Genomic DNA, 57,671 nt, shown 5'->3' with positions numbered 1-57,671 from the left:
CCGGTATGCCGAATCACGTGGAGACAAACGGGCTGAGCGTCGCCGAAGACCTCTACGCCTTCGTCCGGGACGAAGCGCTGCCCGGGACGGGAATCGAGGAGCAGGCGTTCTGGGCCGGTGCCGCCGCACTGATCACGGAGTTCTCGCCGCGGGTGCGGGACGTGCTGGGCGTCCGTGACCGCCTGCAGCAGCAGATCGACGAGTACCACCGTTCGCGCGGTGCTGCTCCGCTGGAGCCGGAGGCATATGAGAGCTTCCTACGCTCGATCGGCTACCTGGTCGAGGAACCCGGGGACTTTGCCATCACCACCGACCGGGTTGACGCCGAGATCGCATCCATCTCAGGCCCCCAACTGGTGGTCCCGCTGCTGAATGCAAGGTTCGCGGCCAACGCGGCCAACGCCCGCTGGGGTTCGTTGTACGATGCGCTGTACGGCACCGATGTCATCGACGAGGCGGAGGGACGCGAACGCACGGGCGGTTACAACCCGGTCCGCGGCGCCGCCGTCGTCGCCCACGGGCGGAAGTTCCTGGATGAGCACACGCCCCTGGCGGCCGGATCCCACGCCGATGTCACCGCCTACAGGATCACAGACGGCGCCCTCGTCGCCGAGACGCCGGACGGTCCGAAGGGGCTGGCCGAGCCGGGACAGCTCGCGGGCTACCGGGGGGCCGCCGACGCACCCGAGTCCGTGCTGCTCGTGCACCACGGTCTGCACGTGGAGCTCCAGGTCGACCGCAGCCACCCTATCGGTTCGGGCGACCCGGCGGGCGTCAAGGACATCGTTCTCGAGTCCGCGACGACGACCATCATGGACCTTGAGGATTCCGTGGCCGCGGTCGACGCCGGGGACAAGGTCGCTGGCTACCGCAACTGGCTCCAGCTGATGCAGGGCACCCTGACCGCCGAGGTCGCCAAGGGCGGACGTACCGCCACCCGGCGGCTCAACCCCGACCGCGTCTACACCGCACCCGACGGCTCGGAACTGACCCTGCCCGGACGTTCGCTGCTGCTCATCCGGCAGGTAGGCCACCTGATGACCAGCGACGCCGTGCTCGATCCTGCCGGCGATCCCGTGCCCGAGGAGATCCTCGACGCCCTGTTCACGGGCCTCGGCTCCGTGCACGACCTGCGCGGGCCGCACGCCGGCCACAACTCGCGGGCTGGCTCGGTGTACATCGTCAAGCCAAAGATGCACGGACCGGATGAGGTGGCCGTGGCTTGCGCCCTGCTTGCCGGCACGGAGTCCGTGCTGGGCCTTGAACCGCTCACCCTGAAGATCGGGATCATGGACGAAGAGCGCCGCACGTCGGCCAACCTGAAAGCGTGCATCTGGGAGGCGCGGGAGCGCGTCGCGTTCATCAACACCGGATTCCTGGACCGCACCGGCGACGAGATCCACACCTCGATGCTCGCCGGCCCCATGGTCCGCAAGGCCGACATGCGGAACTCCAGCTGGATCAAGGCCTACGAGGACGCCAACGTCGACATCGGCCTGGAGTGCGGCTTCAGCGGCCGGGCCCAGATCGGAAAGGGAATGTGGGCGGCCCCGGACAACCTGGCGGACATGCTCGCCCAGAAGGGCGCCCACCCGCTCGCCGGCGCCGACTGCGCCTGGGTCCCCTCGCCGACCGCAGCAACGCTGCACGCCACCCACTACCACGAGGTGGACGTCGACGCCCGGCAGGCTGAACTCGCCGGGAATCGCCGCTCGACCCTGCGGCAACTGCTCACCATCCCCGTCGGCAACCCCGCCGACTGGACCGCAGACGACCGTCGCAATGAGCTGGACAACAACATCCAGAGCACCTTGGGATACGTCGTCCGCTGGGTGAACGACGGCGTCGGGTGTTCCAAGGTCCCCGACATCCACGGCACGGCCCTGATGGAAGACCGCGCCACGTGCCGGATCAGCTCGCAGCACGTCTCCAACTGGCTCCTGCACGGCATCATCACCACCGACGAGGTGGAAGCGTCCCTGCGGCGGATGGCCGCTGTTGTCGACGAGCAGAACGCCTCCGACCCCGACTACCAGCCCATGTCCCCGGCGTTCGACTCCGAGGCGTTCCTCGCGGCCCGCGAACTCGTCCTCGAAGGCGCCGCTCAACCGTCCGGCTACACCGAGCCGGTCCTGCACCGGCGCCGTGCGGCACACAAAAACACCGACGATCTGGCGAGGAACGCATCATGAACCTGACCTTGGCATCCGCCCAGTCCATCATCGCCGACGCCCTCGCGGCGGGGGCGCAGCACCGCTTCAAACCGCTGACCGTCGTCGTACTCGACGCCGGCGGCCACCTCCTCGCCGCCGCGCGCCAGGACGGCGCCTCGAACAACCGCTTTGAGATCGCACAGGGCAAGGCCTACGGGGCGCTGGCGCTCGGGATGGGCTCGCGTGCCATTATGGAGCGCGCTGAGCAGCAGGCGTACTTCATTGCGGCAGCGACCGCCGCCCTGGGCGGCCNNNNCATCCCGGTGCCCGGCGGCGTCCTGGTACGCGACCAGGACGGCACGGTCATCGGGGCCGTCGGCATCAGCGGGGACAGTTCCGACAATGACGAGACGGCGGCCTCGACGGCGATCGAGGCCGCCGGCCTGACCGCCCAGGTGTCCTGACGGCCCTGCACCAGTCAGCGGAACGTAGTCCCTGACCGGGAAGACAGCTGAGGCCCATGCCCTGACGGACATAGGCCTCAGCTGTTGCCGGCTCTGCGCCTCGCGCCGCTAGACCCGGTTCGGGTAACCGGGCTGGCGCTTGATTTCATCAAGTTCCATGCTGAGCTGTTCGACCTGCAGGCCGAATCTCGCAAACTCGGCCGAAACATAGGGAATCCTGGCCAGTCCGGCACCGGTACGGCCCAGTCCGGGACCCAAAGTGTGGACACTGTCCACACTCCACTTCTGCCCACCAAAGGCCTCCCCCCAACAGCTGCGCCCCGCGTTGACAGGTGCGGCGCTTCTTTGCCCAGAAAAGCTTGATCCTGCTGGAAGATATGAACCTCGACGGGCACCGGGTCCTGCCCGCGCTCATTGCAGGCTCCCGGGCACGACCGCACGGCGCACTGAGTCTCTGGGCTCCGGATAATGCTTCCACCCCCTTCAAATCATTCATGATTCGATCGGCGGACAGCTGCATGACCGGCGGCGCCCCTCAGACCCTGTCCGCGGATACAACGGACACACGAAAACAAGGGAGCCATTGCGGCGGCACCAGCCCCCGCCACAGCACGGCGCCAACGATCAGTGCCTCGCCTCGATGAAGTCGCTGGTTCTCCAAAACCCGACGGCATCTGCCTCTGCCGGCGGCGCTGTGACGGTGGGATCGGCGGGGACACCTTGCGGGCGCCCACAGTGAACCGTTTTCACATAGCGTGGGGCCAAGGCCCGCAGCCGGGCCCTGGGCTATGACTGTTTGACGGAGGATAAACGTGGAATACATCAAACTCGGCAACACCGGACTCGACATCTCGCCGCTGGCCCTGGGATGCATGACGTACGGGGACCCGGACCGTGGCCCGCATCCCTGGACGCTGCCGGAGGACCAAAGCCGGCCGCTGATCCGCCAGGCCGTGGAGGCGGGCATCAATTTCTTTGACACTGCCAACGTGTACTCCAACGGCTCGAGCGAGGAAATCCTGGGCCGGGCAATGGCCGATTTCACCCGCCGGGAGGAAACCGTCATCGCCACGAAAGTGCACGGAGTAATGCGGCCGGGCCCGAACGGGCGGGGCCTGTCACGCAAGGCTATCTTCGCGGAACTTGATGCCAGCCTGACCCGGCTGGCAACAGACTACGTGGATCTGTACCAGATCCACCGGTGGGACCCCACCACGCCGATCGAGGAGACCCTGGAAGCCCTTCACGACGTCGTCAAAGCCGGCAAGGTCCGCTACATCGGCGCATCCTCGATGGCCGCCTGGCAGTTCAGCAAAGCGCTACACCTCCAGCAATTAAACGGATGGACCCGTTTCGTCACCATGCAGGACCACTACAACTTGATCTACCGGGAGGAGGAACGCGAAATGTTCCCCCTCTGCGCCGACCAGAAGATCGGGGTACTGCCCTGGAGTCCCCTGGCTCGCGGGAAGCTCACACGGGACTGGGACGAAAAAACCAACCGCTCGGAGAAGGACGAGTTCGGCAAAACCCTCTACACCGCCGAGGAAAGCGACAGGGCGGTCGCCGAAGTCGTGCGCCTCATCGCCGAACGCCGCCGCGTGCCCCGCGCCCAGGTCGCCCTGGCCTGGATCCGCTCCAACAACGTGGTCGGTGCGCCGATTGTCGGCGCGAGCAAGCCGGCCCACCTCCAGGACGCCCTCGCCTCCCTGGAGCTGACGCTCACCCCCGAGGAAAAGGCTGAGCTGGAAAGTCCCTACGTCCCACACACGGTCGCCGGATACTGAGCACACCACCCCAGGCTCTGAGATGTAAATGAAATTGGAAGAACTTCCAAAAAAGGAATCGGCGGGATCTCGCGGAGGCACTTGTCTACGAACTGGGTCATTGCGGCCAGCCTGATTGGGAGGCTGTGGCACCGGTTCCCTAAGTTTTTGCAAATCGATCAGGCGCGGTTCTGACGCCGGAGACTCGCTGCCCATGGTGTGCAGATCTTGGTGATCCCTTCGGCGGCTAAGTCATTCAGCACGCAGCAACGCGCCGACGGGCTGGTACTTGCCGATTACAGCTACTGGTTCTTTATCTCCTCGACAAACTGCTGCGCGATCTGCGACATCCGATTAAGGCCCTCTTCCTCGCTTATCGCCCCCGTGTTGAATCCCATGTCGAGAGAAACCGTTCCGGCAAGGACCCGCAGCCCCATCCCAACACTGTTCTCGTTGAAGGATTCCTTGGTCACGTAGGCCTTCTCCCCGATGTCCGGACCAGCGAGAAGCTGGATGGTGAACCTCTGGGGCCCAGTAGCTGAGGAAAGTGTCTGATCGAACGTGGCGCAGCGAACCATTAGCTCCTGGCTGTAATCAAAGTCGGCCCTGGCGAGAGTCTCCCGGGGAGCGCTTCGCACATCAAAGAGGATCATGCCGACTCCGTGATCGCCAAGGTTGAAGATCTCGGCTAGCGCGAAACCCATGGAGGGCTCCAATTGCGCCTCGTGCTGCCACGATCTATGGAATACGTTGCATTCGCTTGGCTCGGTCGGACCCAACACAGGCGACGCAGAAGCAGACGCCGGTGGCGAGGGCATCAAGGCGTAGGACTTGCGCGCCTGAGCCGTGTCTTCAACTCTTCCGCCGTGTTGCTCCAGCACTCTCCTGCTGATTGTCATGAGTTCCTGGTCGGTAAAGGTTTTCGGCGGCGTAGCGGTGGTCTCCGCCGAGGGGATAATACTGCTGGGCGGTGCGGTGGTGGTGCTGGGCGACGGGGTATCTGCGGGCTTACCGGATCCGCATGCCGTCAGGATCAACAGCGCTGCGACCAACACCGCGGCCGCGCAAAACCGGCCCGGACAGGGGCGCCTCGCCCCGGACCTCCTGAATTTGCGATGCATCTGGATGCTCCTTCATTAAGCGCGTCCCAGAGCGCGAAGCACGGGCCGGGTCAGAAGTCGATCCCTTTGACGAGAGTGATGAGCTGGTCCTTGGTCTGCTCGGCTGTGGGACCGGTCGGGGAGATGAGGATCTGTGCGGTGAAGATGGCCATGTTTTGGCCCCGGACCACCATGAGGGACATGTACGTGAGCGGTACCTCGCTCGGGGGCCCGAGGGACTTCGCTCCGCCCGGGTCCGAGCGGACGATAAGGATCGCTCTGTCTCCGACGCCCTCGATATTTTGGCCACCCGGCATCGGCCGGGACAGCAAGGAAGCGCCGCCCTGATGGAATTCGATGGAGAACCTGAGCGAGTCCGGCCCGGGCGTGCCCAACGCGCCGAAGGTGTACCGGCAATTACCTTCGCCCGGGAGGACCTGCGCCTGGGTTGTCGCATCGAACGCCTGCTTGAGCGCATCGGCGCTAACCAGGGCGCACACGGGACTGTTTGTCGTGGTCTGCGGACCGACGGGCGGTACGGACGGAACGCTGAGCGTGCTCCCGTTGCCCCACCCTCCCTCGACGGCCGCTTCGGCGAGCGCGCGGGCCGTGGCGGTGCCGTCCGGGGGCGGGCGCGTACCCGTGGGTCCTGGGACGGTGGGTGGCGGAAGCAGGAAGCGGAAGTCGAGCGACTCGTTGCCCCGGACGGCTCCAGGAGAAGGGCCAGTGCCGCGGAAAGCGCGAGGCCTAACCGAGGAACACGGATCCAGTGAGCGCGCATTGCTCCCCCACTGTCTCCCAAAGCTGCCCCGGCCTACGTCAGGAAGGCGTATGCGCTCATGCTACGGATCCGTGGGAAGCGCCAGTAGGGGCGAAGTGCCCACCACCCACTGGGACGAACTCCCCCTCGTCAAAGCCGCCTAAACCAAACACACCCGCACGACCGCAACACGCAAGAACGCACCCCCATGACCAGCATCGAAGCCCCTACACGGCAACGAACTTCAGGCCCGTACCGACCCGGGAGGCAACCCCTCGCCGTCCGCCACGACGGGACAATCTGGCTTGTCGACCTCGACACTGACTCCCAGCGCTGGTTCGGGCGGGACGCCTGGTGGGGCACCCGGTGTACAGCGTCCGTCGGAAGCGGCGATCTTGGCGGAGTTCACGCTGTCGCCCCTGGAACTGGTCCGCCGCCGGCTCGCCTGGCTCAAGGAAGACCCCGAACCGGTCATGGGGCAGCTCGTCCGCGTCTTCATCGACGACGGACGTCACGGGACCGCGTCGAGGATCTTCTGCACTTCGTTTCCGCGTCCAACCATTGTGCGGCCTGCTGGGCGGAATGATGACCGGCGCCCGGTCATGAACGTGGCCGAGAGAATCGTGCGCTGTGGTCGTCAGAACGGTGCAGCTCAGCAGCCAACGGTTGGGATCGTCCCTGCAAAAGGCCTGGGTCCGGCCAGAACTCATACAGCCCGGCGAAGGCAAACATTCTCCTTTTCGGAGTAGAGGTAGTTCGGGATCTTCTTCCCGTCGTCGGTCTTCTGCCACCCGTAATATCCGTCCGCCGGAACAATAGCCCGGGTCCGAATTGGGGTTGACTGTGACGGGTTCTGATGCGGTGTCCGGCCCGTCGTTTTGCAGGCCGGATGGGCGTGTGGTGCCTGACGCGGGGATGGGGATTCGTCAGGCGGCAGGATTCTTTTGTCTGCTCGGCGCGCTTGATGTCAGGTTGTGGGGGCGGTCCAGCATAGCCGGGTGCCGTGGCCGGGGGTGCTGTCGATGTTGAAGTTTCCGCCAAGAGAGGCTGCGCGCTGTTCCATGTTGGCCAGGCCGCTGATTCGTGCGGGGTTTTGGAAGCCGCAGCCGTCGTCGGTGATGAGTAGCTCCACGTTGTCTTGGCTGGCTGTGAGGCTGATGCTGATATTTTTCGCTCCGGAGTGTCTGATGGCGTTGCTGAGTCCCTCGGAGAGGACGCGCAGCAGGTGTGATGTCAGCTCCTCTGAGACGGTATCGTCCAGAGGCCCGGTCAGCTGGACTGTTGGGGTGAAGCCGAGATCGCGTGCCCCGGCCTGGACGGCGCGCAGGGCCCGGTCGGTGAGCAGCCCCGCACCGGCTTGGCCGTCCTGGAGAGAGTAGATCGTGGCCCTGAGCTCACGGATCGTTGCATCGAGCTCGGAGGTGGCTGCGGCGATGCGTTCATGGGCGACGGCGTTCTCGGTGTAGCGGCGCAGGCTCTGGATGCTCAGCCCGGCGGCGAAGAGGCGCTGGATCACCAGATCGTGGAGGTCTTTGGCGATTCTGTCCCGGTCTGCGAAGAGCAGGTGTTCTTCCCGGAGCTGGTTGGCCCGGACCAGGTCAAGCGCCACGCCGATCCGGGATCCGAACAGGGCACTGGTTTCCAGATCAGACCGCGGGTAGCGGTCGGCGCCCGCCGGTCGGCCCAGAATGAGCAGGCCGTTATTGGTTCCGGTGTGGCCCAGTGCGGCAATAAGGACCGGGCCCAGCTTCCGGGCCGCCTCAGGCCCGAAGAGTTGTCCGGGGTCCGGGAAGGCCGCTGATTCCCCTGTCTCCAGTACGCCCGTGATAGCCCCGGAGGCCGGGATTTCGAATCCGGCTGGCAGCGATTGCTCCCCGAGGGACGCCCGGCACCGGAGGACGCCGTCCGGATCGGGAACCGCGATGACTGACAACGTGGAGCCCGAAACCGTCCCGGCACGTTCGGCAACCAGATCGAGGTACTCTGCCGCGTCAGGATGTGCCGCGGTGATCAGTTTGCCGCTGATTTCCATGCCGGCGTCCAGCCACACCTGGCGGCGGCGGCTTTCCTCGAACATTCCGGCGTTCTCGATAGCGATGCCGGCGGCCGCAGCCAAGGCCACGGCGAGTTCTTCGTCCTCCTCGGTGAAGTCTTCCCCGTCCTTCTTTTCGGTCAGGTACAGGTTCCCGAAGACCGTGTCACGGACCCGGATGGGGACGCCGAGAAATGTCTTCATGGGTGGGTGGTTGAGCGGGAATCCGACCGCGGCGGGGTGCCCGCCCAGATCGTGCAGCCGCAACGGTTGCGGATCTCGGATCAGGTGCCCGAGAACCCCCATTCCCGTGGGAGGCGCACCGATCATCCGGATGCCGTCCTCGTCGATGCCGACGGTGATGAATTGGCTCAGCGTCTGGTCCCCGCCGATGATGCCCAGCGCTCCGTACCGGGCACCGGTCAGTTCGCACGCCGACCGCACCAGCCGGCCCAGGACGGCCTCCAGGCTCAGATTCGCGGTCAGGGACACCACCGCAGTAAGCAGACCCCGTAACCGGTCCTGGGTATGGAGCAGCTCATCGGCCCGGCCCATGGATTCCCGCAGCAGATCCCCGACCCGGCGCTTCATCGGATCACGCCACTTCAACGGGCATCCCTTGGGTAGGGAGGGGGTCCGGGGACCCGGCAACCCGCCGGGGGTTTGATGCTCCGGACAGGCCGCCGATATGGTCCAGCTCAGTCGCGCATGTGTCTTTCACCGTCTCCAGGGCCAAGAGTGAGGAAGGGGCCGGCAGGTCCTGGCCGGGCCGGCTACGGGCCCCGCCACGTGGCAGGGGTTCGTTCACGGACCGGCCGTCCGGCCGGAGACGGGTGGCTTCGGAGTGAGGGCCGGTCCGGTCCGAGATGTGAGAGGTGGCAGCGTATTCCCGCGGAGCCTCAACACCTTCCAGCGCGGCGGCCGTATCCGGACAGGACGGTGAGAGGGCAAGTACTGCTCCGGTCCCGTCCAGGATCCGTATGAGGATTCTGCCACCCTCGACCCTGACGAGTTCAAGGGTGCCGGCCCCGGAAGGTGCCTGGGCCAAGGCGGCGCTTTGGCGGGCGGGTGCGCGCTGGGCGGCGGAACGAGGAGGGGAAGATTCAGGCATGGCAGCTCCACGAGAGAGTTCCATGGCCGCGTCTTGACCGTCTGCTGACTATACGCCCAGGGCCGTGGACTTCTGTTCAGGAACGGGACGCCAAGTAATGATCGGCAGAGGGTCTCATCCTGTGTTTTGGCCCAAGTGGTTTTCCCTGGGATCCGGTCTGTAGTCGACCAGCTCGAACCGGTCATCGCCACTGCCTACCGGTCATCGCCACTGCCTACCGGTCCGGGCGGCAGCCCTCGTTCGGCGATGCGGCCCCGTCTTTGCCCGCTCTAGAACCGCGCATCTCCGCAGGCTTCCCACATCCGCGCGCGATAGCGGAGCCGGCAGTCCTCGACCCGGGGCAGCCTCAGTCGCTCAGAACCTGTCAGCCGTCCGGGCGTGGGCAGAATCCCACACACCACGGTGCAGCTCGCGTACGGAGACCTGCTGATGGCCCAGGGCTGAAGCCGCCACGGCCGGTCGATGCAAGATCAGCGTCAGGCCGGACAACCGGATATGAAAACGGCACACACGGGACCCCGTGCGTCGTATCCTGAGGCCATGACAAGTCCTTCCGATGAATCCGCCGTCTCAGAACTTCAGGACCTCATCACGGAATCTGGCACGGTGAGCGAGTTCTTGAACGAACTGGCGCTCTTCGCGGCCCGGACCATCAGCCCGGCCATCGGCCATCCGGTCGAGTGCGCCGTGGCGTTGCGGCGGCGCCGGCGCACCATCACGATCGCCGGAAGCAGCGAGGAAGCACGCGCCCTGGACCAGATCGAGCAGGCCCTCGGGGCCGGCCCGTGCATGCTGGCACTGGAAACCAACACCACGGTCCTGCTCAACGACGTCAACGGCGACCCGCGCTGGCCCGATTTCCAACGCGAACTCACGGCCCGCGGCTACCACGCCGTCCTCGGAATCCCGCTCGAGCTCGGCAAAGATTCCTGGGCCGCGCTTGACCTGTTCGCTCCGGCCGCCGGTGCCTTCACCCCGGCGTCCATCGCCATCGCCGAAGACTTCGCCAGGATCGCCGGCGACGCGTTGCGCCTGGCTGTCCGGATAGGAACCGCGCAGCTTCTGGCCGAAGACCTCAAAGCCGCCATGATAAGCCGGTCAACGATTGACCTCGCCTGCGGGGCCATCATGGCCCAAAACCGCTGCAGCCAGGAAGCGGCCTTCGCCATCCTGACCCGGGCCTCAAACAGCCGGAACAAAAAACTGCATCTCGTCGCCGAAGAACTGCTACTCGGGCTCTCCGGCAACGTGCCGCCAGGCGCCCGGTTCGAAGCCTGAAAGACAACCCTGACTTCCCCGCTCTTCCAAACAACACGCACCGGGTGTCCCCACGAGTCACCCTGCGCGAGATTTGCCCTCGCCCCGGCCGGCTCTCCCAGGACCAGCGCCGCGGAGAAGTGTGCCATGTCCGGTCAGGGCGGCCGTCGCCGCCTCGGTGTTGACGCAGCGTTGCAGGGATCGCGCCGAGACGAAGCCCCGGGGATGGTCTGGTGTGTTCGCATGCCGTACCTCTTCACGCGAAGCAATCCGGGCCGCGGCCGGGAAACAGACGATGGTACCGGCTGTCTTCGCTGGCTCAGACCGGGCCTGTGTGAGCGTAGGCTCACGTGACAAAATGGGCGTGTTACACACCACGGCATCTGCGCGCGCTTGCACGAAGGATCGGAGGCCTCGAATTCCAGGGCCCTCGTGATCGCCGCCAGGGCAGGTTTGCCGTCAGCGGCCTGTTGCACATTCTGACCGGCACCGTCGCCATCCAGTTGGCCTTCGGCAATGCCGGGCAGGCGGACCAGGGCGGCGCCGTGGCCCAAATCGCCGGACAGCCCGAGGGACTGCTGCTGCCGTGGACCGGATTCGCCGCCTGCGTGGCTTTGGCGCTCTGGCAAACCGACAACGCCGTGTTCGGCTACGGTCAGCTGGGGGGCCAAAAAGAAGGTGGGGAATAGACTTTCCGCGGGCGGCAAGGCGGTGGTGTTCGCCGTCATGGCTCTGACGTTCGCTGCGTCCGCGAGTGAAAACAGCAAGAACAGCGGACAGTCCACCAGCGATTTCACTGTCTCCATCATGAAAGCACCCGGGGGTCCGTTGCTGCTGATCGCCATCGGGGCCGCGGTCGCCATCGTCGGCATTGTCTTCATGGTCCTCGGATTCAGGGCATCGTTCAAGAAGGATCTGCGGCTGCCGCCCTCGGGCGCCGGCCGGCCCGTTATTACGGGGCTGGGCGTGGTCGGCTACATAGCCGAGGGCATAGCCCTGTTTCTGGTGGGATTGCTGTTCATCATTGCCACCGTTTCCGCCCGCCCCCAGGAGTCCACTGGCCTGGACGGCGGGTTGAAGGCGCTGCGCGAGCAGCCCTACGGGGTATATATGCTGACCGCCGTCGGCGCCGGCCTGATCTGCTACGGCCTTTACCTGATGGTTAAGGCCAAATTCGCGCGGATGTAAACCGCCCCGGCGCGGCCGGCTCTTGCTTCATCGACGTGAGGGGGAACGGCCGGGCCGCCCGGGACGGCAACAATCACGAGACCGCCGACAGCCGACGGGACCGGGCGGCGGGAAGGTCAGCAGTCCTCACCGGAGACGATCTTCGCGGTGCAGACGTGAACCGTGCCGATCTTCCGGAACGCCGCTGTTCACGCCCCGGATTCAGATCAATGCGGCCGCCGGTGATTCCAGGACAAAGCGGCCCGCATCACTGATATGAGCCGGGGACCGGAAATCTGACAACCGCTCACCTTCGCACTGACATGGACGGCTCGACGCCGCACCGTCCCGCACTGGATTCGCCCGATGTACGGCCCCCGTCATGCGTTCAGCTGATGGGCCACCTGGATGAAGGGTGCTAGTCCGGACCGGCAGCCCGTCACGGTAGTCGTATGGGAATGAGCATCGTCGCCTGATTTCCGGTCCGAGGAGTGAATGAGTATCCGGAAGACCCCTGTAACCGCCGCACACATTCAACGCCAGCGGCAGGTCAGGGCGGACCAGCCGCATGCAACTCTTCGCAGACTTCTGCGGCCCGGGGGTATCCCTATGCTTTTGGTCAAGCTGTCTCAGGAGTTTTTTCCAGGTAGTAAGGTTCCGTTTTGAGCTTGGCGAAGAGGACGTCGCAGCGGCGGCGGGCAAGGCAGATGACGGCGGCGTTGTGATTCTTCCCTTCGGCGCGTTTCCGCTCGTAGTAGGTCTTGGACACGGGATCGTGGCAGGAGGCTATCCATGCGGATCGGAAGAGTGCATTCTTGAGTTCATTGTTGCCCGAGCGGGCAGGGAATTCTCCTCGGATGGAGGTGCCGGCAACGGCCTCGCGTACGTCGAACTGGGGGCCATAACCCTCGCCCGGGTCCACTTCAAATCCCTGGACGACTTGGCCCGGACCACCGGGGCCGACGCCGCAGAACTTCTCGACGCCGCGGAAGTCGAGGCTCTGGAGGGCTTCTTCTAGGTTCCGACAGGAATAATAGACGGTCCTTCGGCGGAGCTGACGCCGCACCCTGCTCCCAGTGTCAGGGAGCGTACTGAACCTTATGCGCGTTAGCGTAGTCGGCCAAAGCGTCCCGCACGAATGCACGACCGTTCTTGTCCAGGCCCCGGTAGTCGACGCAGGTGTGCCCCGGAGTTGGCGGGTCCTGCGCTTGCACTTGGGAATCGTCAACCGCGTGAACCTGTTCTTGGCGGACTTCCCCAACCAGAACACCCCATGTACCCGCGGACGCTCACGCACCCGGCATCCTGATCGGGGCCGCAGCCGCCCGGGCAGTGGACCGGGGCAGCGAACCATGGCAACGAAAGAGGACGACGGCGGGAGGNAGGTCCCGCCGTCGTCCTCTCCATCGCGTCGGTGCGTCAGACGAGGCTGTCTACCTTCTCGCGCTGGGCTGCCCGGATCGCATGGGCGGGCGCCGCCGTGTGCGTGGAGTGCGGGGCGTGGCCATGGTGCCCGAAGGGGTTGAACCGGCTCAGGGCGAGTTCGGCGAAGGCGTAGGCGCTCTCGGCGTGTTCGGAGCGGTCCACGCCGGCGATCTCGTCCTCGTGGCTGACCCGGAATCCGAGTGTCTTGTGGATGGCGAGGCCGATCACGGCCGTTCCGAGCCCGGACAGGACAACCGTGATGAGCACGGCGACAGTCTGCGCGACGAGCTGGTGGAGGCCGCCGCCGTAGAGGAGGCCCCCGCCTTCGCCTTTGACCGGAAGGGCGATGAAGCCCAGTGCCAGGGTGCCGAGGAGGCCACCGCCAAGGTGGACGCCGACGACGTCGAGCGAGTCGTCGAACCCGAACTTGTACTTCAAGTCCACGAACACGGCGCAGGCCGCGCCGGCGAGCAGGCCCAGGCCCAGTGCGGCGAGGGGGCTGATGTTGGCACACGAGGGCGTGATCGCGACCAGACCGGCGACGGCGCCGGACGCCGCGCCGAGGGAGGTCGGGTGGCCGTGCCGGATCTTCTCCGTCACGAGCCAGCTGATGACGGCTGCGGCCGGGGCGGCCAGGGTGTTGATCCAGATCAGGCCCGCCTGCTGGACGGTGGCGGCGGCGCCGGCGTTGAAGCCGAACCAGCCGAACCACAGGATGCCCGCGCCCAGCATGACGAACGGAATGTTGTGCGGGCGGTGGGCCGGGTCTTTGCCGAAGCCGTGCCGGTTTCCCAGGATCAGTACCAGAACGAGTGCCGCCGTGCCGGAGCTGATCTCAACGACGGTGCCGCCGGCGAAGTCGATGACCTGGCCGAAAACGGAACTGACCGCTCCGCCGGCGCTCATGAGGCCGCCACCCCAGACCATGAAGGCGAGGGGGCAGTACACGGCGGTGATCCAGATGGGGACGAAGATGGCCCAGGCGGTGAACTTGGTCCGGTCAGCGATGGCGCCGCTGATCAGGGCCACGGTGATGATGGCGAAGGTTGCGCTGTAGCCGGCCTTGATCAGGTCCGGCGAACCGACGATGTTGCTCAGCCCGAAGCTGGTGAACGGGTCGCCGACCACGCCGAGGATGCCAGTGCCGGTGGTCATGGAATAGCCCCACAGGACCCAGACGACGCCGACGATCCCGACAGAGACAAAGCTCATCATCATCATGTTGAGCGCAGCCTTGGCCCGGGTCATTCCGCCGTAGAAGAGGCCGAGCGCCGGGGTCATGAGCAGCACGAGTGCCGCCGAGACCATCATCCAGATGCTTCCCGCAGTGAGTTCCACCTGCGTGTCCCTTCCTGTCGTACCGCCATACCGGGACATGTCGCCGCCGGCCCCCCCGATCCGGATTCAATCTTCGCCGCGCCATGTTTCGGTTAAGGGGGAGAAAAGTTGCGGGCACGTTACAGGAATCGCCGCGGCGTGAAGATCACGTGACAGCCATGTTTCGGGAATGTTAACGGGGCCTCTCCGTCAACCCTTACGGGTGCACCCATGCGGGGCCGGATCCCCGGAATGGCGGGGGCCCGCGGGGGATCGGGAGAAATATGCGGTGAACCGCGGGATTCCGAGTTCTGGCTGTGGCAGATGCCGAGGGAGCGGCTGGGGAGCTCATTGTGTTGCAGCATCCTGATCTGATCCCACCCAGCGGAGATTGGTCAAGGAGCGGGGCGCAGCTCCTGAAGGCGTTGCGTAAGTGTGAGGGAGCAGAAACTTCCAGACAGTGTGCCACGACATAGAGACGCTCACCCCTCAGCGGAACTTGATGCTGCATGGCGAATAGTTGTTTCAGGATGCCGGAAGTGAGACGGCTGTGGTGATGAAGCGGACGCATAATAAATCCACTGGTGCCGGTTATACCGGCTCAATGGCCGTTACTCCCGCGCAGGTCATACACCTGGCCGAATGTTTTGAGGCAGTCTTTGACGGACTGGGCGGCTACATCGGCGATGCCATGAAGAAGCTTGACGAAGAAAGAGATGGGGCCTTAGCCTCGATCCACCGGTGGTGTTTGATGGGGCGGGGTCGTTCTGATCTGGGTCTGGGTTTGGTCGATGGGCATGACAGGGTTCCCGGCCTTGCTGCCGGTGGTGACCACGACCGGACTCCTCATCTGATACACCCTCGTATCCACGAACGATCGCCGCTATCGCACAGGCGATCGATAAAGAGCCGGTCTGGGTCGTCGCCGCGTTGGCCGCCCAGCAGTCGTTGACGCCGGGAAGTCCGAGATCGTCGGGACTCATTGAGGGCAACGTGGCCAGCTCCCCCGGCAAACAGCGAGAACAGCGACGCCCGATACCCGGAAGCCGGATGCGGCGATGACGGGAAAAGATGGCTGCGGCGGCGGGCTAACTGGCCGGAAGGCCATGGCGCAAAGCCACGAGTTCCTGCACATCGCCCTCGAGGACGGCCCCGCCTACCGACTGGTCAGGCTCAGCGAGCTCATGATCAGTTGCCATGTCATGCCGTTCCCTCCGCATTCCTGCGTGAACAGGTATCAGCGCGGAAATTCCGGACCGGTCGCAAACCCAGATCCATCCAAAGAGCAATCAGCAAGTCATGTTGTACGCGGGCCTGGCCACCATGAACTAGTGAACGCGAAAACCCAACGGAAGGACGAACGAGGATGAACGCCCAGAAGAGACCCCACGGGGCGGTACCCGGTCCCCCGTAGGCAGCCGCTGCCCTGGACAACCGAAGAGGCCGTTTCCGGGACCCCACACACCCGAAACATCAGATCAGAGGCAAGAGTGTGGACACCGTCCACACGAAGAAACACAAGAAAGGCCCCTGACCTGCGGAAACGCTGTGCCCGAGGTGGGACTCGAACCGGGTTCCAGCCCTTGAATTTCCGCCACTCCCCCGAAAACATCCGCAATCCGGGCCCGTCCGGCACCAGTACGACCCGATCTGAAGCCCAGGGTGTGCACATTGTGCACACCCTCTTCTGTGAACATTTTGATGCAACAACCAGCAAAACCATCAGTTCCCAAAACGACGGAAGATCCGTTATCGGCCTCTTAGTTCCCGAGCTGCAGTGGATTGCGATGAATCCGCCACCAGGGTGCGGGGGACCTTTTCCTCTGGGTAGCCACATGCCTTTCGACTTCACTGGAACTGTCAACTGTCCGGTTGATGAGTCTGCCCGATAGGAGAATGAACAATGGTGGACAACGTGATTCGGAGCGTAACGATCGATGCGCCGGCGGAGAAGGTGTTCTCCTTCCTGAACGATCCGACACATTGGATGCTCGCGTTCCCCGGTGACTCCGAGGTCACTGAAGTCAACCTCAAGCCTGACGGAGTCGGCACCTCCGCGCGGTGGTCCGCCAAGATGTTCGGCATCAACATGTCTGTGACACACGAGTATCTGGAAGTGATTCCCCAAAAGCGCATCGTGTCCAAGGCCTCGGTGGGTCCGGTGCTCACCTTCTCACTCGAGCCGGTGGCCGCGGGCACGGAACTTAGCGTTGAACAGAGCTTCGACATCCACCCGCCGTTCGTGCGGGTGCCGGTTCAGGCGATCTTTGCCAGGTGGTCCGAAGGCGACATCGACGCCTTGGTGGCCAACATTAAAAGCCTGGTGGAGAGCGGTGTGAAGGCAGTCACCGAGGCCGAGATGGCGAAGCTCCCCCATACGCTGACGTTGTCCGGCGAAATCAGCATCAACGCCCCGGTGCAGCGCGTGTTCGATCTGGTGAAGGATCCGACCGTGTGGCTGGGACCCGAGGTCCAGATCACCAATTACAAGCCCTCGCCCCAGGGCGTGGGGACAACGTTCGAGGCCGCGTGGAAGGTCCTTGGCCTCCCGATCAAGACGACGCACGAGTACACTGAGTTCGTTCCGGGCGAGCACTTCACGTCGAAGGCGGCGTTGGGTCCTGTCTTCAACGTGGCAATGGCGCCGAAAGACGGCGGGACCCTGCTCAGGATGCGGTCCGACGTCGTCCCGGCCAACTGGGCGGAGGCCGCGGTTGACTCCCTCGTCATCAAGATCTCAGAGCGCAGCCAGGCCGAACTCCTAGCCCACATCAAAGCCACTGCGGAAGCAGCCGGCGGGCAGTCCTAGCACCACTGCGGGGACAAACGCCGACTGCCGGCCGGTAACGCCTCCGGCGTCAGGAGAAGCATCAACGCCCGGCGACTGAGGTGTACTACTGATGTGAGACACAGTTTGAAAGGATTGTGCCCATGTCTTCCCGTCCCAGTTATTCCGATGAGTTCAAGGCCGATGCCGTGAATCTCGTCATTTCCTCTGGCCGTTCGCCCGCTTCGGTTGCCCCCGAGCTGGGGATCTCCGTGACCGCGCTGAAGCGGTGGGTGCAGCTGCATCGGGAGGGAGAGGCCGGGGCCGGCGGCAAGCCTGATGATCCGGTGGATCCCGCGAAATACAAGGCGTTGGAGGCGCGGCTGCGGGAGCTGGAAAGGGAGAATGAATTCCTGAAAAAAGTTTCGGCGTTCTTCGCCAAAGAACAACGGCAGAGGGCCTCTACCGGCTTGTTCAGGATAAGAACGCCGAATTTCCTGTCACCTGGATGTGCGCCCGGCTGGGCATTCCGCGGGCCTCGTATTACCGCTGGCTGGACCACGAAGAATCACCGACGGCTGCCCGCCACCGGGAGCTGACCGGACTGGTCAAGGCGATGTTCGATTCCTCGGACGGGATCTTCGGCCATCGGATGGTCCACACCAAACTCGCCGCTGCGGGTGTGGAGGTTTCCGTGGGGACGGTCGCTGCCATCATGGCGGAGAACGGCTGGGCGGCTAAGCGGATGCGCGCCTTCAAACGCACGACCATCCCCTCGGACCCGGACAAGGTTTTTGCCGATCTCATCGGCCGGGACTTCACCTCAGATACCCCCGGGACGAAGCTCATCGGGGATATTACCTACCGGCGCACCGGCGAGGGCTGGCTGTATCTGGCCACCGTCATCGACCTGTGCACCCGCATGATCGTTGGATGGGCGATGGCCGACCACATGCGCGCCTCCCTCGTCACGGGCGCGCTGGCGATGGCCCGGGACCGAGGACACCCGGCCCCGGACGCGGTATTCCATAGCGACCGCGGCACCCAATACACCTCCCGGGAAATGGGCGCCTGGTGCACCGGCAACGGAGTGCGCCAGTCCACGGGGCCACCGGGGTGTGCTGGGACAATGCCGTCGCCGATTCGGCGTTCTCATCCCTGAAGAACGAGTTCTACCACCACCACAACTTCGCCACACGGCAGGACGCCCGCCGAGCAACCATGCGCTACATCGAGGTGTTCTACAATCGCTGGCGGCCCCACACCAACAATGACGAGCTGCCGCCGGCAACAGCAATGGCCCACTTCAAGACCAACAACCAGCCGCTACCCGCGGCCGCCTAACCCAAAAAGAAACCAACCGGTTGTCTCACAGCCTCCAACAAAACTGGTCCGGATCCTCCCTAGCGACCGACAGCCGGTGGAGCCGGAGATGGCCTTTCGGATCCATGGACGGGGCGGGGCATCGAGGCTCGAATGGCGTACCCGACAAGCTTCAGATGATGTGCCGCCGGGCCCTCACCGCGCCGATCCCGCCACAGTTCATGGTCGATGACCTCCAGCATCTGCCGACGGGTGAAATTGTCGCGATCGCCGAGAATTTGGGCCATGTTGTGCAGGATTCTGCCCACGCCCTGAGGCGACAGGTTTTGAAGCCACTGCGCCTGCGCAGGGTCGGGGACTGTCGGCCCCGCCATCGCGCGCGGGTTCGGGGAGTCCGCGGAGTTGCGCGGTTCGGCAGCGGGGGCAGACGGGGCCGAAGCGCCGAATGAGGGATGCCGGCCGGACCGGTAAGCCGAGTCGATGATCGGTTCGAGTTCGTCGAAAACTGTTCGGTTGCCGGGCAGCACAACATGCGCCAAAAATTCAGATTCAAGGGTGGCCGTGCCTGCCGCCGCGGCGCCGAGCTTGGCATCTATTGACAGGGCCAGGGCGTGCCAAAACCTGCGGGTGGCGCGTTCGAGAATCTTTGCCTTCGCTTCGCGGAGCGGACCCTCCGCAGTGTCCCCCGGGATTGACGGGGTTCCACCCGGCTGCGGCAAGGAGACGACGAGGCGGAATTGTCTCCCATCGCCCCTGAACGCGATAGCGCTCCGGTCTCCACGTTGACTGAAAAGAACATCCGTCGCCCCATAACCCACGAGCGCGCGTTCGATATGTGCCCGGGACGCCCCGGTGCTAATGGAGCCGCCCCGGTCGTAAGAACTTGTCATCGTCCCACTATGCGCCTTTTGGCCACTCCTTCATATGCCGCACCGACGCTGCGCCTCCTCAATGCCCGACGGTCAGCCGCACCCGACAAGTACGGCTGACCGCCGGGCAACAAGCCTTTGCGCGCGGTTGACAGCACCAGATCGGGCCTCGCTGCGCTCGGGCGGTACAAGCTTTTTCTTTTCTTTTTTGCTGCTGTCCTTATGGATCGTACGTGCCCGCTCCACCGGCCCAACCGTCCTGCGGACGGCAGCGCACCGGATGCCTTGTGTCGGCGCTGCGGGTTCCAGGCACTGCATAACGATTCCACTTCCCTTCATCTCCTTCATGGTCCGATCGGCCAACAGCCGCGTGCCCCGGCTGTGTCCCTCAGAACCCGGAAGAGACCATCAAGACTTGGTGTCTCGCCAAAGTCTCGACCGTAGGAAGTAGCGGACCCAAAGTGGTAGACGCCCTATTGTGGTGAGCTTCAGTTCGCCAAACGGGACCTTCCCGGCACGAACACGTGGATCTGATTTCCGTCGTCCTTGACGAGCGCGTCCCGCTGCTGCCGTGACACGACGCAGACCTCCACGAAGTCTCCGGCCGATCCGGCGAAGTTCAGTGTCAGGAGGATGTATGCGCTCAGCAGATAGTCCGGCGGGAGTGTGAGCAGGGCTATCACCAGCACTATTCCCCAGATGACTGTTGGGGCCACGGCTACGATTACCGTGCTCCGGCGAGTGAGGTAGGCATGGTTTCCGGTGGTCAGGAAGGGGAACCGCACCGCGTATGAGGGCTTCACCTTGGTCAACAACTGTAGGGCGACCCCGTGCGTCGCTTCGTGGACCGCCATATATGCAAAGCAAGCGGCCAGCGTCACGGGGATGGTTACGGCGGGACCCCAGGATGTGGCCGGGAGCAGATCAAATAGCAGCACGGCTACTACGGCAAGGAGAACCACAAGTACGAAGATCCCCTGGACTGCGACGGCGAACTTTCTGTCCTTCTTGAGGTCGACTGTCATGTGCTTGCGGTAGGTGGACGGCAATTCGACGGTGTCCCGCAAACTGGACTGATGGCTCATATTTGTCTCCTTGGAAGTCCGTTCGATTTCAGGCTAATCGTCTGTGTGCGGCCGGTAGCAGGGAGCCCTCATTTCCCGAACGACGCCGGACGGGTGTGGTGGGGGTGCGCGGGGCCCGCTGCGGAGCCTCATGACATGCTATTGAGGGCGATGTGCACGACGGAGGGGACGAGCAAGTTGCGTGTTCGCTCAAATAGGATCCCCAACGCGAGTCCTATGAGCGATTGCTGGACGATGGTGACGGCGATGGCAGGTAAGAGCCCGGCATGACCGGTGTTGGCAAAGCCGGACCCGAGGTGCCATACGCCGAATACGAGCGCCTGAAGAACCAGCGCCCAACCCGGCCCGGCTAGCAGCCGCAGACGCGTTTGCAGAATCCCCCGGAACAGAAACTCCTCGAGGAAGCCATTCTGCATGACGTTGGATGCGAGGCTGCCCAAAAGCCTAACGATTGTCAGTTGCCCGCTGATCAGGGTGTACGTGAACCAGACGAGCGGCATCGCGCAGCAGATCAGCAGCGCCCGTCCCACCCGGTGGCCCTTCCCGAAGCCCAGGGTTGACAGCCGCGCGCCGGCCAGAAGTAGCACGACGAGGGGAATGAGCACGTAGGTGACCGGGTTGGCCACGAAGTTGCCAAGGCTCTCGCCGAACCACTGTTCGCCCAGGCGCTGGAGCCATTCGACCAGCGGGGTCCACAATGGGATGTTTGCGTTGCCGTCGATGACGTTGTGGAAGGCGAGGTTATTCCACCCGGTGAGGGCGATAAAGACCGCGACCAGCCCGAGATGCGCCCACACACGGCGGCGTGCGGGGCCGTCAACGACGATCACGGCCATTGCAGGCTCGGTGGCTCCGGTGACGAGCAGGCTGAGCAGGAGCAGGACCGAGCCGACTACGATGCCGGCCGCCGGGATGTCGTGCCCTCCCACGCCGAGCACAAGGACGGAGGCGAGCCACACCGCCGCGAAGAACCACGCACACCGCGAGGCAGCGGCCAGTTTCAGCGCATGGATAATGTTGCCGCGAAAAATTGTCGGCGACGCCGTGATAGTCATATCTGCCCTTGCTTCTCATCGATCGGCGCCGGTGGACGGTGCCACCGGAGTGACGCTGTGAGCAACCGAGGGCCGTTGACGGTGCTCATCCGAGGAACCGTCTGAGCTGTTCAGCCATTTCCCGGGAATGCGTCCAGTGCAAGTATTGACCGCCATCGAGCACCACGAGTTCCGAACGATCCAGGGATTCCAGCTGCTGCGCATGGGCGGGGCGCCACTCCGTGTTGGCGTCGATGAGCTGTTGCGAGAGGAACGCCAACACTGGAAGCCCGGTGGGGTACCCTAATCCGCCCACGGCGGCGAAGTTCTCTGCGGACCTGTTGTTCTCATCGATCACCGCCGGGTTCGCATAGTTCCGGATCGTCATCAACCGGATCTGCTCGATGTCCCGCTCGGAGTAGACCCCGACGGGGGCTGATGGTGTGGTGATTGCCGGGTCGAGTGCGGTCATCCACCGCACCCAGCCCGTTATCGAAAGGAACCGCTCCCACCCTCCCGTCCTTGGCGCTACGGCGAAGTCCTCAGGAACGGTCCCGTCAATGGTGACGAGGGCTGATACCTCCCCAGGGAAACGGTTCACGTAGTCGAGGCTGTAGATTGCCGCCAGGGAGTGGGCCATCAGGACGTAGGAATCTTTCACATTCAGCTTCGAGAGCGTGTCATGGAGCTCGGTAGAGATGTTCGCGACGGTTCGCTGGGTGACATCCAGGTCGCTGTAGCCATATCCGAACCGTTCGATCGCGACCACGGTGTAGGCGTCGTCGAGCTCGCCGATCAGGGGTGTGAAGTCCAATACCGGGGATGCGGTGCCGTAGCCGCCAAGCAGCACCACGGTCTTTTCGCCCTCCCCTGTCACGGATACGTTGATCTGGCCGCCATCGATGCTGACCCTCTCGCCATACGGGTGGACATTCGCCGTCTCGTACGCACCCAAGACCAGGTTGCTCACGCTCGAAACCCCCACCAGCACCACAGCAGCGAGCCCAACGACACCGAGGATCCGCAGCAGCTTCCTCATACGCCCTCCGCACGTGGTGCCAGCAGAGTCCGTCCGATGACAGCCGACGGCCAGCACCCGGCAGGGGCCGGAGTCGCCACGTCAGCGTCCCCCGGTTGACGCAGTGTTCTCCAAGGAATGGGCTGACGCGCGAAGCAGGAAGGCAAAGGCCACGAGAAGGGCACCTGTAATCCATCCGCCGACGGCGGACGGGACGGGCATCCCGTACAGGAAAAGAACGCCTATCACGACCATCGCCGCGGACAGGACAGCGAACAGGCGCATGCCGTAGAGAAAGACGAAAGGGAGGTAGTGCGCCCCGACAATGACCATGCTCGCCGGAAAGAACAGTTCACTGCGACCGCCGAGCATCGCCACAACCACCACAAAGCCGATCGGTACCGTGAACGCTATCTGCATCGACAAGCCCGCCATCGGGTGCCCCGCCGGCAACGACGAAGGACGTCCGGAAAGCCGAATGACGAGCGTCGTCAGCGGGAAGATCAGCACCCCACCGAAGAAAAGTACGCCGACAGCAACTGGAGGAGAGAACCATGTGGCCGCCGCGGCGGCCCCCAGCCACACGGCCCCGGACACCAACTGGCCGTAGAACCCTCCCGCATAAACTCGGCGCACATCGCGTTGAGCTTCGGCTATCGACACCTATTCGACCCTGCCGGTCTGGACGGATTCCACCGGAACCCTTTTGATGTTCGCGATGGACTCGAAATCCATCCTGAACCTGTCATCGGGCCCGTGCGCTTCGACCATGATTCATCCCCCAATGTTCGGCCGTGCGGCCGCTGGTCCTCACTCTAGACCACGAGAGTGTGGTGGTTCCCTGCCGTAGTGCTCGCAACCACAAGTACTTCTGTTAGGGCACGCGGCGACTCGCCCGGGCCGAGATATGCGCGGAGACCCAGTGGCATTCGGGTTCGGCCAGAGACCCACATCCCGGAGACAGCCGCGATTTCCCTGCGGGCTACTCAAACCCGGTTCAGCCAACGGCTCCATGTCGAACACCCGCGTACTGCCCGAAGTGAAGAGCCGATAAGTCGGAGCGGTAGCCGTATCGTCGCTAACTTGCCGGCACCGTCAGGTCCCAGGAAGCCAGATACGTCTCGCGACGCGAACTCCTGGCGCCCTCGGGAGGGCGGCCACCAGTCTGGCCATGTCACCAGGGCCTCCGGCACCAAGCTCAGCGCGCTGGCCCGGCACGCCGAGAAACGGCGCCTGGCCGATGCCCTGGACCTCTGTGATTCAGTCTCAGCGCTGGACCTCGTCATCTGTAAGCGCCTCCCGCCCCCTTTGCCAACAGTAAAGCCGATACCGAACGCATCTTCGAGGGAAGTCAGCGCGTGCTGCCCAAGCGAAGGGGCCTCCACTAACGCGAACGTGGATACTGGGCGACCGCCCGTAGCCGGTCGTTCGACGGCGCAAAGGCCACTCAAAATACCCGGATTACTATCGCCGAATTTCCGCAGCCACCAGGTTCCCTTCAGACCCGTCCGATAAAAATGCCCGGTGACGGGGTGGCTAAACGGTCCATTCAGAGCCATGGTCGGGCTCCTCATCGGATACGCCCGCGTATCCACGAACCAAGACCTTACCGTCCGGAAGAAAGGGACTCACCCGTGACGACCGGGCACGCCGCGGGCTCAAGATAGCGCTAGCAGCCTGACCGTCAACAAGACGTATCAAGTCATGCGCTTACCGGGCAACGTCGCCATGAACAGTCATGACATGAAGAAATGCAACTAGCAAAGGCAGCGACGCTCGCCAGCCCAACGTCCAGTCATGCCGTTCCAGGCGTTCCCGGCCATGAACGAGTAAGCAACGCCACCGCTGCCGGAAATCAAGAGAAGGAGCCGCCGGCCACAACGGCCACCAACAAAAAAGCCCCTGAGGGGCCCAAAAATTGAACATTTTGTGTACACCCTGAGGCCCACGCCCCTGACCAGCAAAACACTGTGCCCGAGGTGGGACTCGAACTGCATTCCAGCCCCTGCAAACACTGGGAACCCGCGGAAACATACGGAAACCCGCCCACTCCGGCGTCAGTACGGTCCAGTCCGAGACCCAAAGTGTGGACACTGTCCACACCCCCAATTCCCCCCCGGAAGGCCTCCCCCAAACTCCCGCACCCCGCTTCGAGATGGGTATGGCACTTCTTTGCCCTGAGAAACCTGATTGCAGGAGGAGACCCCGCGCGGCCGCAACCGGATCATACCCACGTCGCTGCGGACTCCTGGACAAGTCGCGCGGGACTCTTCGCCCTTAGTCTCTTCATGGCGATGACACCTCCCTTCACCCCCTCATGGTTCGATCAGCCGACAGCCGCATGACCGGCGTACGCGGCACGCTGCCCCCGGCACGGAACTCGCCACCGGGTAACCGTGCCAACACCATTTTTTTGGACAACCAGTCGCGCCCCGCGCCCGCAGGGCGCGGTTCATCCACCGAACACGATTGGCGCGCTGCCCGTGGCAGTGGCCCGGGACTGCGGCTGCGGCTGCGGCTGCGGCTGCGACGTCGCCTATTTGCAGGGGCTGGCGATGCGCAAAGCGGCGGACTTGTATCCGGGAAATCAAAAACCGATGCCCGTGACGCGTTCATCATCGCCGAGACGGCCAGGGCGATGCCGCACACCCTGCGCGCGGTCGACCAGGCAAGGCTTCTCAGGGACGTCGAGGGTGCTGACGAAACCTTCAGGAGGGTCGACTGGAGGATGAGGTCTGTGCTTAATCTGGCTAGATTACGGTCGTTGTACTTGTATCAAACAGGTGACGACTGGTCGGTACGGCACAGCCGGTCCACTCGGAAGATAGAGCCAGAAGAACGCGTGATTCGGAAATGTGTGCATGGGTGAGATCAATTCAGCGTCTAGTCAGCATTTACCCCTCGTGTGAGGCTTTAGGCAATGGCACGGACGGCCACGACCGGCAGCGATGGCGGCTCGGAGACTGTGTTCGCCGCCATGACCTGAGTCAAACGCACGAGGAATTCTGGGAGCAACCTGATGCAAGAAATCGATGTGCCCGTTTTGATCGTTGGTGCTGGACCAGCCGGTCTGACCACCGCGTTGGCGCTTCGCCAATACGGGATCGAGTGCCTACTAGTCGAGAAATATGCGGGCACGGCGCACACTCCACGGGCACACATCGTAAACCAGCGGACCGTCGAGATCATGCGGCATCTGGGGGTGGACGGTCGTCTTCTTGAGGTCGCGACGCCACCCGATCTGATGCGCAACAACCTGTGGATTACGACGCTCGCGGCGCCCGAGGTCGGACGTCTCGAGGCGTGGGGCACCGGTCACGAGCGTGCCGGGGATTACGCCGCGGCGAGCCCGAGCCCGATGCTCAACTGTCCGCAAACTGTCTTCGAGCCGCTGCTGATGGACGCGGTGCGTGAGGCTGGATGCGATGTGCGGGTGCGGCACGAGTTCGAGTCGCACGAGGAGGACGACCGCGGCGTCGTCAGCACCGTGAAAGACCTTGTGACCGGCGAGACCCTACTCGTTCGTTCTCGGTACCTGGTCGGGGCGGATGGAGCCAGGGCCACGGTACTGTCGCAGGCCGGCCTCACGGTTGCAGGAGAAACCGCGATCGCTCACGCGCTGAACATCTGGTTCCGCGCCGACCTCACCAAGTACCTGGCGCATCGGCCGGGCGTGCTCGCTTGGAACTTGGCTCCTGGCCCACTCCCTACGGGACGTCTCGGGACGCTGATCTGCCACCGGCCCTATACAGAGTTCGTCCTCGCGATCAATTACGACCCGGAGCGCGAGGACCCAACGGCATTCGATGATGCAACCCTTGCCGCGCGGGTCCGTGCCCTCATCGGCGAGGACGACGTCGAAGTGGAGATACTAGGAAGCGCTCCGTGGATCGTCAATGCGCAGGTCGCTCCGACGTATGGGACTGGGCGTGTCTTCTGCATGGGTGACGCGGTGCACCGCCATCCGCCCGCCAACGGGCTCGGTCTCAACATGTCGGTAGCGGATGCTTTCAACCTGGCGTGGAAGCTGGCGCTCGTACTGAAAAATCAGGCCGAGCCAGGGCTGCTGGACACGTACTCGAGGGAGCGCCAACCAATCGGTGCGGCGGGGGTTGCCCGCGCTCTCCAGAGCCGCAGGGAGTTCGCCGCCGTTTCGGATGCGCTCGGATACGAACCCGGGCAGAGCGTCGCCGAGGGCCAGTGCCGCCTCGACGAGCTCACCGCGTCCGGACCGATCGGTGATCGCCGCCGCGAGTTACTCCGCAGGGCTATCGCGCAGACGAACTACCAGTTCAATGCGCACGGGGTCGAACTAGGATATCGCTACGAGACTGGCGCGATCGTGGATGACCAAACGCCGCAGCCGGTACCCGATGTGGATTCGGAGCTCTATTACCGGCCTACGACTCGACCGGGAGCGCGCGTGCCGCACGCTCGCGTGGGACGCGGTGCCACAGAATGTTCAACGCTTGACCTCGTCAAGGGGGCGCGCTTCTGTCTGCTCACCGGCTTCGGGGGCGAGGGCTGGCGTGATGCGGCAGCTGCGGCAAGCGCAGCCACGGGAGTAGAAATTGACGTCCACCTCATTGGGCATCCCGATGGCTTCCGCGACCTCTACGGTGAATGGGCCCAACGACGGGAAGTCGGTGAGAGCGGTTGCGTTCTGATCCGACCGGACCGTCACGTCGCCTGGCGATTGGGAGAGTACACGACGGAAGCGCCCCACGCACTCATGCGTGCGCTCGGCCAGATTCTAGCCCCCGCATCCATTCCGCAGCTCGCGGGATCGCGCTGAGTAGCAGAAGTCGATTCCGGGCAACCTGAATTCTCGGAATCGCCAACGAAGACCAGCGACGTCACCGATGCCCTTAGGCATGCAGCGTCGCGTCATATTCACCCGCTCCGAGTCCTCGATGCCGACGCTAGTCGACTGAGGCTCACTGAGCAGTAGCCAAAAAATCACATCATCAAAGGAGATATACGTGAAAATCGGACTATTTTTTGCACCGGCCCATCCTCCGGAGCGCACCCAAGAGCTGGGCGGCTACAAGCGGATGTTCGACTGGGACATTTCCGTCATCAAGCATGCCGATGCACTTGGCTTCGAGGAGATTTGGTACGGCGAGCACTACACCCACATTTGGGAGCCAGTGCCGTCGCCTGACCTCATCCTTCAGACCGCCGCGCGCGAAACGACGAACATCAAGCTCGGCGCCGGCACGTTCCTCCCGCCTTTCCACCATCCGGCCGAGCTCGCTGCGCGCATTTCCTACCAAGACCAACTGCTCGAGGGTCGCTACATGGTGGGGTTCGGCGCTGGGTCAGTACCAAGCGACCTCAAGATGTTCGGCATTGATGGTGTAACGGGAGAGCACCGCGATATGAACCGCGAGGCAGTCGAAATCATGGTCAAGTACTGGACCGAACCGGGCCCGTGGCGGTACGAGGGCAAGTACTGGACGTGTGAGAAGGTCGCTCCCGATGCTTTCGCCGCTGTTCCCGGAACGCTCGGTGATCACCTCCACCCCTTCCAGGACCCGCACCCGCCAATCGCTGTGTCGGGGCTGAGCCCCAATTCCCCGTCACTCGAATGGGCCGGAGAAATGGGGTACCTGCCCATCTCGCTGAACATGAACAACCGATTCATGGCCGGGCACTGGGAGACGGTTGAGCGCGGGGCCCGGAAGACCGGTCGAGTCGCGAACCGGGACGACTGGCGAATCGCACGGGAGGTGTTCGTCGCCGACACCGACGAAGAGGCGCTCGAGAACGTCCGAAACGGCTTCTACGGCCGCTTCTACCGCGACCAGCTGCTGCCCGTATTCAAGAACCTCGGCGGTATCGCGGACAACTGGAAGCACGACGACTCCGTAACAGATGACGATTTGACGCTCGACTACCTCATCGAGCACATGTTCATAGTCGGTTCTGTCGAGACGGTCACGCGGAAGCTGGAGGAAATGCAACGGGACTCCGGCGGCTTCGGCACGCTCCTCGTGGAAGCCATGGACTACGAAGACCGCAAGGACGCGTGGTTCCGCTCGCTGGAGCTTCTGGCCACGGAGGTCCTGCCTCGGGTAAACGCCGCCGAGCTGGCCGAGACCCGCTAGGCCACTTAGCCTTTCGTACCGCCCGGCGGCCCGCGACCTTTTCCTGGAGCGTGGCCGCCGGTGGCCGTCACTGCACCACGCACCGCCGGCCACCAGAGCCGAGGTAGTCGGCCGCCACCGGCGTGTCTCAGCCAATCGGCGAACGCGTTGCGCGACGCCACGACAATTTAGATCCAGTTGCCCACCCAGCGGCACCCCGTACCAGAATCGAGAAAGACAATGACCGTCAACTATCAAATCGACGAGACATACCCGGAACCCAACTTCGATGTCGCACAGCTCGCCAGTGTGGAGATGTTTTCACCGAAAGTCGACGAGACGGTATGGTTCTTCACCGAGCTACTCGGCATGACGGTGTCCGGCCGGGACGGTGACTCGGTGTACCTCCGAGCATACGAGGACTGGTACCACCATTCGCTCAAGGTCACCTACCGCGATACGCCTGGGGTGGGCAGGACGACGTGGCGCAGCAGCTCCCCGCAGGCACTCGGCCGCCGCGTCGACGCCCTTGCCGCCAACGGTGTCGCCGTCGATTGGCGCGAGGGCGATCTTGGGCAGGGGCCGACCGTCGACTTCGCCTCGCCCTCAGGCAACGCCCACTCCCTCCTGTGGGAGGTCGACTACTTCAAGGCGTCCGACGAACAGGCATCGCGACTGCTCAGCCGCCCCCAGAAGCGTCCAATCAAGGGCGTCCCCGTCCGGCGACTCGACCACGTCAACCACCTGGTCGATGACGTCACCAAGAACCGCGAATTCCTCCAGGACACGCTGGGATTCCGCCTTCGCGAGAACATCGTGGTGCATGGGCGAGAGGCCGCCGCATGGATGAGCGTGAGCCCTCTGGTGCACGAGATCGCCAACCTCGCCGATCGCACCGGCCGATCAGCCAACGGGCAAGGTGGCCTGCACCACCTCGCGTTCTGGTACGGCTTCCCCCAGCACCTGCTCGATGCTGCCGACGTTTTCACCGACTACGGACTCACCATCGACCTCGGCCCCGGCAAGCACGGAGCGACGCAGGCCCAGTTCCTGTACGTCTTCGAACCGGGCGGCAACCGGATCGAGCTGTTCGGGGACACGGGTTACCTCATCTTCGACCCCGCCTGGAAGCCACTCACGTGGACCGAGAAGGACATGGACAAGGCGCTCGTTTGGTATGGGACACCGCTGGGGCGAGAGTTTAGCCTCTTCAGCGAGACCGTGCCGGGCTGATACGGCGAGCTCACCAGATGAAATCATCAGTTCCGAGCCTGCGAAGCGAACAGTGACCTCGAAAGAAACGACAGACATCCGAGAAGCGGTCTCGAGCATCTCCGATGGGGCAACGATCATGATCGGAGGGTTCGGTCGCGCGGGCCAGCCCGTCGAGCTGATCGACGCGCTGATCGAGCACGGCGTCCGCGATCTCACCATCGTGAGCAACAACGCCGGCAGCGGCGACACCGGAATCGCCGCGCTCCTCGCCGCGCGGCGCGTCCGAAAGGTCGTCTGTTCGTTCCCACGGCAGAGCGACTCCTGGGTATTCGACAGGATGTATCGCGCGGGCGAGGTCGAACTCGAGCTCGTCCCGCAAGGCAACCTTGCGGAACGCATCCGCGCAGCCGGCGCCGGCATCGGCGCGTTCTTCACACCGACGGGCGTCGGCACGGACCTCGCCGCCGGGAAAGAGCATCGAACGATCAACGGGCGCGAATACGTGCTCGAATACCCGATCTTCGCTGATGCCGCTCTCATCAGCGCCCTGCGGGGCGACCGATACGGCAACCTGATCTACCGCAAGACTGGCCGGAATTTCGGGCCCATCATGGCCACCGCTGCGACGACCACAATCGCGCAAGTGGATGTTTGTGTGGAGCCCGGCGGCCTGGATCCCGAGTCCATCGTCACCCCCGGGATCTTCGTCGACTGCGTTGTCCCCGTCGGCGAGCGTTCCTGGTTGGCCGACGGACACTTCGTAGGCGGGACCGACGCTGCCGGGGCACCGCTGTCTCCCAGCGCAAAGGAATCACAGTGAAAAGACTGCTTAGCCGATCCGAGATCGCAGCGCGCATCGCCGAGGACATTCCCGGGGGGGCCGTCGTCAATCTCGGCATCGGCGCGCCGACGCTGGTGGCGAATTTCATCCCACCGGACCGGGAGATCCTGCTGCACACCGAAAACGGTATGCTCGGCATGGGGCCGGCGCCTTCTCGGGAGCATATCGATCCTGACCTCATAAATGCTGGAAAAGAGCCGGTCACAGAAGGAGTTGGCGCTGCGTACTTTCATCACGCCGATTCCTTTGCAATGATGCGCGGTGGGCACATCGACTTGTGCGTCCTCGGCGCGTTCCAGGTCTCCGAGCACGGCGACCTCGCGAACTGGTCTACCGGGGAGCCCGGTGCCGTGCCTGCCGTCGGCGGGGCGATGGACTTGGCGCGAGGCGCGAAGGAGGTCTACGTCATGACCGACCTCTTCACGAAGTCGGGCGAGCCGAAGCTCGTCACTTCGTGCTCATATCCCCTAACGGCCGTCCGCTGCGTCAAACGCATCTACACCGACCACGCGATCTTCGAGGTGACCGCTCGCGGCTTTCGAGTGCGGGAGACGTTCGGCGGGCTGACCACGAGCGACCTCGAAGTCCGAACCGGCCTCAGATTCCACGATTAGCACCTATCGAACGGTGCTTGATGCACCGGATCTGTTCGCTTTGGCGTGGGGAAGTTGGTCTCGGGCTAGTTGTCCGGGACCACTTCCACCACGGCATCTGGTCGGTGTGCTCGAAGAGGACGGGCCTGAACCGGAAGCCGGGACCACCGGTTCACGACGACCTGGTGGAACGGGACTTCACCGCCACTTCGCCGAACGAGCTGTGGCTGACGGACATCACCGGGCACCCAGCCGGTGACGGAAAGCTCTGCCTCTACGTGGTCAAGGACGTCTGTTCCGGAAGGATCGTCGGGTACTCGATCTACTCGATGTACTCGCGGATGAAATCCTCGCTGGCCGTGGCCGCTGGAGAACGCGGTGCGCTCACGCCGCCCGGCAGGCACCCTGGTCCACTCCGATAGTGAGACTGGCTGTACCGGTATTCCCGGAGGTCCTTGACTCGCACACTGATGGACGCGACAGGATGCTGGTGCCGGGTGCCCCCGGGGTTCTTGACCCTCACTCCGATCGACAGCCGTTGTCTTTGCCCGGATCTGTCAGTCCCTGGGAGTACCCGGTGAGGCGCCACGCCTCGCCGCCGGAGTGACCTAAGGAGAGCCTGCACCAACGGTGCTCATCACTGTCTTGTCCGCCGGTGGGTCGAAGCGCGGGGCCGTGCCCTTGCAGACCGGATGAACCGGAGGGCAAACGACATGACCAGAACACCCGCAACCAGAGGCCCCGACCAGGCGCCGACGCCCGTCTTCGCCGGCGTCGACACGCACAAAGAACTCCACGTCGCCGCCGTCATCGACGCCGGCGAGACAGTGTTGGGCACCAGGAGCTTTCCGACTACGCGCACCGGATACCGGACCCTGCTCGCCTGGATCGGCGAGTTCGGTGACCTGGCCCGGATCGGCATCGAGGGCACCGGATCCTACGGCGCCGGCCTGACCCGACACCTTGCCAAAGCCGGCGTCACGATCCTGGAGGTCGACCGGCCCGTCCGGTCCGACCGCCTCCGCAAAGGCAAGGACGACGATCTCGATGCGATCAATGCAGCCCGCGCCGCACTGCACGGCCGACGCACCAGCATCCCGAAATCCAAGGACGGCGCCGTCGAAGCCCTGCGCGTGCTGCGCGTCACCCGCGCACACGCAGTCCATTTCCCCGGGACCGGGCCAGGGGCCCGGCAACTATGAGGTCAGAGCCCGCAGCGCGGATGAGGCCGAATTCCTGGCCATCAGCGAAGGCGCCCGGACCTGGCTGCTGGAAGCTGCCGGGGGATGAACGTGTAGATGGCCTAAGCAGTCACGCTCGCCAAAATCGCCGGCACCGACTAGGGCGTGTCTCCTTATTGGCGCAGCCAGATCAGGACTGCGTGGAGGGCGACCCCGGAGCGGTAGGTGATGGCGAGCTTGTCGTAGCGGGCAGCGATGCTGCGCCATTGCTTGAAGATGTTGAAGGACTGTTCGACGACGGACCGGCCTTTGTAGGCCTCGCTGTCGAAGTCCACCGGGCGGCCACCGCGGGCGCCTTTGCGTTTGCGGTTGGCGATCTGGTCCCTGGGTTCGGGAATGACTGTCTTGATCTTCCGGGCCCGTAACAGTGAACGGTTGGCCCTGGAGGAGTAGGCCTTGTCGCCCATCACCGAGTCAGGGCGGGTCCGTGCCCGTCCCGTTCCGGCGTGCGGGACGTTGATGGCGTCAATGACGTGGGGAAACATCCGTGAGTCCGAGCCCTGGCCCGGTCCAATGATGAACGCCAGGGGCCGGCCTTTCCCGTCGCAGGCGTGGTGGATTTTCGTGCTTAGCCCGCCCCGGGAACGCCCGACGGCGTGGTCGTCAGGCTCGATCCAGAGTTTCTTGTAATTCGGGAAGTCCCCCTGTGTTGCGGGGAAGGTTGGTTCCGTGCTGGTGGGCGCGGTTGATCGTTGAGTCCACCGACACTGTCCAGTCGATCTCCCCGGCGGCGTCGGCCTGGGTCAGCAGCACGGCGTGGATCCGGTCCCAAACTCCGTCTGCTGCGAAACGGCGGTGGCGCTTCCACACCGTCTGCCACGGACCGAACTGTTCCGGCAGGTCCCGCCAGGCGATCCCGCACCGGTACCGGTACGCAATACCCTCGACGACCTGGCGGTGGTTCCGGAATGGGCGCCCGCGCTGGCCGTCGGAGCTGGGCAGCAACGGCTCAATGCGGGCTCAGCCTATTTGGGAGACACGCCCTAGGTCGGCCGGGCCCTGGGCGACGCTGCACTGCATGGCCAGTTCGCGCACCCGGACCTGCCCTCGATCCTGAAAGCCAACATCCGCCGCACCACCACGCACGCCTCCAGGGAGTCGACCTCCCTGGCTTCAGGGGAAACGTGCCTGAGCGATCGGCAACGCGGCCCCGGACACCGCGGCCGGCAACACCGCGACGTAGGGTGCCCGATGAGCCTGTCACCACCACCACACCGCGGCTCCGCCGCGGCCCGCGGACCTGGAGGCCCGGATGCGGTCCCTGTCAATGGCTCACGTGCGCTGGCCCCGGAATTGATGGCGACCGCAAGCGCAGAGCGGTTGAAAACCGGTCGGAGTCACAAGGCCCTCTCCACCGAGGAATGCGCCGCCGGGCCCGGTCCATGCTCGCCTCCCGGCGCAAGGCCGCCGTGCCGGCCGGGCAAACCTTCGACGTCTGGGGACCCGGCAGCGTCTTCCATCCCCGCCCCGACCCAGCAGGCGCTGCGGACCTTGGAATGGATCACCCGGAGGAAAAACCTGGTCGTCCGCGGGCCTCCAGCACCGGGAAGACCTCCTTCCTCGAAGCTCGCGGCCAGCAGGCCGTCGAAGGCGGGATCCGAGTGCCTGGTTCAGGCTAGAGGACCTCGGCGTCTTGATCCGCCCCAGATGCATCGCCCGCCAACAAGGCGGCCAGCGCCGTCGATGCCGTGCTGTCGAGGTACTCGTCCAATCGGAGGACCTCTCCCTTGTCGTTCAGCGTCACCCACATGGAACACGGTATTTCTATGGCCGTTCCGGCCGGTGGCCTGAACAACCACCGATGTGTCTGGACGAATCCGTTCGCAGTGGTCTCGCGATTCAGAATGTCGAGTTCGACCGTGCACTTCGCGGCTTCGCACGCCGCATGCAGACCTTCCAGGCCAGTCAGGAACTCGTCCCGCTTCTGTTCGGCTTCGTCGGTGTTGTGCCACACGATCGACTCGGGCGCGAGGAGAACCCCCATCGCCACGTGGTCGAGGCTTCTCATGGCGTCGGTCAACGCCTCCGCCCTTTTCATGACTTCGTTACGATCTATAGACATGCGTTGATCTCCTTCAATGGGTTCGATTTGCTTCAGCAATGTTTCGGATTGGAACCACGCAAGGGCCGGGTGCCTGACGCGCAATGAGCACACCTGCGCTGCGTCTGCCCATCCCCGCTGCGAGGTCATTTCGACCCGGCAGCCGGGGAACGTCTATAGCAGAACCTCGACGAAGTTCTTCGGAATAGGGAGGCCCCATGCAACGGCGTAGCTCTTGGTAAAGGTCAGGGATCCAGTGGACTCGCTGAGCCAACTCGTGGCCGGCGAGTTGTCACGTCAGGGTTCCTGGGCACTCTCTTAGATTGCTGTGACACCGGCATCCACGATGAACTCCGAACCGGTCGAGTAGCTGGATTCGTTCGATGCGAGGAAGAGGACGAGGTTCGAGACCTCCTCGGGCTGGGCGATGCGTCCGAGCGGAATACTCTTTACAGCGCCCGCGAGCAGATCGGCGGGGGTGTCGTCCAGCATCTGAGTGGCGACCATGCCAGGGTGGACTGAGTTTACGCGGATTCCATCGCCGCCGAGTTCGGCGGCGGCGGCCTTTGTCAGCCCTCGCACCCCGAATTTGGAGGAGGTATAGGCCGCGTAGTTTTTGTTGCCGATGAGTCCGGCCGCGGAGGAGATGTTGACGATCGATCCCCCGCCCGCTGCGCGCATCGAAGTCAAGACCGACTTGATCCCCAGCCACGACCCGACGAGGTTGATATCCAGGGTGCGGCGGAACTGCTCCTCCGTTGTCTCCTCGAACGACCCTGCGGGGGCAATGCCCGCGTTGTTGACGAGGATACCTACGTGCCCGAAAAGCTCTTCAGCGGTGCGGACCACGGCCTCCCAGTCCTCGGACCTGGTCACGTCCTGGCGCACGAACGCGACGTTCTCACCGAGCTCTCTTGCCAGCGCGCCGCCCTCGGTCTCCAGGAGGTCGCCGAACACAACCTTGGCGCCTTCGCGCACCATCACCCGCACATGCGAGGCACCCATACCCCGCGCGCCACCGGTTACTACCGCTACTTTGCCGTGCAACCTACCCAAGTTCTCACCATTCTTCATTGAACTTCACCTTTTTTGGTTGAAAGCGGATCTACCTCTGGTCTGATCGTTCTGCCCGAGCTGGTTCCTCGAGCCGTCGGACGATCGCCGTCATGAAATGGCACTGCGTTTCGCGCTCGTCGCTAAGCGGTAGCGACACGGGATGCCATCAACAAGCACCGACACATACTCACCTTTCGGAGAAGCCGAGCTGGTCTGCGTCCCATTCGAAACCGCGCTTGTAGCCTCCTAGGGCCTGTGATTGACCTAGCTAATAGATCAGACTTGCTCGTTTGGAGGACCAGCGTCCACGGCTGCACGGGCCTGGTGGCTACCGTTCCGAGATGAAGGACGCCAGGGTTCGGTTAAACTCGTCGGTATGCTCCAGCTGCACCCAATGGCCGCACTGATTGATGATGACGAGTCGTGCATCTTCGATGGCCGACACCAGCCGCAGTGAATGCTCGACGTTGAGGACGCGATCGTCCCGGCCGTGGATCAGGAGGACCGGCGCCTTGATCGAGGAGATCTCGGCCGGGGTCGCCGGTTTGAGGATGATAGGCAGGTGTTCGTCGAGGTCGGCTACGAAGTTCTCGCGATGCTGCGCGTACTTTATCGTGTTCTTCGACCGCTCAATCGCCACCTGCTCCGAAGTGCTGCTGGAGTCGAAGGTCATGACGTCGACCAGTCGTGCCATGTTCTCTGGGGAGGGATCCCGGTACGCTTGGAAGAGCACCTTGAGGCCCTCTGATGGACCGTCGGCTGGGCCGAACATCATCCGCTGCCCCACCATCGCCGCGCCCATGGTCACCACGTGGGTCACCCGCTCCGGGTACCGCGCCGCGAAGGCGAGTGAGGTGACCGCCCCCATCGAATTCCCCACGACCGCGGTGCGGTCCACGCCCAGCCCGTCGAGGACCTCGACGAGCGTGGCTGCATGGTCGCGGTCGCGTACCCGTACCGGATGGGATCCGCCCCAACCCGGCATGTCGATGGCCAGAATCCGGAACCGGTTGGAAAGGGCCTCGATGTTCGGTCCGAAGTTGCTCCAGGCCGTCGCGCCGGGGCCGCTCCCATGCAGAAGCACGACCACTGGTCCCTCGCCGATATCGTGATAGCGGATGTCACCAGTCGAGACGGCGATGTGCCGTTCCGAGTCCCGCTCGAGTGTGGAAGTTGGCATTCAATTACCTCATGACTTTCTGAATGTGGATTGTGGTTGTGGCAGAACCGCTTTACGTCCTGGCCCCCACTGGTGAGTCCTGCTTGGCCAGCGCCGCGTTTACTGCCGGTACCACTTCCTCAGCCATCAACTGCATCGACCGGAACCACGGGTCCTTTTGGTCTTCGTAGTCGACGCCCTCCATGAGCAGAGTGCCGAAGCCGCCGGTATCCTCCTGCATCCGGATCAGTTGCTCCGTGACCGTCTCGACCGATCCGATGAGGAATTGATGCTGCAGCAGGTACTCGAGGTTTATGTCAGATGTCTGCACCGAGTCGTCGTGCTTCCAGCTATCGCTATAGCCGAGGAGTTTGAAGATGGGCATCAGGAATTCGTTCAGGAACTCACCGAAGTAGCCGTCGCGAGCGAGGCTGAGGGCTTCCTCGTCGGTGTCAGCGACCACGACCTCGCGTGCGATGCGCCAATCGTTGCGGTCCGCTACGCGGCCACGGCTTTCGGCCGCGACACTGTATGTGTCCCACTGGCCGGCCATGAACCTTGTGTTCATGCCCAGTGAAATCGGCAGTAGTCCCTCCTCGCCAGCCCACTTCAGGGTTGCGGAGTTGGCGCTCAGACCTGCGACCGCGATCGGCGGGTGGGGCCGCTGGTACGGTTTCAGGTGGTCGCCGAGCGTGCCCGGAACGACGGGAAAGGCGTCGGCCGCGACCTTCTCACAGGTCCAGAACTCGCCCTCAAAGCGCCACGGGCCTTCCTCCGTCCAGTACTTCCGCATGATCTCCAAGCCCTCAACGGCCATCCGCCGGTGCTCGCCACTCGACATGTCGATGCCGAACATCTGCGCGTCCGTCGGCGTCCCGCCTGAGCCGATCCCAACCATGTACCGCCCCTCGAGCAGCTGATCCTGGTAGGAGATGCGCGCCGCCAGTTCCGCGGGATGGTGGAATCCTGGCACGTGGGCGCCGGCCGCGAGCACGATGTTTTCCGTCTCGCGGAGCGCTGCCTGAATCAGCAGATCGGGCGAGGGAAGCGGTTCCCAGAGGTTTGTGAAATGTTCTCCCACCCACGCTTCCGAGAAGCCGAGGCGGTCGGCCTTCTTGATCATTTCGAGGTCCCATTCGAAGCCCCGCTTGTATCCGCCGGGCGACTGGGACTGGGACGGACGGTGCCCCGTCATCAAAAAAAGTCCGAGCTTCATTGTTCTCTCCTTTGAGTCGTAAATATTGAGTCGTGTACCCGTCCGTCGATGCCTGCGTGAGGACAGCCTCAGACTCGCACGAGCGGGGGGGCTACTAGACGCGAATTCCGTATCGCGCTGCAACAGCGCACATATCGCCCGCCGCGGCCCCAAGGAATATCTGGGATGATCCTCCAGGCAGGCTGACTATCGCCGTCTTGAACTTCGCAAGCAGGGCGAGGCACATTGTCCATTCGGACAGAGGTCGCGAGCCGCTTCGCTCCCGAATCGGAGCTATTGCTTCACAGCGATCGTGTCGTTCTTGGCGAGGTCCCGGAACTCTGCGCCATGCCAAATAAGCGGCTCGTTACCCGACACTCCCATTTGCTTCACTTCGAGCAAGACCATCCAGTGGTCTCCTGCTTCCAGCTCGTCGTAAACTGCGCACTCGAACCAGAGAGAAGCATCCTCTATGAACACCGCGCCAGAGTCATGAACCTCCACTGCGACTTCTTCGAATCGTGCGGCTCGGTTCTTGCTCGCGAGCTGGCGTGTGAGGCCTCCTTGCCCCTGACTGAAAACAGAAACGCCGAGCGACTTGCTTGTCTTAATCGACGCCCATGTCTCGGATGACTTCTGCACAGCAACAGCCAAGAGGCACGGGTCCAGTGAGACTCCAACCATGAACGATGATGCGACGAGCGCGTGCTTCTGGCCGTCGGGCTCCGTTGCTAACACCACCACCCCGGAGGGAAACTGTGCCAATGTCTTTCGCATGAGCATCGGATCATCGCTGCAGGTGCGCACCTTGGGCGTGGCAATCCTGGAACCGGTGATAGTCATTTTTCGCTTCCTTGGCTCGCCGACTCGCGAATCAGAGAGTCGCCGAGCAATAACCGGCACCGATGTCTCGTGATTAGAAAGTGTCCGGGCTTCATTGTTCTCTCCTTTGAGTCATGCAGCTTTGAATCGTTCAGCCGTCCGTCGACGCCTGCGTGTCGACAGCCTCAGGCTCGCACGGGCCTGTTGAAGCTACTAGACGCGAATTCCGTATCGCGCTGCAACGGCGCACATATCGCCCGCCGCGACCCTACGGATATCAAAGATGATCCCCTAGAAGTATTGGACCCGTTCCGATTTCTGCTAGACAATCAACCTCGGACCCGCGTTGCCGGTTGGCAAGTATTCAACACAGAAGGAACTGAACCATGGCACACCGCGCGAATCGTCAAGTCATCCTCGCGAACCGTCCAGCCGGCATACCTCGCTCCGAGCACTTCGCCATCGCCGACTCGATGATCGGCGACCCAGAGCCCGGCCAAGTCCTCGTGAAGAACGAGTACCTTTCCGTCGACCCAGCCATGCGTGGGTGGGTCAGCGCCGAGAGCAACTACTCATCGCCCGTCCCTGTCGGCAGCGTCATGCGCGGATCAGCCGTCGGCACCGTCATCGAGAGCAACAAAACCCGCTTGCAGATCGGCGACCAGGTCGTCGGCCGCTTCGGTTGGCAGGAGTATGCGCTGGTCGCGGAGACGGACCACGTGCTACGGGTCAACACCGCGTTCCCCGCCTCGCTCGCGCTTGGCGTGCTCGGGGCCAACGGCATCACCGCCTGGCTCGGTCTCTTAGACGTCGCCCGCCCGCTCCCGGGCGAACTCGTCGTCGTATCTACGGCGGCGGGTGCGGTCGGTTCCGTCGTCGGGCAACTCGCCCGACTGGCTGGGTGCCGCACTATCGGCATCACAAGCAGCCAGCGGAAGGTGGACATCTGCCTCGACGAATACGGCTTCGACTCGGCGCTGAACTACCGGGCACCCGACTTTCGAGAAGAGCTCGAGGAGGCGTGCGGGGACGGCGTAGACGTGTACTTCGATAACACGAGCGGGCCTATCAGCGATTCGCTCATGCCGCACCTCGCTCACGGAGCTCGTGTGGTGGTTTGCGGCACAGCGGCCATCGAGTCGTGGGATCCTTGGCCCTCGGGGCCGCGCGTCCACCGGCACCTCCTCACCAAGGGTGCCAGCATGCACGGCTTCCTCTTACAAGACCATGCACACGAGTTTGAGGGCGTACTTGAGCGGCTAGCGCCCCTCGTGCGCAGCGGCGCGATTCGCTACCACGAGCACGTGCTCGACGGGCTGGAAAGCGCGCCAGGAGCCGTGAGCCTGCTCTACGAAGGCGGCAACGTCGGAAAGACCATCATCCGGCTGTAGACGTGTCCTGGAACGTGCTTGCTAATTCGCGGGGCTGGATCGCAGCCAATGGAGCGCATTTGCCGGGTAGCGAGAGTGGGACGCTTCATGGCCCGGACCGCAGATTCCGGTCCGGGTCGACGGATGGTTGGAAATTCCCAGGAAATAACCCGCAGGGACCAGCAAACAGTGAATTCCGACACGAAAGGCAGCTCCATGGGAACCATACACATTGGAAGGATCTGGCCGGCCGGCAGGTCCATGTTCACGAAGAAAGATCGAACTACCCGGACAGGCTATGTCAACGACGTAGACGTCACCGCGGACCTCCATGGCTGAGGCCTACGACGCCGAACCTCCATCCTGTAAGCAAAAACACAGGTGTATACCTGCCCATCCCTCCGACCCAGCGAGGTGAGTAATTCATGAACATGCAGGACGTGGAGCCCATCGAAATAAAGGTCCGAGACAGAACCTCCATGGACCGCTGCATCACTGCGGCGGTTGACCGGATGATCGAGAGCGCCAGACGGCAACGAACGCACGGCATCCTGGTGACCCGGGTCGGAGACGGGCACTTCGTCGTCGGGCTCAGCCACGCAGTCCCCTTTGGCTACACAGAACAAATCGATTTCCGGCGCCAAACCGCTTAACGGTCTGTGGACACTGCCCTACGCTTCCGGCCGTTCGGCCTCGAACAATATCTAACGGTGATGAGCCTTTGATGTACTGGCACCCTTGCCGCGCAAACCACCAATTTTGGGAGACGACATGATTCAGCCGGTGGAGGGACCCCGCACGCAAACTACTGAGCGGATCACTGACATCACGACCGTTCTTGGCGAGACACTGGCCATACCGCAGTCTCGCACCGTCGTTGCCATTGTCATCGAATGTCGCGGGAAGATTGCCCTGTTCAGGCGGAGTAGGCAGCTGGGGCACGACAGAGGCCTCTGGCACTGCATCACCGGATTTGTTGAAGTTGGAATACCGCCAGGTCAACAGGCTGTCAGAGAGCTCTTCGAAGAGACCGGGCTACAAGCAAAAGACTTGATCGAATTCCGCGAGGGGCCAGCTCTCGTTATTAAGGATCTTCTTGAGAAACCTTGGCTGGTTCATACATTCATCGTCCGCAGCAACCGCCGCCGTCTGACAATTGATTGGGAGCACGACGCCTACCGATGGGCTCTTCCGGGCAAAACCAGACGTTTCTCCAATCGAGTCTCTTGGCTGGACACGGTACTAGGTGAAACGGGCTACATCCCTACCTCACCGTATTCGGGCTCAAGAGTCCTCGGGCAGCATCTTGCCGGCTAGGCTCCAGATGCCCAGAGAAGGCAAAGCCTTGCGTGCAGCCGAGGCAACAGTGCAACCCCGAGCAACGAGCTCCTGGCTCCTGTCCCACGGTGCGGAACGGCCGGCCTTTCGTCTAACACAGCGATACGGCGTGCTCATCGCAGCGGCGATGTGCGCCGGGAACTTCTCTGACTCGCGGATCCGCGGTGCCCTCATCGCCCGGGTGACTACTCGATCTACCCGGTAATCTCCTTGGCGCCGGCATGGGAAGACCTGTCCGTCTTCGAAGACCACGCCGAACGCCCGGTCTTAATAGGCCAGATCGCGGAGCTCGGCGTCCAAACCGGATTATTCTGGCCGCAGCGGCGTTCTGGCAGGCAGCCCGTTGGACCTTTGCCGCCTCGGCGTAAACTCGCGCAGGGCTGTCGGTGCCGCGAGAAACCTCGTGAATCGGGTGATCGTTCGGATCCCCATCAGCCGTTCCTCGTTCCCGTTTCGAGTGCGGCCGTTACAGCTTGTAGTGTCTCGATCTGGCTAGTTCAGCACCCGGGAGCTGCTCACCGCGACCGGAAGGTCACTCGGGCCAGCTCGTGCTGGTCGTGGAATTTCAGGCCCGTCTTGAATTCGAGGTCGCTCGTGGTCAGCTCGCCGAACGTCTCCCGCACTCGAAAGCCGCGAGCGGTCACCTCGAAGATCGCGTGGTCGGTGTAGATGCGTTTGACGCAGCGGACGGCCGTTAGGGGATATAGGCATGAAGTGAGGAGCTTCGGCTCGCCCGACTTTGTGGAGAGGTCGGTCATGACGTAGACCTCCTTGGCGCCGCGTGCAAGGTCCATCGCCTCGCCGACGGCAGGGACGGCACCGGGTTCCCCGGTAGACCAGTCCGCGAGGTCGCCGTGATCGGAGACCTGGAACGCGCCGAGGACGCTGCTGGCCGCCCTCCGGAACCGGACGCTCCCATTCCTGAGCATCCGCTCCGATCGGTGTGGGGCAGCGGCACAGCTCACAAGCGCCATTCAGCAAATCTTGTCTTGAAAGGCGCGCAGAGGGATTTCGTATCGGGTGATACGAAACCGATCGACCCGGCGGGCTCGAAAATTGCAGCGGCCTCAACTCGAACCCGAAAGCGACGCCGCTTGCCGTGCTGTACGCGGTCGGCCTTCATGCTTTCTTCGCGGCCGTCAAGGCGTCGGGTCGAAACATTGATATCTATGTCTCAGCAGCCAGATTAAGTGCGGTCTTGCCGGGCCGCCCCTTAAGGGACTCATTCAACGCCGGCCACACGTCTCACCCCGAGGGACAGCGCGTCCCTGTGTGATAAATCCAGATCCCAGACCCATGCAATTGGCTCGAGCACCCGCTCCGGGCAGCGGAAACACAGCTGGCACGACCGCTCCCAGCGCTGGCAACCATCGACCGGGACGTTAACATCTACATAGATGATGCCCGGATGAAAATCGAAGCGTGAAAGCTCAAGACAAATATCAACCTTCCAGCCCCAGGAGCGCTAGACCAGCAGTTCCCCCTCCGGGAGCAGATGTATGTGCTCTTTCGCGGCGGCGGCAACGACGTCAATAATATCCCGCGTCAGTCGTCGGGTGTCGGACCGGCGATGGGCGACGGCGAACACCGAGGGCGAGAGGCCCTCGACGTTCAGAGAGCGGACAGCCGTGGATGGAGAGAGTCGCGTGGTCGACTTCGACATTGTGATCGCCGCATTGCTCATCGTCAGAGCGAGCTGTGCGCCTGACACCGAGCGCACCGGCCCGGTTGACTCGTCGAGAAGCGAACCACCCCGAAGGTCGTCGAGCTGCCAAATCCTGGCCCATTCGGGCGGGGCTGACAGGTCGAGCATCGGTAGACGCAGCACTTCGTCGGCGCTCAGCCGCCCGGCCTCGGCCAACGGGTGCTGTCTGCCGACGATGAGGCACCGCGGCTCCTGCGTGATGGGTAGAGTCGCGAGGTCCGAGTGAGAGATCGGCGGCCGGACAAACGCGATGTCTACGTCACCGCTACGTAACGCCTCGACCTGGTCGATAAACGTCGTCTCGTGAAGGAAGATCTCCGCGCCCTCGAATCGGCTGCGAAGGGCCTCGAGGATAGGGGCGGTCAGCTCACCCGCCACAAGTTCGCCACTCAGTACGGCGATCTTGACGGCTGTCCTGCGAACGCCGGCGCCCTCCCTCACGGCTTCCCGCGTGGTGTCGATCAGCTCAAGGATCTCGTGGGCCCGGTTGACGAGCTCCCAACCCGCCTGTGTAGGTATGACCCCTCGGGTGTTCCGTTCGAAAAGCTTCACTCCGAGCTCGTTCTCCAACTGCCGGATCGCCATCGAGAGTGGGGGCTGTGCGGTGTACAAACGCCTTGCCGCAGGGCGGAAGCCGCCTTCCTCAGCGACGGCGATCACGTATCGGAGCTGCCGGAGATCCATGGTCGATTCCTTCCGTACGAACGTGCCGATCGATCGACGGATCTGGCCTCGACTCTGAGACGCTCAAACCCGACAATACCACATATAGGGATTGAGGGCCGATCTTCGGAATAGCCATGCTTAACCGATCACTGGTTTTTCGAGCTCAAGGGCCTGCTCGCCGGTTACGGCTCCCGCCGGGGCGGCGGACAACCCAATCTCGTCCTTCTTGCGGACGCTGGCCAGCCCGTGTCGTATGGTCGCAACCCCAGGCAGCAGCGGTCTCCGCGCCCCATAACGATGCCACTGCTGCATAGAACGGCGGCTCCGGGGTCGGGAGTCCGGGGTCGGCGGTTGGTCAACCCTGGGCAAGGGCGCTGTTGCGGGGCAACTGGCGACCCAAAAAAAGTGCGGCGGTGCGCACTGCTGGGGCAGCGCGATCAATATCCAAATGCCCTACGCTTCCGGATACAGAAAGGGACGCCACCAGTGAGCCTCCCGAGTCCAGCACCGGGCTGGCGACACAAGAACTGCCCGTCGCGGATTCGCTTTCCTCGTATGCCAGGCCGGCGGCCGCGACGGTTTTTAGTTCATTCCGCAGCGACTCTTCATCGGTAATGGTATTCGGCCCGACTCGCGCCAGGCCTTGTGCCAGAACTTCGGCGAGTGTGGCCGGCGGAGAAAAGGCGAGCATTGCTTTGCCGACCGCCGTAGCATACGCCGGCATTCGTCCTCCTACACGGGACGGTAACTTCGGAGTGCCTCTGCCCCGCAGGATTTCGATATAGACCACTTCGACCCTGTCCAGCACAGCAAGGTGAACTGTGTGACCGGTGGCGTTCCGCAGATCGGCCATGATTCCAATGGCCCGCCGACGCAAGTCTTTTGGCGTCGCTGCCAACTGTCCAAGCTCGAAGAGAGCAAGTCCGAGACGAAGAGAGGAACCGTGCCGTTCCAGAAACTGCAAACGCACCAGCTCGGACGACAAGCGGGACACAGTTGACTTGGCGAGGCCCGTCCGGCGTGCCAGTTCTGACACCCCGACTGTGTCGTCCTCTGCGCGAAAAGCGCCAAGTATCAGCGCAGCGCGCTCCAGCACTGAGGATGAAGTGTTCCATTCAGCGGTACGCATTATTGCAGTATGTAGGTCGTGACGAGCACAATCAAGCCGGACTGAGAACCGACAACAGGGTGGCTGATAGATCAGCTTCTGTCTAACGACATCTATATGCCTCTCGCCACACGCCCAAGAACCTAAGAATGGAGTCGGTGTGAATCACACGGCCGAAAAGGGAATCCTCCACCAGTTCGCTGCCGAGCTGCTGGAAGCCACCACGTCCCTGGTCCCGGTTGCCCCGCTGCGGGACCGGGTCGAGGGCATGACCCTGGCGGACGCCTACTACGTCCAGACCGTCCAGCTGGAGCACGACACGGCAGCCGGCCGGGTGCTGGCCGGCCGCAAGGTGGGCCTGACCTCCCTGGCCATGCAGGCCCAGCTTGGTGTTGATTCGCCGGACTTCGGGTTCTTCTTCGAGGACATGGTCCATCATGAAGGCGCCAAGATTCCGGTGTCTGGATTCATCCAGCCCAAGGTCGAGCCGGAGTTCGGCTTTGTCCTCAAGCACGCCCTTCAGGGCCCCGGCGTCACGCTGGAACAGGCTGCTGCCGCGATCGGTGCCGTGTACCCAGCGATCGAGATCATCGACTCCCGCATCACCGACTGGGACATCAAGCTCGTGGACACGGTCGCGGACAATGCCTCCTGCGGCGCCATCGCCGTCGGCTCCGTCCCCCTGGACGTCGACCCCGCCCAACTGCTGGACGTCAGCTGCTCGCTGGTCATCGACGGCCAGGTCACCGGCACCGGAACCGGTGCCGACGTGATGGGCAACCCCGTGGCCCCGCTCGCGTGGCTCGCCAACGTCCTCGGCGAAGAGGGCGTAGCCCTCGAAGCCGGCCAGCTCATCCTCCCCGGCTCCTTCACCAAAGCCGAGCCCGTAACCGCCGGAAGCACCGCCGTCGCGGACTTCGGCGCGCTGGGCACCCTGACCATTCACTTCACAGACTAAGGACACCCACCATGGCAAAGAAAACAGCAGCCATCGTCGGCTCAGGCAACATCGGCACCGACCTGATGTTCAAACTCATGCGCCGCAGCAAAAACATCGAAGTCAAGTACATGATCGGCGTCGACCCGGCCTCCGACGGGCTCGCCCGCGCCGCCCGCCTCGGCATCACCACCTCCGCCGAAGGCGTGGACTGGCTCCTCGCCCAGGACGAGCTCCCGGACTTCGTCTTCGAATGCACCTCCGCCAAGGCCCACCAGGTCAACGCGCCAAAGTACAAGGCGGCCGGGATCCATGCGATCGACCTGACCCCGGCCGCCGTCGGCCCCTACCTGTGCCCGGTGGTGAACCTGGACACGCTTGAGGATGTCCTGAACGTCAACATGATCACCTGCGCCGGACAGGCCACCACCCCGGTCGTCGCCGCGGTCTCCTCCGTGGTCCCGGTGGACTACGCCGAGATCGTCGCCTCGATCGCCTCCAAGTCCGCCGGTCCGGGAACGCGCGCCAACGTCGACGAGTTCACCGAGACCACGGCCAAAGCCCTGGAAGTCGTCGGCGGGGCCAAACGGGGCAAAGCCATCATCATCATCAACCCGGTCGAACCGCCGATGATCATGCGCAACACCGTCTACTGCGCCATCCCCGCCGCCGCCGCCGAGCCCGGGGAACTCCAAGACCGGATCCGCGCCGCGATCGATGACGCCGTCGTGAAGATCCAGGACTACGTCCCCGGTTATTCGCTGCGCGTCGAGCCGCAGTTCGACGCCGCCCGCGAGGACTGGGACGGCAACGGCCGCGTCGGGATCTGGATCCAGGTCAAGGGCGCCGCGGACTACCTGCCCGAATACGCCGGCAACCTGGACATCATCACCGCCGCCGCCACCCGGACAGCGGACCTGCTCGCCGAACGCATGGACGCCGCCCTTCCCGCCACACCCGTAGGAGCCTAACCATGACCGCCACCCCCGACACCACAGCACAGAACCTCAGCGTCCGCCTCACCGACACCACGCTGCGCGATGGCTCCCACGCCATGAGCCACCGGTTCACCGAAGACCACGTCCGCTCCATCGTCCGGGCCCTCGACGATGCCAAGGTCAGGGTCATCGAAGTCACCCACGGCGATGGCCTGGGCGGCTCCTCCTTCAACTACGGCTTCTCGCTCACACCTGAACTGGACCTGGTCCGCGCCGCCGTCGACGAGGCCCGCAACGCGAAAATCGCCGTGCTCATGCTTCCGGGCCTGGGCACCATCCACGACCTGAACCAGGCGCACGAGGCCGGCGCGTCGGTGGCCCGGATCGCGACGCACTGCACCGAGGCCGACGTCTCCATCCAGCACTTCCAGCACGCCCGCAAGCTCGGCATGGAAACCGTCGGGTTCCTGATGCTCTCGCACCGCGCCACTCCGGAAAAGCTCGCGGAGCAGGCCCGGATCATGGCCGATGCCGGCTGCCAGTGCGTCTACGTCGTCGACTCCGCCGGGGCCCTCATCCTCGAAGACGTCTCCGACCGGGTCTCCGCCCTCGTCGCCGAGCTTGGCACCGACGCGCAGGTCGGGTTCCACGGCCACCAGAACCTCAGCTTCGGCGTCGCGAACTCCGTCTTCGCCGCCCGCGCCGGGGCCAAGCAGATCGACGGGACCCTGCTGGCCCTGGGAGCCGGGGCCGGGAACTCACCCACCGAGGTCCTGGCAGCGGCGTTCGAACGCCTCGGCATCCACACCGGCGTCGACGTCCACGGCGTTATGGCCGCGGCGGATGACATCGTCAAGCCCATCATCACCCGGATGCCCATCATGGACCGCGCCTCGATCATGCAGGGCTACGCCGGGGTCTACTCCTCGTTCCTGATCCACGCCGAACGCGCCGCCGAACGCTACGGCGTCCCGGCCTGGCAGATCCTCGAGGAAATCGGCCGCGCCGGCTACGTCGGCGGACAGGAAGACATGATCGTCGACGTCGCCGTCCAACTCGCCTCCGCAGGCTAGTCCCCCGGTGTTCCAGCAAACCCGGGGAGCCCCACCCCATGTATCCCAGAACCGTTCGAAGACTCGAAGCGAGACCAGATGAAGTTCATCAGATTCGATGACTGGCGACGGCTACCGGGGGCCAAAGTCGAGATTTGGCGGCACGGAGTGCTGCAGCGAGTCGGTGTGATTGAGGATTCGACAGAAGATTCCACGATCGCTTGGGTGCAAGCAGACGCACTTGAACCCAGGCGGCTCTTAGAGCGATCCCGTGGATTCGAGTTGAGAGTTTGTCCGGAACAGTTGATCCTCCGTGTTGACCGCGCCAATCATCGTGACGAAGGCTGGGATGGCGAGAGTGCGCAAAAGATGCCGACTTCGAAGGGCCGAACTTCAGCCATTTATGAAGCCTCTTTGTAAGAGCTTCCAAATGCAGCTTTCCCGGCATAAGTAGCGGTAAAGCCAAGAGACAGGGGATGCCTGTCGCGTCGAGGCACCTAACATCTCGGAGCGATTTCTCCCACGACAAAAAAGCGTACCCGTGTCAAGACTTACTTGGGATTCGGTTGGGAACAGGTCTCCGCAGCGAAACCAAAGGAAGCAGCCCAAAATGTCCTTGCGAACCTCCATCTTGACGCTCTGGCTGAGTGTCCGGGAGCCTCACATCGGAAGCAGCCTGTCGTTGCACGGTTTGACTCCAGCGGCCAGGTGTCCGGACTTCTCCCCAGTGCGGAACGGACCTTGGGGTTCATGAGGAATCCCCTGCTGCAGGAAGGGTCAACAACACTTTCTCCGAGACTCCGGTCAATTGCGACCTGATCCCACCGGATCATGATGTGCACCAGGAGCCCATCCTTGCATGGCGTCGGTAGACAGCCCGGGATACTCAACCGCTGGCCTTAGCAGCAGCACCGCAATTCAACACGCTCCAAAACGGAAAGTTCAATAATGACCACCAGAGCCAATCACCGAATAGCGACCTCAGACTACTTCCGTTTGGATGATGACCTCACTCCCGAGGAGATCGGCATCCGGGACAAAGTCCGGGAGTTCGCAGAGCAGCGTGTCCTGCCTGTTATCAACGAGTATTGGGAGAAAGCCGAGTTCCCCACCGAACTCCTGGCGCCGCTGGCCGCGCTGGGGATCATCGGCACCACTATCCAGGGCTATGGCTGCCCCGGGATGAGCCGCAAGGCCGCCGGCATGGTTGCCCGCGAAATGGCGCGTGCGGACGGCAGCCTCAACACCTTCCTCGGTGTCCACTCAAATTTGTGCATGGGTGCCCTGAACATTCTGGGCAGCGAAGAGCAGCGGCAACGATGGCTTCCTGCCCTGGCCCGGATTGAAAAAACAGGAGCATTCGCGCTGACCGAACCGGACCACGGCTCCGACTCTGTGGCTCTGGAAACCCGGGCCTGGCGCGACGGCGACGAGTGGGTCGTGACCGGCCACAAACGGTGGATCGGCAACGGACATGCCGCGGACGTCATCGTGCTGTTTGCCCGGAACGCAGAGGACGACAATGTCAACGCCTTCGTTGTCGAAAAGGACATTAGCGGCCGGTACCCCGCGGGCTACTCCCCCACCATCATCACCGGCAAGGTGGGCAAACGCGCCATCCTGCAGGCAGACATCGTCATCGACGAGATGCGCCTTCCCGCGGCCAACAGGCTATTGGGATGCCACTCGTTCCGCGACGTGTCCCGGGTCCTGCAGGCAACCCGGGGCGGGGCCGCTTGGGAGGCCGTCGGGCACGCAATGGCGGCCTTCGAAATCGCCGCCAACTACGCCCGTACACGCCATCAGTTCGGCAAACCCATCGGGTCCTACCAGCTGGTGCAGTCCCGGCTGGCGAACATGCTCAGCGAGCTCACCGCTATGCAGCTGTTGTGCACCCGCATGGCCGAACTCGCGGACCGGGGCCAGCTCACCAATGCGCAGGCATCAATGGTCAAGATGGCCACCGCCCAAAAAGGCAAATGGATCTGCAACGAGGCGCGGGACCTGCTCGGGGGCAACGGACTGCTCCTGGAAAACCACGTCATACGCCACATGACCGACATGGAAGTCGTCTCGACCTACGAAGGCACCGACTTCATGCAGGCGCTCTTGGTGGGCCGGGACATCACCGGGATCTCCGCCTTCAGCTGAAGCTCCTTCACTACTAACTTCCCTGACTGTAATTCGGACTGACAAGAACTAGGACGGAAATCAAATGGCTGAAGCCTTTCTCATTGGTGGCGCCCGAACGCCGGTAGGCCGCTACGGCGGCTCTCTCTCCTCGACGCGCCCGGACGACCTCGCGGCATTAACAGTGCGTGCCGCCGTCGAACGCGCCGGCATTGATCCCGCGACGGTGGACGAGGTGATCCTCGGAAACGCCAACGGAGCCGGTGAGGAGAACCGCAACGTGGCCCGCATGGCCTGGCTCCTAGCGGGCTACCCTGCCAGTGTCCCGGGCATCACCGTCAACCGGCTCTGCGCCTCGGGCCTGTCCGCCATCATCATGGCCAGCCACATGGTCAAGGCAGGAGCTGCGGACATCGTGGTCGCCGGCGGGGTGGAATCCATGAGCCGCGCCCCCTGGGTCATGGAGAAACCTGACAAGGCCTTCGCCAAGCCCGGCGCTGTTTTCGACACGTCCATCGGCTGGCGCTTCACCAACCCCGCGTTCCTGAGCGGCGAGCGTTCCCATGACGGCAAGGCCGCGTTCTCCATGCCGGAGACTGCCGAGGAAGTGGCCCGCGTGTACGGCACGTCGCGGGATGACTGCGACGCCTTCGCCGCCCGCTCGCATGAACGCGCCCTGGCAGCGATCGGGGCCGGTCGATTCGCGGACGAAATCGTCCCCGTGACCATCAGCGGACGCAAGGGTGCGGCCACTCTCGTGGACACCGACGAAGGGCCCAGGCCCGGCACCACACTGGAGGTCCTGGCCGGACTCCGGCCCGTCGTCAAGGGTGGCTCCGTTGTCACCGCCGGAAACGCTTCCTCCCTTAACGACGGGGCCTCGGCGATCGTCGTCGCCTCCGAAGCCGCAATAAAGAGGTACGGTCTGACGCCGCGGGCCCGGATTCTGGAGGGCAGCTCGGCAGGAGTGGCGCCTGAGGTTATGGGCATTGGCCCGGTCCCTGCCACGCGCAGGGTTCTGGGGCGCGCTGGCCTGTCCGTGGGTGACCTGGGTGCCGTAGAACTGAACGAGGCATTCGCATCGCAGTCCCTTGCAGTGATGCGCGAGCTGAAACTCGACGAGGACATCGTCAATGCGGACGGGGGCGCCATCGCCCTCGGTCACCCGCTCGGCTCCTCCGGGTCCCGGCTCGTCGTGACTCTCCTCGGACGCATGGAACGCGAATTGGCCGGCAACGCCCGCAAGCTCGGCCTTGCAACCATGTGCGTCGGCGTCGGCCAGGGAACAGCGCTGCTACTGGAAGGCATGTAATGACTACTCAGGAAATTTACGACGCCGTTGAGGCAGCGGGAGCCGACTCCGGCGCCATCCTGGACGCCTCGGCATTCACGACTTTGCAGCTTTGCGAGCGGGAGGACCGGCTTCTGGTCCGCCTTCACCGCCCGGAGGTGCGCAACGCCATCGACGCCATGATGGTCCACGAGTTGCACACTGTCTGCGCCCATCTGGAGACAACGCCCAAAATCCTCATCCTGATCGGCACGCCCGCAGACGCGGCGACCGGTTCAAAGGCATTTTTCGCCTCCGGCGCCGACATCGCCCAGCTCCGCGGACGCCGTCGTGAGGACGCCCTGGCCGGCGTCAACTCCTCGCTGTTCGACCGGATCGCCAAACTTCCCATGCCCGTGATCGCCGCCCTCGACGGGTTCGCCCTGGGCGGCGGCGCGGAGCTTGCCTACGCTGCCGACTTCCGCATCGGCACAGCGAGCCTCCGTATGGGCAACCCGGAAACCGGGCTGGGCATCGTCGCCGGCGCTGGCGCCACTTGGCGGCTCCGCGAGCTTGTCGGTGAGCCGCTGGCCAAGGAAATCCTCCTTGCCGGCCGCACACTGACTGGCGACGAGTGCCTCCGCGCAAGGCTCATCACGGAACTCGTTGAACCCGGGGAGCTCTTGGAGGCGGCCCACTCACTGGCAGAGCGCATCGCTTGCCAGGACACCCTCGCGGTGCGCCTGACCAAGACCGTCTTCCACGCACCGCGGGAGGTCCACCCCGTCATCGACACCCTCGCCCAAGGCATCCTGTTCGAATCCCAGGCGAAATTCGACCGTATGCAGCAGTTCCTCGACAGGAAGAAGTAACCGTGAGCATCAGCAACGATCCAACTCCGACAGCACTCTTGCCGACAACTGTCGGCGTTCTGGGCGGCGGCCGCATGGGCGCGGGCATCGCACACGCGTTCCTCATCCACGGTTCGAAAGTGACCATCATCGAGCGTGACGAGGAAGCCGCCCGCGGCGCGCACGAGCGCGTCGTCGCATCCGTCGATGCATCGATCAACCGCGGCGTGATCGCGGGCGACCGAAACGACGTCCTCCAGCGGTTCGGGACGAGCGTCGACTACGCAAAATTCGCGTCCTGCGATCTGGTCGTGGAGGCCGTGCCCGAGGATGAAGAGCTGAAGAACGCCGCGCTCAGTGCCGTGGCCGACCACCTTTCTCCACACGCCTACCTTGCCACCAACACTTCTTCCCTGTCGGTGAGCGGGCTTGCCCAGTCGATACCGCGGCCGGAGCAGTTTCTGGGCCTGCACTTCTTCAACCCGGTCCCCGCGTCGATGCTGATCGAGGTAGTCATCACGGAGACTACCTCTGACGAGACCCTTGCCGCGGCAAGACAGTGGGTGGCCGGACTGGGCAAAACCGCCGTGGTGGTCCGGGACGCACCCGGCTTCGCGTCGTCCCGCCTTGGCGTCGCTATTGCTCTGGAGGCGATGCGGATGGTCGAAGAGGAAGTGGCCAGCGCAGAGGACATCGACAACGCCATGGTCCTGGGCTACAAGCACCCGGTGGGCCCGCTCCGGACAACGGACATCGTGGGGCTCGATGTGCGCCTCGGTATCGCCGAATACCTTCACTCAACGCTGGGCGAGCGTTTCGCACCGCCCCAGATCCTTCGTGACAAAGTGGCCGCCGGCGAGCTGGGCCGGAAGTCCGGCAAGGGCTACTACGACTGGAGGTGAACGACTGTCCGCCCACAGTCCCGGATGGGTTGCCGTTGTTGCATTCAGATAGTCAGGTCCGGTCCGGCGCCACTTTTCGATCAGTCATGACGAGGCGAATGGCTGGCAATCCAGGATCCGCTCCTGAACGTTAGGGAGGGGGCCATACCAAACGCAGAGCGGGATCGGCAGAAGCTACTCAGGCGCGTGAGGCGTCCGGCGGCCCTTTCGGTAGGACTAATGTCCATCTCACCCGACATCTGGGAAGCGGCCTGCCGGTGCCCGAATTGGCTCCAGGTGCGCAGGCTCGCGGTAGCCGCATGTCTCATCATGGATGCTTCCACGTCTGCCATATGGGGTCCGGTGGACCAGAGCAGTATCCCGACGAGGGTGGCGGGTGCCCCGGAGGCGAGGACGACGGCGCGGCCTCGGTCCAGAAAATTGCCGTCCCACTGACTAGCGGCAAGCTTCAACGTCGGACCCTGGTCCCTGTACTTTAGCTCGAAGCCGTTCACCCTTTCAGGACTTCGATGGGGGCATGGCCTACCTGCTCCATCACCCGCAGGTACACCTGCAATGTATGGCAGCGCCTCAACGAATTCCCCCGGGACTCCAACCAGGGAATTCCTCGCTAAGCCGCCTCCATTGACGACGTCGCGTGGGCCCAACGGCTGCCTCCGGCCATACAAATTTCCCCACGTCCTTCGTAAGGCGCCAGCCTCGGCGTGATACAGCGTGCCATCGCAATAGCTTGCCGAAGCAATCCGACGAACCGGCGAGATCGGAAGAGGAGTCCAGCATCCGAATGTATTGTGGTCCCTGTCAGTGGCGAGACCACAAAGCGCCATCCAGCGCTGACAGCGCGGACGCCGCTGACGAGGATTTCACCTGTATCTCCGAACCGCGGACGTAGTGTCTGCTTGAGCGCCGAATTCTCCCGTCACGGAGTCCACGTTGGATGAGAGCGGTTTCGGCTCAGAAGATACTGATTCGGCGGAACCCCGTATGCCTCGAGCAGATGAATCACGCCACCTCCCCTCGACAACGCTTGGCTAAGCGATGAGTGGATGGCTGATGCTAACCAGCTGAATCCGAGAGCACTTTGTCGAGGTAAGCGAACCGGGGGCAAAGGAACATGGCCGAAGCAGACGAACAACGCGTCCTTGAGCTGCAGGAGCGCTTTAAGGACCAGGCGCCGCAGGCCTTCCCAGCTGGTCCGGGTCAGCCGCGAGGACTGGGACGACAACGGAGCCTAGCCGAACGCCCTCCCGATCCGCCTCACGACTATTTACACGGGTGAACCGCTCAGCCCGTCTCTGAGCCCGTGACGTTTTCGAGGACGACGGCGAGGCCCTGCCCGACGCCGATGCAGATCGCGGCGACGCCCCAGCGTTCGCCGGAGGCCTGCAGGGACCGGGCCAGGGTGCCCAGGATCCGGCCGCCGGAGGCGCCCAGCGGGTGGCCCATCGCGATGGCCCCGCCGTGCCGGTTCACGATGTTCGGGTCGATGCCCCAGGCGGTGATGCAGGCCAGGGACTGCGCGGCGAAGGCCTCATTGAGTTCGACGGCGCCGACCTGGTCCCAGCCGATCCCGGCCTTCGCGAGGGCCTTGTTCGCCGCCTCCACGGGGGCGTAGCCGAAGAACTGCGGATCGTTCGCGTGCGCGCCGCGGCCCGCGATCCGGGCCAGCGGCTCCCGGCCCAGCAGACCGGCGGCCTTCTCGGATCCCAGCCACGCCGCGGAGGCGCCGTCCGAGAGCGGGGAGGCGTTCCCGGCCGTGACGGTGCCGTTTTCGGTGCGGAACACGGTCTTGAGGCCGGCGAGCTTTTCGGCCGAGGACCCGGCCCGGATGCCCTCGTCCCGGACCAGGTGTGTGCCCGGGACCACGGTGACGAGGTTGTCGTAGAAGCCCCCGTCCCAGGCCGCGGCGGCGAGGTTGTGGGAGGCGGCGGAGAACTCATCCTGCGCCTCCCGGGTGATCCCGTATTTTTCGGCGAGCCGTTCGGTGGCCTCGCCCAGGGACACGGTCCAGTCCGGGCGCATGGCCTTGTTCACCAGCCTCCAGCCCAGCGTGGTGGACACCAGGGTCATGTCCCCGGCCGGGTAGGGCTTCTCGGTCTTGGGCAGCACCCACGGGGCCCGGGACATCGATTCGGCGCCGCCGACCAGCATCAGCTCGGCGTCGCCGGTGTTGATCTGCCGGGACGCGATGATCGCCGCGTCCAGCGAGGACCCGCAGAGCCGGTTCACCGTGGTGCCCGGGATCGAGACCGGCAGGCCCGCCAGGAGCGTGCCCATCCGGGCGATGTTGCGGTTTTCCTCGCCGGCGCCGTTGGCGTTGCCGAACACCACCTCGTCGATCCGCTCGACATCCAGCTTCGGGGCGCGCTTCACGATCTCGCCGATCACGTGCGCGGCAAGATCATCCGGGCGGACCCCGGCGTGCCCCCCGCCGAACTTCCCGAACGGGGTCCTGACGGCATCGTAAAGATAGGCCTGGTTCATGATTTCCTCTAATTTCCGTCTGAGAATCCCGACTAGGTAGCAGATAAGGCCGTTCTGAGGGCTCAAAACGGCCCCTGCTGCTAGCTAGTTGGGAGGGGTGGCTGCGTCAAACGCTGTGTTGTCCATTTCATGGAACACTTGCTGGGCGGTCTTGAAGGCGGTGTTGGCGGAAGGGACCCCGCAGTAGATGGCGGTCTGCAGCAGGATTTCCTTGATTTCGTCCCTGCTCAGGCCGTTGGTGATGGCGGCGCGGATGTGCATGGCCAGTTCTTCCCAGTGGCCGTGGGCCACCATCGCGGTGATGGTGACCGCGGAGCGCATCTGCCGGGTCAGTCCGGGCCGGGTCCAGATGCCGGCCCAGGCGATCCGGGTGATCATGTCCTGGAAGTCCTCGGTGAAGGAGTCCTTGTTGGCGTTGGCGCGGTCCACGTGCGCGGCGCCCAGCACCTCGCGGCGGACCACCATGCCGCCGTCGTAGATCTCCTGGCTGGTGGCGTCCGGCTGGACTGCTCCATGCCGTTCCAGGCCGGTCCGCTCGGGGCCGGTTTGCTTGGGGCCGGTCACTTGGCCGCTCCCCCGGACTCGGTCCAGGTGATCAGAGTCCGCAACAAGTCTGCGACGTGGCCGGGTGCCTCGAACGGCGCCAGGTGTGCCACGCCTTCCAGGCTCACTGCACTCGCAGTGCCGCCGCCGGCGGTGATCCCTTCGACGATCGCCTCGGCGACGGACGGCGGTGCGACGCTATCCTCCACGCCCGCGATGGCCTGGGTGGGAACGCTGATGCTGCCGAGTTCGTCCCGGACGTCATAGGCGGCGAGGGCTTCGCAGCAGAAGGCGTAGCTGAAGCGGTCGGCGTCGCGCAGGCTGTGCAGCAGCCGGCCGCTGAGTTCGGGCTGGCGCTCCATAAAGCCGGGGCCGAACCAGCGCTGCGCCGAGCCCTGGATCATCACGGGCGTTCCCTGCGTGCGGACGGTCTCCGCGCGTTCCAGCCAGCCTTCGGGGGTGCCGAGCTTGGCACCGGTGCACTGCACCGACAGGCTCTTGAGCCGTTCACCGTGCTTGATGCCCAGCTGCAGTCCGGTGGCGCCGCCCAGCGAAACACCGGCGTAGTGGAATCTCGCTCCGGGGGCGATCGAATCAACCAGCTCGATGACGGCGTCCGCCAGTTCGGCGACGGTGAACGCCTCCTTCGCGGCCGGCGAGATGCCGTGGCCCGGAAGGTCCCAGGCGACGACGTCGACGTCGTTCCCGAGCAGGGCGCCTGCCTGGCTCCACAGCAGCGTGGACGTTCCCAGGGACGGACCCACCACAAGGAGGGGTTTGTCCCCCAGCGGGCGCTGGGGCGAGAGCAGTACTGCCTTGACTGTTGGTCTAGCCACGGGAGGCTCCGTTCAGGTCGAGGGTCGGTGATGGGTTGTGGGTTCCGGCGACGGCGCCCGTTTCGCTGGCGCTGGCGCTGTACTCCGGGTAGGCCGCGAGGATGCGGCGGGCGATTTCGGCGGCCTGGCCGAGGTAGTTGGCCGGGTCGAGCAGCTCCGCCAGCCGGGCGTCCGAGAGCAGCTCCGCCGGGACGGCGGCGCGGAGCAGCCGCCGGTAGGTGCTGGCCTGTTCGACGGCCGGGACCTGGAGCGTCCGGTCCACGACGGACTGCAGCCGTTGTTTGCCGTCAGCCGTGTGCTTATCCGCGACGCTCCCCGCGAGGAGCGGTTCGACGGCGGCCGTGACGGCTTCGCTGAGGAGCAGGGGTCCGGAAAGATCTAGGTTGCGGCGCATGGCCTCGGGGAAGACCTGCAGGCCTTCGGCGAGTTCGCGGAGCTGCACGGCGGCGCCGAGGCTGAGGCGCAGGAGCTGGCGGAGGGCCGGCCATTCGCTGTGCCAGGCACCGTCGGGGCGTTCGTCGTTGAAGTTGGCGGCGGCCAGGTGCAGCTGCGTGGCCTGGCCGGGCGCCTGCAGGGCGGCGCTGCGGACCAGCACGGACAGCACCGGGTTCTGCTTCTGCGGCATGGCCGAGGACCCGCCC

At 64.0% G+C, this 57,671-nt stretch carries 47 protein-coding genes and 6 pseudogenes; 29 read left to right on the top strand and 24 right to left on the bottom strand.

Annotated features, from left to right (window positions below; genetic code table 11):
- Window positions 1-5: 5 nt before the first annotated feature.
- Window positions 6-2,192, top strand: coding sequence for a malate synthase G (locus K789_RS0104785; RefSeq protein ID WP_024365761.1), 2,187 nt, complete (start codon window positions 6-8; stop codon window positions 2,190-2,192).
- Window positions 2,189-2,617, top strand: coding sequence for a GlcG/HbpS family heme-binding protein (locus K789_RS0104780; RefSeq protein WP_024365760.1), 429 nt, complete (start codon window positions 2,189-2,191; stop codon window positions 2,615-2,617). The genes K789_RS0104785 and K789_RS0104780 overlap by 4 nt, the downstream gene beginning before the upstream one ends.
- 108 nt (window positions 2,618-2,725) lie before the next feature.
- Here K789_RS0104780 and K789_RS25315 read toward each other — a convergent pair whose 3' ends face one another.
- A complete protein-coding gene (locus tag K789_RS25315) occupies window positions 2,726-2,893 on the bottom strand; it encodes a hypothetical protein (RefSeq protein ID WP_157835663.1) in 168 nt (55 codons plus the stop codon).
- A 536-nt stretch (window positions 2,894-3,429) separates the two neighbouring features.
- Between K789_RS25315 and K789_RS0104770 the strand changes: the two genes are divergently transcribed.
- On the top strand, window positions 3,430-4,404 hold the full coding sequence (locus K789_RS0104770; protein WP_024365759.1) for an aldo/keto reductase: 975 nt from the start codon (window positions 3,430-3,432) through the stop codon (window positions 4,402-4,404).
- A gap of 281 nt (window positions 4,405-4,685) precedes the next feature.
- On the opposite strand, the gene K789_RS0104765 is transcribed toward K789_RS0104770, so the two are convergent.
- Window positions 4,686-5,087, bottom strand: a complete 402-nt coding sequence (locus tag K789_RS0104765; RefSeq protein ID WP_128081561.1) for a hypothetical protein — start codon at window positions 5,085-5,087, stop codon at window positions 4,686-4,688.
- 193 nt (window positions 5,088-5,280) lie between these two features.
- On the opposite strand from K789_RS0104765, the gene K789_RS0104760 reads away from it, so the two are divergent.
- Entirely contained in the window at window positions 5,281-5,523 is a 243-nt protein-coding gene (locus tag K789_RS0104760; RefSeq protein WP_024365757.1) for a hypothetical protein, read from the top strand.
- 31 nt (window positions 5,524-5,554) lie between these two features.
- On the opposite strand, the gene K789_RS0104755 is transcribed toward K789_RS0104760, so the two are convergent.
- The 3 genes from K789_RS0104755 to K789_RS0104750 all read right to left on the bottom strand — a co-directional run bounded on the left by K789_RS0104755 (window position 5,555) and on the right by K789_RS0104750 (window position 8,884).
- On the bottom strand, window positions 5,555-5,983 hold the full coding sequence (locus tag K789_RS0104755; protein ID WP_024365756.1) for a hypothetical protein: 429 nt from the start codon (window positions 5,981-5,983) through the stop codon (window positions 5,555-5,557).
- 487 nt (window positions 5,984-6,470) lie between these two features.
- Window positions 6,471-6,953, bottom strand: a complete 483-nt coding sequence (locus K789_RS26055; protein WP_237739519.1) for an SOS response-associated peptidase family protein — start codon at window positions 6,951-6,953, stop codon at window positions 6,471-6,473.
- Window positions 6,954-7,210: 257 nt separating this feature from the next.
- Window positions 7,211-8,884: a GAF domain-containing sensor histidine kinase gene (locus K789_RS0104750; RefSeq protein WP_306376508.1), complete on the bottom strand. Its 1,674-nt coding sequence runs from the start codon at window positions 8,882-8,884 to the stop codon at window positions 7,211-7,213.
- Between the two features lie 1,042 nt (window positions 8,885-9,926).
- Here K789_RS0104750 and K789_RS0104745 point away from each other — a divergent pair.
- The 3 genes from K789_RS0104745 (at window position 9,927) to K789_RS26045 (ending at window position 11,831) form a co-directional block, all read left to right on the top strand.
- Window positions 9,927-10,664: a GAF and ANTAR domain-containing protein gene (locus tag K789_RS0104745; RefSeq protein WP_024365754.1), complete on the top strand. Its 738-nt coding sequence runs from the start codon at window positions 9,927-9,929 to the stop codon at window positions 10,662-10,664.
- Between the two features lie 449 nt (window positions 10,665-11,113).
- Window positions 11,114-11,332, top strand: coding sequence for a DUF1206 domain-containing protein (locus tag K789_RS26050; protein WP_237739518.1), 219 nt, complete (start codon window positions 11,114-11,116; stop codon window positions 11,330-11,332).
- A complete protein-coding gene (locus K789_RS26045) occupies window positions 11,322-11,831 on the top strand; it encodes a DUF1206 domain-containing protein (RefSeq protein WP_237739517.1) in 510 nt (169 codons plus the stop codon). The genes K789_RS26050 and K789_RS26045 overlap by 11 nt, the downstream gene beginning before the upstream one ends.
- Window positions 11,832-12,429: 598 nt before the next feature.
- Here the strand turns inward: K789_RS26045 and K789_RS26040 are convergent.
- Window positions 12,430-12,681 (bottom strand): annotated as a pseudogene (locus K789_RS26040) (IS110 family transposase); the annotation flags it as partial.
- Window positions 12,682-13,229: 548 nt separating this feature from the next.
- A complete protein-coding gene (locus tag K789_RS0104730; protein ID WP_084507255.1) occupies window positions 13,230-14,546 on the bottom strand; it encodes an ammonium transporter in 1,317 nt (438 codons plus the stop codon).
- 1,921 nt (window positions 14,547-16,467) lie between these two features.
- Here K789_RS0104730 and K789_RS0104720 point away from each other — a divergent pair.
- The 4 genes and pseudogenes from K789_RS0104720 (at window position 16,468) to K789_RS24400 (ending at window position 18,663) form a co-directional block, all read left to right on the top strand.
- Window positions 16,468-17,361, top strand: a complete 894-nt coding sequence (locus K789_RS0104720) for an SRPBCC family protein (RefSeq protein ID WP_192815728.1) — start codon at window positions 16,468-16,470, stop codon at window positions 17,359-17,361.
- Between the two features lie 122 nt (window positions 17,362-17,483).
- A pseudogene (locus K789_RS26035) lies at window positions 17,484-17,714 on the top strand (transposase); the annotation flags it as partial.
- A 14-nt stretch (window positions 17,715-17,728) separates the two neighbouring features.
- Window positions 17,729-18,481 (top strand): IS3 family transposase, encoded by a 753-nt coding sequence (locus tag K789_RS22335; RefSeq protein WP_128081560.1) that lies wholly within the window; start codon window positions 17,729-17,731, stop codon window positions 18,479-18,481.
- Window positions 18,436-18,663, top strand: a complete 228-nt coding sequence (locus K789_RS24400; RefSeq protein ID WP_035739164.1) for an integrase core domain-containing protein — start codon at window positions 18,436-18,438, stop codon at window positions 18,661-18,663. The genes K789_RS22335 and K789_RS24400 overlap by 46 nt, the downstream gene beginning before the upstream one ends.
- 1,336 nt (window positions 18,664-19,999) lie before the next feature.
- On the opposite strand, the gene K789_RS0104705 is transcribed toward K789_RS24400, so the two are convergent.
- The 4 genes from K789_RS0104705 to K789_RS23890 all read right to left on the bottom strand — a co-directional run bounded on the left by K789_RS0104705 (window position 20,000) and on the right by K789_RS23890 (window position 23,311).
- Window positions 20,000-20,596: a DUF3267 domain-containing protein gene (locus K789_RS0104705; RefSeq protein WP_024365749.1), complete on the bottom strand. Its 597-nt coding sequence runs from the start codon at window positions 20,594-20,596 to the stop codon at window positions 20,000-20,002.
- A 128-nt stretch (window positions 20,597-20,724) separates the two neighbouring features.
- Complete coding sequence (locus K789_RS23895; protein WP_029704510.1) at window positions 20,725-21,651, bottom strand: CPBP family intramembrane glutamic endopeptidase; 927 nt, start codon at window positions 21,649-21,651, stop codon at window positions 20,725-20,727.
- 85 nt (window positions 21,652-21,736) lie between these two features.
- Window positions 21,737-22,669: an alpha/beta fold hydrolase gene (locus K789_RS0104695; RefSeq protein WP_029704509.1), complete on the bottom strand. Its 933-nt coding sequence runs from the start codon at window positions 22,667-22,669 to the stop codon at window positions 21,737-21,739.
- Window positions 22,670-22,750: 81 nt separating this feature from the next.
- On the bottom strand, window positions 22,751-23,311 hold the full coding sequence (locus K789_RS23890; RefSeq protein ID WP_024365747.1) for a DUF7010 family protein: 561 nt from the start codon (window positions 23,309-23,311) through the stop codon (window positions 22,751-22,753).
- Window positions 23,312-25,098: 1,787 nt separating this feature from the next.
- Here K789_RS23890 and K789_RS24395 point away from each other — a divergent pair.
- The 8 genes and pseudogenes from K789_RS24395 to K789_RS0104650 form a co-directional block, all read left to right on the top strand.
- Window positions 25,099-25,313 (top strand): annotated as a pseudogene (locus tag K789_RS24395) (IS110 family transposase); the annotation flags it as partial.
- A gap of 354 nt (window positions 25,314-25,667) precedes the next feature.
- Complete coding sequence (locus tag K789_RS0104680; RefSeq protein ID WP_024365746.1) at window positions 25,668-27,443, top strand: FAD-dependent monooxygenase; 1,776 nt, start codon at window positions 25,668-25,670, stop codon at window positions 27,441-27,443.
- Window positions 27,444-27,630: 187 nt separating this feature from the next.
- Window positions 27,631-28,758: an LLM class flavin-dependent oxidoreductase gene (locus tag K789_RS0104675; RefSeq protein WP_029704508.1), complete on the top strand. Its 1,128-nt coding sequence runs from the start codon at window positions 27,631-27,633 to the stop codon at window positions 28,756-28,758.
- 219 nt (window positions 28,759-28,977) lie between these two features.
- Window positions 28,978-29,970 (top strand): VOC family protein, encoded by a 993-nt coding sequence (locus K789_RS0104670; RefSeq protein ID WP_024365745.1) that lies wholly within the window; start codon window positions 28,978-28,980, stop codon window positions 29,968-29,970.
- Between the two features lie 52 nt (window positions 29,971-30,022).
- Window positions 30,023-30,772, top strand: a complete 750-nt coding sequence (locus K789_RS0104665) for a 3-oxoacid CoA-transferase subunit A (protein WP_024365744.1) — start codon at window positions 30,023-30,025, stop codon at window positions 30,770-30,772.
- Window positions 30,769-31,407, top strand: a complete 639-nt coding sequence (locus tag K789_RS0104660) for a 3-oxoacid CoA-transferase subunit B (protein WP_024365743.1) — start codon at window positions 30,769-30,771, stop codon at window positions 31,405-31,407. Before K789_RS0104665 ends, K789_RS0104660 begins: the two co-directional genes overlap by 4 nt.
- An 89-nt stretch (window positions 31,408-31,496) precedes the next feature.
- Window positions 31,497-31,806: pseudogene (locus tag K789_RS0104655) on the top strand (DDE-type integrase/transposase/recombinase); the annotation flags it as partial.
- A gap of 293 nt (window positions 31,807-32,099) precedes the next feature.
- Window positions 32,100-32,549: pseudogene (locus K789_RS0104650) on the top strand (IS110 family transposase); the annotation flags it as partial.
- A gap of 191 nt (window positions 32,550-32,740) precedes the next feature.
- On the opposite strand, the gene K789_RS24975 reads toward K789_RS0104650, so the two are convergent.
- From K789_RS24975 to K789_RS0104615, 6 genes are all read right to left on the bottom strand, one after another.
- A protein-coding gene (locus K789_RS24975) for an IS5 family transposase (RefSeq protein WP_416352787.1) occupies window positions 32,741-33,581 on the bottom strand; the annotation gives its coding sequence in 2 pieces (ribosomal slippage) (window positions 32,741-33,262 and window positions 33,264-33,581; 840 coding nt in all).
- Between the two features lie 661 nt (window positions 33,582-34,242).
- Window positions 34,243-34,689 (bottom strand): hypothetical protein, encoded by a 447-nt coding sequence (locus K789_RS23880; protein WP_024365738.1) that lies wholly within the window; start codon window positions 34,687-34,689, stop codon window positions 34,243-34,245.
- A 297-nt stretch (window positions 34,690-34,986) separates the two neighbouring features.
- Entirely contained in the window at window positions 34,987-35,742 is a 756-nt protein-coding gene (locus K789_RS0104630; protein WP_202805065.1) for a glucose 1-dehydrogenase, read from the bottom strand.
- A gap of 310 nt (window positions 35,743-36,052) precedes the next feature.
- Window positions 36,053-36,904: an alpha/beta fold hydrolase gene (locus tag K789_RS0104625; protein ID WP_024365735.1), complete on the bottom strand. Its 852-nt coding sequence runs from the start codon at window positions 36,902-36,904 to the stop codon at window positions 36,053-36,055.
- A gap of 52 nt (window positions 36,905-36,956) precedes the next feature.
- A complete protein-coding gene (locus K789_RS0104620) occupies window positions 36,957-38,099 on the bottom strand; it encodes an LLM class flavin-dependent oxidoreductase (protein ID WP_024365734.1) in 1,143 nt (380 codons plus the stop codon).
- Between the two features lie 273 nt (window positions 38,100-38,372).
- Complete coding sequence (locus tag K789_RS0104615; protein ID WP_024365733.1) at window positions 38,373-38,921, bottom strand: flavin reductase family protein; 549 nt, start codon at window positions 38,919-38,921, stop codon at window positions 38,373-38,375.
- Window positions 38,922-39,286: 365 nt separating this feature from the next.
- Here K789_RS0104615 and K789_RS0104610 point away from each other — a divergent pair, with 365 nt between their 5' ends.
- The 3 genes from K789_RS0104610 to K789_RS24390 all read left to right on the top strand — a co-directional run bounded on the left by K789_RS0104610 (window position 39,287) and on the right by K789_RS24390 (window position 41,587).
- Window positions 39,287-40,291 (top strand): NADP-dependent oxidoreductase, encoded by a 1,005-nt coding sequence (locus K789_RS0104610; RefSeq protein ID WP_024365732.1) that lies wholly within the window; start codon window positions 39,287-39,289, stop codon window positions 40,289-40,291.
- A 404-nt stretch (window positions 40,292-40,695) separates the two neighbouring features.
- Entirely contained in the window at window positions 40,696-40,923 is a 228-nt protein-coding gene (locus tag K789_RS0104605) for a hypothetical protein (RefSeq protein ID WP_024365731.1), read from the top strand.
- Between the two features lie 118 nt (window positions 40,924-41,041).
- The gene (locus K789_RS24390) at window positions 41,042-41,587 is read left to right on the top strand and encodes an NUDIX domain-containing protein (protein ID WP_024365730.1); all 546 of its coding nucleotides are present in this window, start codon (window positions 41,042-41,044) and stop codon (window positions 41,585-41,587) included.
- Window positions 41,588-42,123: 536 nt separating this feature from the next.
- Here the strand turns inward: K789_RS24390 and K789_RS22310 are convergent.
- The 3 genes from K789_RS22310 to K789_RS22305 all read right to left on the bottom strand — a co-directional run bounded on the left by K789_RS22310 (window position 42,124) and on the right by K789_RS22305 (window position 45,108).
- Window positions 42,124-42,582 carry a CoA-transferase gene (locus K789_RS22310; RefSeq protein WP_084507230.1) on the bottom strand — a complete coding sequence of 153 codons (459 nt, stop codon included), beginning with the start codon at window positions 42,580-42,582 and terminating at the stop codon, window positions 42,124-42,126.
- A gap of 491 nt (window positions 42,583-43,073) precedes the next feature.
- Window positions 43,074-43,997, bottom strand: coding sequence for a LysR family transcriptional regulator (locus tag K789_RS23875; RefSeq protein ID WP_024365728.1), 924 nt, complete (start codon window positions 43,995-43,997; stop codon window positions 43,074-43,076).
- Window positions 43,998-44,334: 337 nt separating this feature from the next.
- Window positions 44,335-45,108: an IclR family transcriptional regulator gene (locus K789_RS22305; protein WP_051180894.1), complete on the bottom strand. Its 774-nt coding sequence runs from the start codon at window positions 45,106-45,108 to the stop codon at window positions 44,335-44,337.
- A 139-nt stretch (window positions 45,109-45,247) separates the two neighbouring features.
- On the opposite strand from K789_RS22305, the gene K789_RS0104580 reads away from it, so the two are divergent.
- From K789_RS0104580 to K789_RS0104550, 7 genes are all read left to right on the top strand, one after another.
- On the top strand, window positions 45,248-46,045 hold the full coding sequence (locus K789_RS0104580; RefSeq protein WP_024365727.1) for a 2-keto-4-pentenoate hydratase: 798 nt from the start codon (window positions 45,248-45,250) through the stop codon (window positions 46,043-46,045).
- An 11-nt stretch (window positions 46,046-46,056) separates the two neighbouring features.
- Window positions 46,057-46,995 carry an acetaldehyde dehydrogenase (acetylating) gene (locus K789_RS0104575; RefSeq protein ID WP_024365726.1) on the top strand — a complete coding sequence of 313 codons (939 nt, stop codon included), beginning with the start codon at window positions 46,057-46,059 and terminating at the stop codon, window positions 46,993-46,995.
- Window positions 46,996-46,997: 2 nt separating this feature from the next.
- The gene (gene dmpG / locus K789_RS0104570; RefSeq protein WP_024365725.1) at window positions 46,998-48,035 is read left to right on the top strand and encodes a 4-hydroxy-2-oxovalerate aldolase; all 1,038 of its coding nucleotides are present in this window, start codon (window positions 46,998-47,000) and stop codon (window positions 48,033-48,035) included.
- Window positions 48,036-48,962: 927 nt separating this feature from the next.
- Window positions 48,963-50,165 (top strand): acyl-CoA dehydrogenase family protein, encoded by a 1,203-nt coding sequence (locus K789_RS0104565; RefSeq protein WP_024365724.1) that lies wholly within the window; start codon window positions 48,963-48,965, stop codon window positions 50,163-50,165.
- A 64-nt stretch (window positions 50,166-50,229) separates the two neighbouring features.
- A complete protein-coding gene (locus K789_RS0104560) occupies window positions 50,230-51,456 on the top strand; it encodes an acetyl-CoA C-acyltransferase (RefSeq protein WP_024365723.1) in 1,227 nt (408 codons plus the stop codon).
- Complete coding sequence (locus K789_RS0104555; RefSeq protein ID WP_051180892.1) at window positions 51,456-52,286, top strand: enoyl-CoA hydratase/isomerase family protein; 831 nt, start codon at window positions 51,456-51,458, stop codon at window positions 52,284-52,286. Before K789_RS0104560 ends, K789_RS0104555 begins: the two co-directional genes overlap by 1 nt.
- Window positions 52,287-52,294: 8 nt before the next feature.
- Window positions 52,295-53,167, top strand: coding sequence for a 3-hydroxyacyl-CoA dehydrogenase family protein (locus K789_RS0104550; protein WP_024365721.1), 873 nt, complete (start codon window positions 52,295-52,297; stop codon window positions 53,165-53,167).
- 1,284 nt (window positions 53,168-54,451) lie between these two features.
- On the opposite strand, the gene K789_RS0104540 is transcribed toward K789_RS0104550, so the two are convergent.
- From K789_RS0104540 to K789_RS0104525, 4 genes and pseudogenes are all read right to left on the bottom strand, one after another.
- Complete coding sequence (locus K789_RS0104540; protein ID WP_024365719.1) at window positions 54,452-55,651, bottom strand: thiolase family protein; 1,200 nt, start codon at window positions 55,649-55,651, stop codon at window positions 54,452-54,454.
- Window positions 55,652-55,735: 84 nt separating this feature from the next.
- Window positions 55,736-56,215 (bottom strand): 4-carboxymuconolactone decarboxylase, encoded by a 480-nt coding sequence (gene pcaC, locus K789_RS0104535; RefSeq protein WP_024365718.1) that lies wholly within the window; start codon window positions 56,213-56,215, stop codon window positions 55,736-55,738.
- Window positions 56,212-57,030 (bottom strand): alpha/beta fold hydrolase, encoded by an 819-nt coding sequence (locus K789_RS0104530; protein WP_024365717.1) that lies wholly within the window; start codon window positions 57,028-57,030, stop codon window positions 56,212-56,214. The genes pcaC and K789_RS0104530 overlap by 4 nt, the downstream gene beginning before the upstream one ends.
- Window positions 57,023-57,671 (bottom strand): annotated as a pseudogene (locus K789_RS0104525) (adenylosuccinate lyase family protein); the annotation flags it as partial. The pseudogene K789_RS0104525 and the gene K789_RS0104530, both read right to left, overlap by 8 nt.

Source organism: Arthrobacter sp. TB 26 (genome assembly GCF_000427315.1).
Taxonomy (GTDB): Bacteria; Actinomycetota; Actinomycetes; order Actinomycetales; family Micrococcaceae; genus Arthrobacter.
Note: the sequence above shows the minus strand (reverse complement) of the source record. Positions and strands in the feature narration are given on the sequence as shown.

What these genes read in the sequence shown, in the direction of transcription:
- K789_RS0104785 (WP_024365761.1), top strand. Translation starts at nt 6, where the DNA reads ATGCCGAATCACGTGGAGACAAACGGGCTGAGCGTCGCCGAAGACCTC.
- K789_RS0104765 (WP_128081561.1), bottom strand. Translation starts at nt 5,087, where the DNA reads ATGGGTTTCGCGCTAGCCGAGATCTTCAACCTTGGCGATCACGGAGTC.
- K789_RS0104760 (WP_024365757.1), top strand. Translation starts at nt 5,281, where the DNA reads ATGAGTTCCTGGTCGGTAAAGGTTTTCGGCGGCGTAGCGGTGGTCTCC.
- K789_RS26055 (WP_237739519.1), bottom strand. Translation starts at nt 6,953, where the DNA reads ATGAGTTCTGGCCGGACCCAGGCCTTTTGCAGGGACGATCCCAACCGT.
- K789_RS0104745 (WP_024365754.1), top strand. Translation starts at nt 9,927, where the DNA reads ATGACAAGTCCTTCCGATGAATCCGCCGTCTCAGAACTTCAGGACCTC.
- K789_RS0104730 (WP_084507255.1), bottom strand. Translation starts at nt 14,546, where the DNA reads ATGATGGTCTCGGCGGCACTCGTGCTGCTCATGACCCCGGCGCTCGGC.
- K789_RS0104705 (WP_024365749.1), bottom strand. Translation starts at nt 20,596, where the DNA reads ATGAGCCATCAGTCCAGTTTGCGGGACACCGTCGAATTGCCGTCCACC.
- K789_RS23895 (WP_029704510.1), bottom strand. Translation starts at nt 21,651, where the DNA reads ATGACTATCACGGCGTCGCCGACAATTTTTCGCGGCAACATTATCCAT.
- K789_RS0104695 (WP_029704509.1), bottom strand. Translation starts at nt 22,669, where the DNA reads ATGAGGAAGCTGCTGCGGATCCTCGGTGTCGTTGGGCTCGCTGCTGTG.
- K789_RS0104680 (WP_024365746.1), top strand. Translation starts at nt 25,668, where the DNA reads ATGCAAGAAATCGATGTGCCCGTTTTGATCGTTGGTGCTGGACCAGCC.
- K789_RS0104670 (WP_024365745.1), top strand. Translation starts at nt 28,978, where the DNA reads ATGACCGTCAACTATCAAATCGACGAGACATACCCGGAACCCAACTTC.
- K789_RS23880 (WP_024365738.1), bottom strand. Translation starts at nt 34,689, where the DNA reads ATGTCTATAGATCGTAACGAAGTCATGAAAAGGGCGGAGGCGTTGACC.
- K789_RS0104630 (WP_202805065.1), bottom strand. Translation starts at nt 35,742, where the DNA reads ATGAAGAATGGTGAGAACTTGGGTAGGTTGCACGGCAAAGTAGCGGTA.
- K789_RS0104625 (WP_024365735.1), bottom strand. Translation starts at nt 36,904, where the DNA reads ATGCCAACTTCCACACTCGAGCGGGACTCGGAACGGCACATCGCCGTC.
- K789_RS0104620 (WP_024365734.1), bottom strand. Translation starts at nt 38,099, where the DNA reads ATGAAGCTCGGACTTTTTTTGATGACGGGGCACCGTCCGTCCCAGTCC.
- K789_RS0104615 (WP_024365733.1), bottom strand. Translation starts at nt 38,921, where the DNA reads ATGACTATCACCGGTTCCAGGATTGCCACGCCCAAGGTGCGCACCTGC.
- K789_RS0104610 (WP_024365732.1), top strand. Translation starts at nt 39,287, where the DNA reads ATGGCACACCGCGCGAATCGTCAAGTCATCCTCGCGAACCGTCCAGCC.
- K789_RS0104605 (WP_024365731.1), top strand. Translation starts at nt 40,696, where the DNA reads ATGAACATGCAGGACGTGGAGCCCATCGAAATAAAGGTCCGAGACAGA.
- K789_RS24390 (WP_024365730.1), top strand. Translation starts at nt 41,042, where the DNA reads ATGATTCAGCCGGTGGAGGGACCCCGCACGCAAACTACTGAGCGGATC.
- K789_RS22310 (WP_084507230.1), bottom strand. Translation starts at nt 42,582, where the DNA reads ATGGCGCTTGTGAGCTGTGCCGCTGCCCCACACCGATCGGAGCGGATG.
- K789_RS23875 (WP_024365728.1), bottom strand. Translation starts at nt 43,997, where the DNA reads ATGGATCTCCGGCAGCTCCGATACGTGATCGCCGTCGCTGAGGAAGGC.
- K789_RS22305 (WP_051180894.1), bottom strand. Translation starts at nt 45,108, where the DNA reads ATGCGTACCGCTGAATGGAACACTTCATCCTCAGTGCTGGAGCGCGCT.
- K789_RS0104575 (WP_024365726.1), top strand. Translation starts at nt 46,057, where the DNA reads ATGGCAAAGAAAACAGCAGCCATCGTCGGCTCAGGCAACATCGGCACC.
- dmpG (WP_024365725.1), top strand. Translation starts at nt 46,998, where the DNA reads ATGACCGCCACCCCCGACACCACAGCACAGAACCTCAGCGTCCGCCTC.
- K789_RS0104565 (WP_024365724.1), top strand. Translation starts at nt 48,963, where the DNA reads ATGACCACCAGAGCCAATCACCGAATAGCGACCTCAGACTACTTCCGT.
- K789_RS0104560 (WP_024365723.1), top strand. Translation starts at nt 50,230, where the DNA reads ATGGCTGAAGCCTTTCTCATTGGTGGCGCCCGAACGCCGGTAGGCCGC.
- K789_RS0104555 (WP_051180892.1), top strand. Translation starts at nt 51,456, where the DNA reads ATGACTACTCAGGAAATTTACGACGCCGTTGAGGCAGCGGGAGCCGAC.
- K789_RS0104540 (WP_024365719.1), bottom strand. Translation starts at nt 55,651, where the DNA reads ATGAACCAGGCCTATCTTTACGATGCCGTCAGGACCCCGTTCGGGAAG.